Genomic DNA, 57,671 nt, shown 5'->3' with positions numbered 1-57,671 from the left:
GAATATTTTGTTCCAGATTCGTCAACACTGAATACCAGTACCTACAATCGAGCTCCGACAGGAGGGGAGAATAGGGTTATGCTCAGGAAAGTGATCAAGTGGTCGATTTGCATCCAGCTTCTGCTGCTGGTTACGCTGCCGTCCGCGATGGCGGAGGAGGCGAAAAGGGCGCAGCCGGTTGAGCTGGCTCCGAATGCCGTATCTTCCGTTATCGTCGATGCGGATTCCGGCACGGTCATTCACGAGAAAAACAAAGACGCGAGGCTTCCCCCGGCCAGCATCACGAAAATTATGACGATGCTGCTTATTATGGAAGCGCTGGACCAAGGCAAAATCAAGCTGGACGAGAAGGTGCGGACAAGCGAATACGCCGCTTCCATGGGCGGATCGCAGATTTTTCTGGAAGTCGGCGAGGAAATGACGGTACGCGATATGCTGAAAGGCATCGCCATGGCCTCAGGCAATGACGCATCAGTAGCGATGGCAGAGAAAATTGCCGGTACGGAACAAGCGTTCGTCCGGATGATGAACGAGCGTGCCGCGCAGCTGGGGATGAAAAATACCCATTTTGCCAATCCGAACGGACTGCCTGCCGAAAATCATTACTCTTCCGCCTACGATATTGCGCTGATGTCCAAAGAATTGCTTAAGCACGAAGAGATTACCCAGTATACCGGCTTGTACCAAGATTATTTGCGCAAGGAAACGCCCAAGCCGTTTTGGCTCGTGAATACGAACAAGCTGGTGCGCTTTTATACGGGGGCGGACGGCTTAAAAACCGGTTATACGAGTGAAGCGAAATTTTGTCTGTCGGCAACGGCGAAGCGCGACAATCTGCGCGTCATTTCCGTAGTCATGGGTGAACCGGATACGAAAACGCGCAATGCGGAAGTCACGCGGATGTTCGATTATGCGTTCTCGCAATATACGAATCTTCCGATCTACAAGACCGGAGATTCGCTCGGTGAATTAAGAATCGGCAAAGGCGAGGTGCCGGTTGTCCCGTTGACGGCCACGCATCCGTACAGCCTGCTGCTCAAAAAAGGGGAAGCGGCCGACGGAATCCGCCACGAAGTGCAGCTGCGGACGGATTTGAAAGCGCCGGTTGCGGCCGGGGATTCGATCGGGAAAATCGTCGTGTACAAAGGCGATCAGGTATTGACCGAATTCGCGCTGGAAGCGCCCGTGAATGTGAAAAAAGCCGGCTGGTGGACCTTGACGAAACGAACGGCGAAGCGGATGTTTTTCTTGGATTGACGAATAGCCGCGGCCTGACATACACAGCATGATCCCCGCAGATACAGCCTACGCCGCCGCGGGGATTTTGCGCTATTCCGCTGCGCTTTCTGTCGCTTTTGTTCTAGTTATAGCGCATTTCTTCTAGTTTTGTCGGGGGGCAGGAAAAGGATTCCTTCACGTAGAAATGAGTGTGCATGAACGGGAAGGAGTGAGCAGCTTGAGTCTGCAAATCGAACTCGAACATTACCGCCAAACGCTGATCGTCAGGCTTCAGGGAGAGCTGGACCATCATACGGCAGACACGGTCAAAACGCGGATGGAAGAGGCGGTCATGCGTGGAAACGTCAACCACATTATTATGAGCTTCAAAGAGCTGACCTTCATGGACAGCTCCGGCCTCGGCGTCATTCTGGGCCGCTACAAGCAGATTACGGCGCGCGGCGGCAAAATGGTCGTCTGCGACCTGAATCCCGCCGTGTACCGGCTTCTTGAAATGTCCGGGCTATTCAAAATTTTATCGATTCAGGACAACGAAACAAAAGCGCTGCAAAGTCTGGAGGTCGCCCTATGAGTGAACGAAACTTTATGACGCTGAAGTTTGCGAGCCGCTCCGAGAACGAATCGTTCGCCCGTGTCACCGTCGCCGCTTTCGTATCGCAGCTGGATCCGACGCTGGATGAGCTGACGGATATCAAGACGGTCGTGTCCGAAGCGGTAACGAACTCCATCATTCACGGCTACGACAACCGCCCCGACGGGATTGTAACGATTTCGGCCGAGCTCGAAGGGGACACGGTTTTTATTACCGTGACGGACGAAGGATCGGGGATCGAGGATCTGGATCTGGCCAAGCAGCCGCTTTATACGTCGAAGCCGGAGCTGGAACGCTCTGGCATGGGCTTCACGATTATGGAAAATTTCATGGATGCGATCGAAGTGACGACAGCCTTAGGCACAGGCACCACGATTAGAATGAAGAAGCGAATCGAATCGAAAAAAGCTCTTTTCAATTAGGGGTCTGATCTCATGGATGTAGATTTGAAGCACGCCTCACACAGCTATTTGGACGATAGCGAAGTCAAACGATTGATCGCGCTCAGCCAGTCCGGTGATACGGTGGCCAGAGATACGCTGGTGCAATGCAACATCCGTCTGGTCTGGTCGGTGGTGCAGCGGTTTCTCAACCGGGGCTACGAGGCCGAGGACTTGTTTCAGATCGGCTGCATCGGACTGCTCAAGTCGGTGGATAAGTTTGACTTGTCGTATGATGTGAAGTTTTCAACGTATGCGGTCCCGATGATCATCGGGGAGATCCAGCGTTTTCTGCGCGACGACGGAACGCTGAAGGTCAGCCGTTCGCTCAAGGAGCTGGCCAACAAAATCCGCAAGACGAAGGACGAGCTTTCGAAACGGAACGGCCGGCTGCCGACGATCAAGGAAGTGGCGGAGGAGCTTCAAATCACGCCGGAGGAGGTCGTCTTCGCCCAAGAAGCGAACAAACCTTTGTCCTCGATCCATGAAACCGTTTTTGAAAACGATGGCGACCCGATCACTTTGATGGACCAGATCGCGGACGAGGGCGGAGACAAGTGGTTCGACAAGCTGGCGCTTAATGAGGCGATCGGCGCGCTGAACGAACGGGAACGCTTGATCGTATACCTTCGTTACTTCCGGGATCAGACGCAGTCCGAGGTAGCCAGCAGGCTTGGTATTTCCCAGGTACAGGTCTCGCGGCTCGAGAAAAAAATATTACAATCGATCAAGGATCAAATTGCCCAATAACGATCCTGCCTAAATAAGCTCTCCGAGGTTCCTTTTCCAGGAATCGACGGGGAGCTGTTTTTTTATTGCCGCCTAAAAAGAGAACGAGCAAACGTTCTCGCCCTCTTGCGATTCTTAAGGAGCTTGCCGTTACCGGGCCCGGGCTCTGTCGTCGTCGCGGAACAGCAAGGCGATGCAGTACAACCCCGCCAAACCGACCAATGTATAAATAATTCGGCTTAAGCCCGAAGATACCCGATGGGCGTCGCCTCCGAACAAGGCGGCAACCAAGTCCCATTGAAACAATCCGACCAACAGCCAGTTTAAAGCCCCGATGATTACGAGCGTTAAAGCCGTTCTTCTCATATGCTCGACACCTTCCTCTAAGAAAGTTTGGGTGATCTTTGATCTTGCCTTTACTGTTTGTTACGCCGCTTTCCTTTATGCTTCGGCTCCCAGTGAAATTTTTGCCAAGGCCCGGGATGTTTACCGCCATGCGTAATTATTCATACTACCGTTAAATGCATGGTAAGGGAGGATTCGGAGATGAACCGTGCTTCCGCTCCGTCCCTGTACATCCGATTGCGCAAACGGATGCGGGCCAGCCGCGGCGATCCGATTCGGCTCGGGCATATTGCCGTCTTTTTGACGGAGCCCGAGTATGAGGCCGAGCTGCTTGAGCTGGAATTGTACCGCCCCGAGGAGCATGACGGCAGCTTGCTGCTTATCGATATGATGCGGGTCGTACGCAAAATCAAAGAGCGGTTTCCGGCCATGACCATCGAGCATTTTGGCGAACCGCACACGCTGGTTGAAATTTCGGGAAAAACGCGCCCTCCCAGCATGTTTCTCATCGTTCTGGTGTGGCTGCTGCTTTTTATCGGATCGGGTCTGGCCATTATGAACTTTCACGCCGACGTCAGCATGGCCGAAGTCCACCGGAGCATCTATAAGCTGCTTACCGGCAAACAGACTGAACGTCCGCTGCTGCTGCAAATTCCGTATTCGTTTGGCATCGGCATCGGGATGATCGTCTTTTTCAATCACCTGTTCAAGAAAAAGTTCAACGAGGAGCCGAGCCCGTTGGAGGTGGAAATGTTCATGTACCAGGAAAACGTCAACCAGTATGTCATCGCCGAGGAATACGCCAAAATCAATCGCTCGCCGGACCGGGAGCCGCCGCCTTGACCGGACTGCTGAGCGGGTTTCTGCTTGCCTTTATCGGGTTGGCCGGCGGCCTTGCGGTAGGCAGCGGCATGGTTGCTTTTCTGGTGGTGCTGGACATCATCCCGAGGCTGGCGCAAATCAGCAGATCGTACCGGTCGATCCGTTTATACGAAGGCGCCGTCGTCCTTGGTGCGGTTTTTTTTACGGTGACGGATCTCTTTCAATGGAAGTTCCGGCTGTTTCCGTTGTCCGCCGCGGTCCTCGGCCTGTTCGCCGGCTGCTTTGTCGGAATGCTTGCGGCAGCACTGACTGAGGTCATCAACGTGCTGCCGATTTTGGCCAAAAGAATCCGGATGGAAGAGTATATGATCTGGCTGCTGATGGCGATGATTTTCGGGAAAGTGCTCGGCTCACTGATCGACTGGCTCGGGCTGGTGCAGTAATGCCCGAACCTGCGCCGCAACAAAATTCACTGGGAGGTGAAGGGCGTGAACAAGCAAATCAAACGTGCGAAATTAATAGGCGGAAAATCAAAAAAGCTCCGCAGCTTCCAGCCGCCGGAGGAAGACAAGCTGATCGTTGACCGGGAAGGCAATATTATCGGCAGCCTGTCGGCGGACGAACCGGAGGAGCGACCCGCGAAGGATGGAAGGGAGCGCGATACCGAATCAGGCGATTCTGAAAAGGGAATGTCACGCAAGATGCGTCAGGAGACGCAATTGACGGCGGAAGAGCGGGAGCTTAAGGAAAGCACGGAAATTTCCGAGGATTTCGACCGTCTGAAGCGGCAGTTGGAAGAGCAAGTAGGCTTGAACAAAAGCTTCGACGTTATCTTTCGCGAAATGGTGTTCGGCGGGCAAAAAACGGGGATCTTCTACTATAACGGATTCATTAAAGACAATGTGCTGACCGAAATTCTGGAACGGCTTTCTTATGCCGATCAGGTGCATAGAGAAACAGAGCACAGAAAACCGGTGGAGGAGCACCGGAAACCGTACCGGAACTGGAGAACGGACCGCGCGGAAGAGCCGCCGGAGCGTCAGGAGGAGGGTGAGCGCCGCAGTATCATCGGCTTGTTCGAAGAGGCGCTGATTCCTCACGTGCAGGTGAAACGGGCCTGCAAGCTGAAGGAAGCGATCGATAATGTGGCGATGGGTGGAACGGCCTTTTTCTTCGAGGGCGAACGCGAAGCCGTTCTGGTTGACGCCAAGAGCTTTCCGGCCCGTACGACCGAAGAGCCTGAGCTGGAACGGGTCGTACGAGGCTCTCGCGACGGTTTTATCGAGACGCTGCTTACCAATGTTACGTTGGTACGTCGCAGAGTACGGGACCCGCGGCTGAAGCTGGAAATTACGCAGGTCGGCAAACGAACGCAGACCGACGTTTGCATAGGTTATATTCAAGATATTTGCGACATGAAGCTGGTGGAATCGATCCGCGATAAAATCAAAGAAGTGAAAGTGGACGGGGTCCCGCTCGCCGAGAAACAGCTGGAAGAAGCGATTGTTGGCAATAGCTGGAATCCGTATCCGTCGGTCCGATATTCGGAACGTCCCGATGTGGTGGCGGCTCATCTGCTGGAAGGCCATGTCATCGTGTTTGTCGATACGTCCCCCTCGGTTATGATTTTGCCGACGACGTTTTTCCACCATGTGCAGCATGCGGAAGAATACCGTCAGACGCCGATTGTGGGCACCTATCTCCGATGGGTGCGGTTTATCGGCATCGCCGCGTCGATCTTTCTGCTGCCGCTTTGGCTTCTTATCGTGACTTCGCCGGAGCTTAAGCCGGCGGGGCTCGAGTTTCTGGGGCCGCAGAAGCCGGGAAAAATCCCGATCCTCGGCCAGTTTCTTATTGCGGAGCTCGGTATCGATTTGATGCGGATGGCCGCCGTACATACGCCTTCGCCGCTTGCGATCGCGATGGGCTTGGTGGCGGCAATATTGGTAGGAGAAGTAGCCGTCAAGGCGGGATTGTTTTCAAACGAAATCATTCTGTACTTGTCGGTTGCCGCGGTTGGTACGTTTGCCACCCCCAGCTACGAGCTCAGCTTGGCGAACCGTATTTCCCGACTCGTCCTGCTCGTGGTTTCAGCGGTTTTCAAAGTGCCGGGGTTTGTCATCGGCTCTACCTTTCTGCTGCTCATGCTGGGGCTGCAGCGCTCGTACAATACCCCGTATTTGTGGCCGTTTATCCCGTTCAATATGAATGCGATGAGGAGTATTTTGGTTAGAGCGCCGTTTCTGTCCATGAAAAGGCGCCTAAGTCTGACAAGGCCGAAAGACAGAACCCGGCAGCCGCAGCGCTAACCGTTTCAGAACACAGTATCAAAAGCAATTTCGCTCCTTGCACCCCTTCGAAGCCGCTTCGGAGGGGTGTTTTGCATATTGTGTTTTGGCGCTTGTCTGTGGTACTTTAAAAGTAATGTCTTTTCATGGGGAGAAGGAGTCGAACAAGATGTATCTACACGGCACCAGCAAGATTAACGACAGGGGACATCTGGAAATCGGCGGCTGCGATACAGTCGAATTAGCCGGGCGCTACGGAACACCGCTGTATGTTATGGACGAACAATTGATCCGCCAGCGCTGCCGCGAATTTGTGCAAGCTTTTCGCGCTACGGGCCTCCGGTTTCAGGTAGCATATGCCAGCAAAGCGTTCTGCGTTATGGCTATGTGTCGTATTGTGGAGGAGGAAGGCATGTCGCTGGACGTCGTATCGGACGGCGAATTGTATACCGCACTGGAAGCCGGTTTTCCGGCCGAGCGGATTCATTTTCACGGCAACAACAAAACGCCGCAGGAGCTTGAGATGGCGGTTAGCGCCAAGATCGGCTGCTTCGTCGTCGATAACTTCGTCGAGCTTCACATGCTGAATGCCATTGCGGGAGAGAAACGGCAAAAAGTAAATGTTCTGCTGCGTATCACCCCAGGGGTGGATGCTCATACGCATGAATATATATCCACAGGCCAGACCGATTCGAAGTTCGGCTTCGATTTGGCCAACGGCGCGGCCGAGCAGGCGGTCAAGGAAGCGTCGGAGCTGCCGAATATCGAGCTGCTCGGCGTTCATTCGCACATCGGCTCGCAAATTTTCGAGGTCGGCGGCTTCCGGCTTGCGGTCGATAAAGTAGCCGATTTCGCAGTCCATATCCGGGAACAGCTAGGTCTGACGTTCCCGGTTATCAATCTGGGCGGGGGCTTCGGCATCCGTTATGTCGATGGCGATTCGCCGCTGCCTGTCGCCGAGTACGTAAATTCGATCGCCGAAGCGATCCAGACGAAATTCGGCCAAAACGGCTATCCGCTGCCCGAGATCTGGACCGAGCCGGGCCGCAGCATCGTCGGAGACGCAGGCACGACGCTGTACACGATCGGCACGTACAAGGATATTCCCGGCGTGCGCAAATACGTGGCCGTCGATGGCGGGATGACCGACAATCCGCGTCCGGCGCTGTACGAAGCGCAGTATGAGGCCATGCTCGCAAACCGGGCTACCGAAGTGGACGAAGAGGTCGTATCGATCGCGGGCAAGTGCTGCGAGAGCGGCGACATGCTCATTTGGGACGTCAACCTGCCGCAAGCGCGTACGGGCGATTTGCTTGCCGTAGCCTGCACCGGTGCGTATAACTACGCGATGTCGAGCAACTATAACCGGATTCGCCGGCCGGCCGTCGTTTTCGTGAAGGACGGCGAGGCCGATATCGTAGTAAAACGCGAATCGTTTGAGCATTTGCTCGGCAACGATGTCGTGCCCGAACGGATGCGGCAGCAAGTGACGGCCAAAACGTTATAATCAAGCGAGAGAGAACGTCCGGTCCCTGTGGCCGGCGTTTTTTTATCGTTGCGTGAGCGATAACGGCGATACTGATTTGTGCGGAACCGCTTTTCATAGTAAAATAGGAAGGGTTGTCCGGGGGCATTGCAGAAGGGTGCACCCGGCAGAACAAGCAACTAAAGGAGTGTTCGTCCTATGGCAAAACAGGCGATTATTAAAATGACTGACGGCAACGAAATCGTGCTCGATTTGTTCGAGAAAGATGCGCCGAATACGGTAGCAAACTTCGAAAAGCTTGCAAACGAAGGCTTCTATAACGGAGTCGTATTTCACCGCGTCATTCCGGGCTTCGTAGCGCAAGGCGGCTGCCCGCACGGCACTCCAATAGAGAGTAAAATGCACCTATAATTTGCTTGTATTTGCCTAGTTATGATACACTCTTTTCAAAACAATAATCTACAAGGAGCAACAGTCATGGCTAAAAAAGGAAGCATTGAATTAGAAAAAGGCGGAAAAATATTAATTGACTTTTTTCCAGAAGAAGCACCGAATACGGTAGCAAATTTCGAAAAGCTTGCAAACGAAGGCTTCTACAACGGACTGACATTTCACCGCGTCATTCCGGGCTTCGTAGCCCAAGGAGGTTGTCCAAAAGGAAACGGTATGGGTGGACCCGGCTATACCATTAAATGTGAAACTGAAACAAATACAAGCAAGCATGAACGCGGAACGCTTGCGATGGCGCATGCTGGGAAAGATACAGGAGGAAGTCAGTTCTACATCTGCTATGAACCACAACCACACTTGAACAAGAAACATACCGTTTTCGGTAAGGTAACTGAAGGTATGGATCTTCTTGATCAAGTAAGACAAGGTGACAAAATGAAAGAAGTTAAAGTTTGGGAAGAATAATCATGACTTAGAGGCCACTGTGCCTCTTTTTTATTTTCAGAAAGCGAAAGAACATTAAGTTACGGTAGTGAGCAGAGATATTATTAAATCTCATTTTTCTAGTGTTGGCAATTATCCCATTATGGTATAATATGGCGAAAAACTACCTTATCTATGACTTTAAAATTACACAGCATTTTCAGAGCGTTCGAAACATACTATAGCCTTATTAAGGAGGAGTTATTGATTGGAAATAGCTGTTATACTTCTATTGGTAATCATTCTTGTGTTAACCACAATATTAGCAAGGAAGAAAAAAGAAAAGATTGATTTACATGAACTAAAGATACAAGAGCAAAAAAAGATCCAAAGAGAAGGTCCTATAATGTTATCTCCTCTTCAGCATATTGTTGGAATTCCTAACGTAAAAGAAGGAGAAGAGGTTTCGATTAATGTTTATGATGATAAGATAACTATAAACGACATTCAGACTATTCCTTTTAACAGAGTAGTAAAAACGCTCATCACCGAGGATTCAAAGTTAGAAATTATAGAGAAACAAAAATCTGTGATTAAAAGAGCAGTTGTTGGGGGATTAATTTTAGGTCCTGCTGCTGCTATCGTGGGTGGTTTATCTGGCTTAGGTACAGAGAGAATAGAAAGTCGTAAAACGGTATACTTTTTAACTTTAAATTATGTTAATAAGCAAGGCGAAAATACACAAGCAATTTTCACACTAATTAATGATGATTTTGAATATTTAAATAAAGCGGACATGTTAGCAGAAAGAGTTAATAAGGTAACTGGCTATAAGGAGGAGAAAGAAAAAGAAGAGGTGATAAAAGTTCCATATGAAATTTAAAAAAATATTCATTAAGTAGGCTAATTTTCTTTTTGTTGGCATAAGATAAAATATTATGTCACAAGGAGATCTAAATGATGAATATAGCCATAAATGAAAGGTTTAGTAAATTAACATTTGCAGTAAAATCTATTTTTATTCAGGAGAGTTACATGTATCAGTTCACATCAAAAATCACATGTTTGCATTGCGGTGGTAAGTACCGGGGGAAAAAAATGAGAGACAAGCTTGCTTATTCTTGTTCTACATATGAGAAGAAAGGTAAGGAATCATGTTCCAACAATTTTAAAATTAAAGAGGAAGATCTAGTACATATGGTGACCACACATCTTCAAATACGAAATGTGAGAGTAGAGGGTTCATTGGGAGAACATGTAACCAAGATCGAAGTAAAGGATGAAGGGTATAAAATTTATTATCTCGATGGAACACATAGTGTAGTAAATGATAACTCACATCAATATGGAGTTAAGTTCAAATATTAGCCTCCCTCAAGAAAAATTAAAAGGGGGCAACCAAGATTTTTTCGAAGATTCGGTGGGGAGGGGGCTAAACCCTTGATACTATAGGGTTTGTGCCTTTTTAGTGGGGGCAACACAAAGATCAATTTTTAGATTAAAAAAAGTGCATTTTATTAGATGATTTATAGCTTAAAAATCTTGAAAATCGAAAAAAATACCCCTGCAATCCAATAAAGGAGACAGGGGTATAAACGGATGAAATGGTCATTTCATTGTAATTTTCTCAGTGCTTCACGAATCCCAAATTCGATAATTTGCTTTACTTCGGGAGTCGGTTCAATATTATTTTCTTTCAGCAATTTCTCAACGGTTGCTTTAATTTGCTCTTCGACTTGTTTTTCGTCTGTTGTCTTCAGAACATTGCTTGTATACTTCGTTGCAATCTCGCACACCTCAAGAATTTTCATGTACTGAGATTTCACTTTATCATCAACCTTTAGAATGCCTCCAATAAGCTGCATGACATGAAGATAGTTATTAAAAGCATCAAGGTTATCGACGAGATCCTGAGTTTTTTCTTTATTTGTTTTTCGATATTTCAACGTCAACAAGCCAAGACCAAGAAGTAAAGCAGCGATTACAATTGAAAGAATAGTATCTTTATTTTCAATAAAAAATTGCATATTTTATTCCTCCTTATTATTGTTTTTTATGTCTACGATCATCAATGAGAATCTTCAGTAGCAACAAATCTTTGTACGTCATAGTGTGATCACGCACTTGCTGTACCCATTTCCAATCTTCAATAATGCCTTCGTTGTAAGCATCACCCATGTACTTATCCAGCTCTGTCCATGCCCAATCATCATAATCCAACACTTTGTTCATTTCGTCATCGTCTCCTTTACATTCTTCATATTCCTTTACTACATCTGCAATATACTGTTCAAAAGTAATTCCAAGTGACAGATTCAGCCCATTCTTTGGATCAATCTTTCTTTTTGGGTCAAGTATGTGATGTCCTGTAACATCTTTCGCAGGATTAAGACCATACTTGTAGCAAACATAAGCAGTCAGCCATACAAACCGCTTATACGCCTCTTCGGCATCGATTTTACCTCCATAACAGTATTCAATTCCTATCGAATAATCGTTCGCGTCACAGCCATACAATTGATTATCAATTGGAGTGTCATAAACGACATGCCATGCTTTTTCAGGCGTCATATCATTAATCATTCCAGTTGGGATACATTCATACACTTCTTTGTCATCTACAAACAAATGCGCCGAAGCAAAGTCATCATTATGAGAACGTTCGTAGTAATTCACATTATTTATTGCTGTGGAAGATGGATTTCCAGTGTCGTGAGCAACAATAAACCTTACCCCATTCATAGGTATACCTGATCTTCGTTTTGTCTTAGTTGTTAAATATTTTGATTTAATTTCGTATTTAATTTTAAACATTGCTCTCACCCTGCTTTTTTGGTTATTTCATCACTTAAGCTACCATTCAGATACTCCATTTTAAATGTTAAAACATCTTCGAAGCCGACATCTTCATCGTGACCATATTTTTTATGAAATAATTCATGAAGTTTTTTAGTCATTGGAACCCCTTGTATATTTTCATGTGCCTTAACAAATTCTGTGGAAATAATTAAAAGTTCTTCATCATTGTAATCAGATATTTTTTCTTTTAATGGGATATTTAGTTGTTTTAATACTCTATCGCGAATAACATTAAATGGTGTAGCATGATGAATTTCTAACGTACCATCATTTACACCAGATATAAAACAGACGAAATTGTTTAATTCTAGTACAGCAAGTTTCCAGTTGTATAATTTCTTCCTTAAAAATTCGGATAGTTCCGTAACCCCACCTTTCCACCCATGATTATTGCTTCCACTAATTCTATCTCTGCTGCATAATTTACAGCCTAGTTTTCCAGAGGTTAATGAATTAAATGTAGTCTGTTGAATTTCGAGAGGATGTTTAAAACAAATGAAATTCATTTTAGTATGATTATTTGTGTAGAAATTATCAAGTAATTTATAATTTAGTTTTATGAAGTAATTTTCAACATATTTATAGTTGTTTTTTCTATTGTTTGCAAACTTCTCTCTACTACAATATTTACAACCACGTCCTTTCGAAATTTTTATATAGGTTGTCTTTAATATTTTGTCTTTATGAACTGGACATCTAAACTTTATTGGTTGATGTGCGCCAAAATATTCCTCATCTATAACTTCATACCCATACTTTTCAAACTGTTCTTTCACAAAAGAAAAAGAGAGCGTTTGATTTCTCGCTCTCTTTTCTATGCTACAGTACTTACATCTGACGCCTCTTCGTAAATGCTTCATCGAAATTTGCATTTTTTTTGATGGGTGTTTTTTACAAACATATTTCATTTTTGTTGTAGTATTAATGTATTTGTCTTCCAATAATATATAATCACATTTGTTGAATTCATTAAGGACTTCTTCATATGTCAGTTTAAGCATGGAACAAACCCTCTTTGCGCTCACTCCAATTCGTACTGTCATTTCCCTTCCACTTGACCTCAAAAGTCATCTATCTCCGCCTTCTTTCTTTTCATTTTTCAATGTTGAAATTAAATCCTTGATTTTATCAGGAATTTGGATGCCCATACGTCCACCGTTTTCGGTTATGCTTACAAATTCAATTAAACAGAATGCACCTGAAATACCATCTGTTACTACTCCATTGGATTTTAGAACTGCCGTTTCAATCAGATAAACAGAGCCGATTAATAAAATAACATATACCTTCTTGATTATTCCTTTTGCACCTTTTCTGCTTTGCAATCCTTCGTTGAAAGCACCTGCTAATAGTCCAGTAATAAAATCAATTGCCATGAGTCCAAGTAATACGGTAAAGACTAAACCTAAACCACCAACTAACATAGAAACAAATCCTGAGACCACACCTACTATTGTCTTAACTAATAAATCAATTCTCTCCAAACACTTCACCTACTTAATTTAAAATAAAAAAGAGAGCATCAAATGACACTCTCCTGTACATTAAAGAATATAAACATATCCACCTAAAACATTATCTCCGCCAATATGCAAAGAACATCGTAAATCACTAATCCACTTTACTCGAATCGTAACCTTGCCTCGAATGTCGTTTGTCTGATAAGCAGGAATACGAACATTTGCCCTAATGAATTCGGAGTTTATGTAAACTGATGATGGAATCATAGAAGCGCCAACTATTTCGACAGACCCAAGAATATCCTTCCTATGTGGAATTACTACAACACTTGAGATATCAGAATTCACATTCTGTCGAATTAAAACACTACTTGGCATATAGGAACTGTGAACAATTTGAACATTACCTTTGATTTCAGGTTGAGAGATGCCAACGTTGGCTTTTATGTCTCGATATTCGCCACGATTGATTGTGACTGAGGCAGTAACTTCATTTGTTCCCTTTTGCCTGATCTGTAACGATGCATATACAGTATCACGTGAGATTGAAATCTTAGCAGGAATATCATGTTTATCATATCCCCTTATCACGACATTCCCATTAACTTGACTTCTGTATGGAATCGTGACTCGCCCAATTCGATCAGGGGCGTTAATAGAAATGCTTGATCTTAAATTGCTAAAGAATTTTTGACGAATCGTTACATTTCCTGAGATAGTACTTTCGCCTGACTGCCTAATGGTAACATTGGACACTAAATCTGGCTTACTAATCACAACGTTGGATTCCATAAACATCGGATTCAGAATATGCACCTTTGCAGGAATTATTGATGCCTCATCAAATGACTTAATTCTAACTGATGCCTTCAAGTCTGACTTACCTACAGCATAAATAAATACTTTTGAAAGTACTTCAGATCTCCCAAAACTATAGATAGTTTTATCTCTGTAGGTTATCTCAAGATAAGGTTTATCAATTGGATTCTCTCTCGTATTGAATTGAACGTATTCATTCACAGTTTCATTGACTGCCTTAATTTCCAATCCATTGTTTGATACTGAACCATCATGCCAGTTTTTTGTTTCATTGGTAATATCAAAAGATATCTTTCCATCTTTTACATTTTGAATGTCCAATAAATCTGAAATATTAGGCTGATTATTCCATGTGACTCCTATCTCATTCCATTCGGCTTGAAGTGTAAAGATGCCTAATTGTTGGCTTGTCTTTTTTATCTCGGATGAGAATAAGTTTACACTTGCTTTGTCAATGATAATATCTTTTGGCAATGATGAAATATCAAATTGGATCAGCGCTCTGTATGATTCATTAAAAGGAGAATTGTAACCTACAGCCATGGATTGCTCAGTACCATAGTTGAGTGTAGGAATCCCTTCGCGAACGAAAGCATCTTGAACAGGAAATAATTTTATTGTCTTTTTGGGTGGTGGCGTAATGTCCACAACACCAGTCATTCTATTTTTTGCATTTATTTTAATGTTACTTCTTATTTCATTCCTATGCAGAATTGAAACATTGGCTTTCTTTTGACTCCCGAATGTAGGAGGAAACATAGGATTGATGATAACGTTATCACTATAAATACTAACTGATGAAGGTAAATCATTCGGCTTCTTAATATTTACAGATGACGAGATTTCATCATTGCCAACAGCAATAACCTTAACTTTACCGCTCATTTTGTTATGAGGGAGAATAGTTATCCTCCCTTTAACATCGATAAAAACATCTGACAAAATCACCACTTCCTATTCCATTGTATTGGAACGATCATACTGGTTCTGCATGAACACGTATATCAAAATTCCCTCCAGATTGTGCTGAAGGATCAACAGTGAGACGAATATAAAAATCAACTACCTGATCAAAAAGAAGTTGATCGAATGTAAGACTTGAGTGTCCCATAAATGGCTGATTTGATTTGCTCATTTCAATTGTAAGACCACTAATATTATGTTCAGGCCATAGTCGAATATTTTTAACATCAAAGGGGTATGTGTTTGTTAATTTGACCTGAATTTCCAATGATGTTTGACCAGCAATCATTGTTCCCATATCCAAATATTTAAGGATTTCTCCAATTGATGATGAGTAATATTGTTGGGATGTATCCATAAACATGAGTCCTGAGTATTTTTTGTCTAACTCATCGTAGATAATGGTCAATGAATTTAGTGTTGGTGTATCAGTAGTTAGGACTTGTGTTGAAGACAAAGAATTGACTTTGAGCGTATCCTCAAAACTATCCTGTTCAAGATAATAAGCAAATCGAAATCTCCCATCTTGAGATAAGGCTTTCCATTGATCCTGTGTCAGTGAATTTATTTCTGAGTATGTCATTCCATTCTGTTTCACGTTGGATAAGCTTGAGATGGTTACAGGTTCCCAACTATTGGATTCGAAGGTATTCCATGTTTTCCCTGAGTCACTACTTACAATTACTCTTAATACAGGAACAGAAACCAGTTCCATCATTTCAATTTTATTAATCATAAGAGTATCTGCTGCACCAATACCATTTATTGATGAAACATTTAAACGATAGTAGCGATATCCTGATGAATTGCTAAGTGTGAAGATCCTTCTTTCACTTACAATCCAATTTGTCTCATTTATTCTCGTATCAAGAATAACCCAATCCTTGTCGTTATTACTTCCCTCAAATGTCCACTCTTTAGGTGAAGCTGTATTCGCATACTGGTGATTAGCTCTAATGGAATACCGTGAAATAATTTTTGGACTATTCAAATCGATTTTTATCCATCCACTTTTTGTACCGTTTGGCGGAGTCCAGTAGGTAGTGCCGTCACCCCCATTAAAAGCTCTCCATGCATCATAGTTCGCACTATGAGCCGAAGAAGCAGAAGCAACGTATGGACTAGGCGAGGTATTTGAAGTCATCGCAGGAATAATATTTCCAGAATACAACTCACTTACATTTGCTGATAATGTGAAATTTTTTAAATCTCCTTTAATGTTCAGATCCTGTAAAGGTATTACCAATCTAGGTTTTGGAAGTGCTGTTGTTTTTGATTGAAAGTTTGAATTCACGTCGTCAGTCCAAACAAGCAATTCTGGATCATCTAGTTCATCAATGGGACTATAATTTGCTGTTATTACAAGATTGGGCAGAGGTCTTGTGGGATCATCAGAATAGTATATAATTTTAGGTTTACCTGTAGAATCATTCAATCTAGAAAAAACTTCACTCTTCAAGTTTTGAATTGAATCCATGCCATTATTTATAAAATCTTCTTCCGTTGGTGCATTAGATGTAACTGTTATCCATGAGACACCATCATACTTTTTATATTCTCCATTTGATAGTATTAATATTTTTTCATAATATGGATAAATGATATCGCTATATATTTCTATTTCATCTAAATCGCCATTTAAAAATTGATAATAATTGCCTAACATTGTTCTCCCAATGGTTAAGTTAGATATTTGAGTTGTAGTTTCATTACTTGCTGCTGTTGTAGTAACATGTGGAGTTAACATATCATCAATGTAAATAGCCACGGTATCTCGGTTTGTAGAGCCATCCCAAACGCATAGGATATCATGCCATTGTCCGTCAGAAATACTTTTCGTGGACTCAAGCGTAAATCTCCTTCCAGTTGGAGAGGTGGTTCCTTGATAACTCGTCCATCCAATGTTTCCGTTTGTTTGAATATAAATATAATCCCCATTTGCACTACTTCCTTCTGGTGGAAGTCCATTGTTCAATACTGTTCCAACAGTTGAAAGCACTCCTGAAATTCTAATTCTAAATCTAATAGACTTTTTTCCAAGTGGAATAATTTTACTGTTGAATGAGATACAATCGCTCGTTCCATTAAATTTCCTTGCCTTTCCATTCACCCCATCGATAATCACTGTTCCATACGCAGTTCCAGAATTAGCACCTTTGCTGTCATTAATCACATTTCCACCTGTTTCATTGAACCTATACCATGAGACACCACACTGTTTCATGTTTCGTTGAGCCGCTTTAAGACTGTAGATAGCCATTTATTCACCTGCCTTTTAATTAGTGAAAAGTAATATTTTTAATGTCAGGGAACTTACTTATATTTAGATCGTACGAATAGATTTTTCCTTGACCCAAGGTACCTTCATCCTTCATTATCTTAGTAATTGTACTGTTCGTGCGATTTAGGTGACTCAAACTATTCATACCATTTGTATCAAACATTGTCTTTGAGACTGGGGGATTCCCTACTATCATCCAATTTTGAGGTGCTGTTTCCATCATCTCTATTTCTCTAACCATCCATATGTATCCTAACCCAGTCCATGTCATACCCGAAATTGAATTGCACAATACTCTCCAGTACCGCTGCGGTTTTGAGGGAGGTAATTCAATATAATTTTTAATGTCCGGTATTATTGTTTGGGTTTTCAAAGAGAACCAAGTAACATTATCATCTGAACTTTGAATAATCACAGAGGATACGTTATTACTTGCACCAGCAGAATATATTACTATTTGCCTTACATGTCTCTTGTTTGAATCACCAAAATCATAGCCAATATTCACATACCCTACATAATAGTTAGATCCTTGTCCATATCCCCAAGAAGTTGTCGGATCATTATCAAACGCATTTTGAACATCTCCACTATTACTACCCGTCGCAAATGGAGTGCCCCCTGTACAAAGATCTTCAGTGTATGGTGTTGGGTAAACCTTCACTTCATTGTTATCTAAAAATAAGTATTTTTTTATGGACAATTAAATCACCTCTATCTTATCAATTTGTCGAAATATTGATTTATCAAGAGACTTTCTAAATAGACTTCCTGTTTCATTCCAAGCAGAGTCTTTCTGCATATTATCTATGTAAACTGTTTTTAATTGTAATCCTTTATCGAATAGTGTTTGATCATCAGGTTGAAACTGAGATGCTTCTTGTGAAGAAAAACTGTTCAAGGTTACATTTTGTAATTCTAATTTTCCAATTAGCTCAACTTTAATTTTAATAAAACGCGCTTGTGGTGAAGTAATGATTCCATTTACATCAACAAGAGAATATGGCGAGAAAGTTAGATTATCTGTAGAAGTCGATGTGTAAACTTTTACTTCTGTGCCAGTTGGGACTCCTTTGATTGCTGAAATAGATTTAACCTGTCTGAAGTATTGTCCTAAATCAAGTGTATTTGACTCATATGTTCCGCTATCAGAATAAATATTTGCCAGAACAGATTCCATCATTTCAATGTCCCCAATTGCAATAAAAGCTTCTCCATTATTTGAAGTAACATTGAGACGATAGTATCTGTATTTGGTGTTATTAAGAAACGAATAAGTTCTTTTTTGACTTATTAACCAATTTGTTTCATTAGATCTTACATCAAGGGTAATCCAATCACTATCATTATTGCTTCCTTCAAATGTCCAATCTTTAGGTGCAGTTGAAATTGCGGTAGAATAATTCCTGTTCACTATTGAGTAGTTGCATATTGCTTTAGGTGAGTAAAAGTCAAATTTTATCCATCCATTTTTAAGACCATCTGCAGAAACCCAACAATCATAAACATCAGAAATTGTCCCATTGAAAGCCTTCCATGCATCATATGTTGCACTATAGACAGATGAAGCTGTCACAACAAAAGGACTTGGTGTAGTATTAGAAGTCATCTTTGGAATAGAGTTTGTTTCACTTGGTCGGTTATATTGCCTAACAATTTTCAAGAGTAACTTTCCATCAATAATTTCAACATTTGTTTTTATCCCCTGATTGATATCAACACTTTTATTACTCGTAATTATCACTGCCATTACATCGTCAACTCCCAATTCAATTGTCCAGCTACATTTGCCTTAAGTGGAGCATCAAACTCTTCTATGGTAAGTCCATTTTTTCTTATACATAGTCTCCCATTTAAGTTTGAATCCGCACTAATTCTCAAACTCAAGTAAATGGGTTTACCATAAGGAATATGACAAATTGCCTTGAAATTAAAATTAGCATCATCTATTTTTAAATTTTGCTTGTATCCAAAGTTATATTGTGTGATTTTACTGTTGGTGGCTCCAGCACCCTCGAATAAATTTAATGTTGCTTCAGCATCTTTGTACTGAATCAGATCTTGATACATCATTTGTTGACCAGTGAGATAATATTCTTTTTCATCCGTCTTGTAAATAACCTCAACCATCTGTCCAGCTAATTTGAAAGTTCCGCCTAATACTTCGTAATAAAAATTCATTCCATAGCCAATAAGCCCAAAACGTATGAGCCTGTCTTTCTCAATTGCATAAAAACTGTTTTCTTTTTGTGAGTCATAACTAAATTCAGATAAAAATGTTCCATCCATGTATGCTGCAAGCCATATAAAATCTTGTGTTTTAACTGGACTATCTAAAAAACGATTAATCATTAAGATCACTCCATTGCATTGAAATGTAAAAGGCCCACCTTATTAGATGGGCTGTTTAGTGATTTGTATATTTTATTTATTATCTATTAAGAATGCTGATAAGCGATACGCATAAGAAAATCAACATTACCTGCTGTGGCAAGTGGATCGATCTTAATGTGGGTTGTTACTTGAGCAAAGTTATCCTTTGCATTTGTTTTTGTTCCATCGTTGATAGATCCCTTTATAGTTCCTGCTGGAGCAGAACCGCCTGCTTTTATAGCTTTCGTTGTAACTCCACCAACTGGTGTAAAGGTAGTTTCAGACATTGTATCTACTCGAACTTCAACAAACTTTTTGAATACTACTTCATTTGTAATATTACTTGCATCTGTCCCACCATTACCACCACTAACATCTTTCGTCGTAATGGAGCAATTTGTTGCGTCAGCAACCGCTGAAGTACCACCGCGATTATTCCAGATTAGAACTGTAGTATCAGGTGAAGTGTTGCCAGCATCAATTTGGCCAAAAGGTATTGATGTGACTTGTGTTGTATTTGAGATATCCATCCACTGAAAAATTGGAGATGCCATATTGTTTAATCCTCCTTAAATTAATTCTTTGTTTTTATATCCAACTGAATAGTTAAACCTTTGATGTTATTATCCAATTGGACAAGATTGATCCTTAAGTAATCACCTTTGTTTATCTGTGATGTCTTTAAAGTTGGTGTTGAACCTTTATATTCGTTTGGCTGAAAAATGATATTCTGATAAAAGATACTATTCCATTGAGCATTTGGATCATACTTAGACTCATCTATTTTCTCAACTTGAATTTCAGTTGGAGAAATCATACCTGACTTTGTACAAATAGCAGTCACTTTTTCAATTTGTCCGTCAAATGGGAACTGCTGAGTATAATTCTGCACTCCCATATTTGGAATATGAGGAATAGAGAAAATAACATGTCTATGGATGAAGTTCGAGAAGTCTTCCTTCTTGAGTAATCCATTTGATATTTCTGAAGCATATGGTAACGACGATCCACTGTAGTTATCAATCAGTTTCCAAGTGTTATCCTTGATTCCATCATATCGATAAATCTCACCTGTGCTTTCAATCATTACCCTCCATCCGTTCTCAGGATTAGGGTAAATTTTCTTTAGATCATCAAATTTAGGAACAGGTTCTTTATAAACCATAATTGTACTTGCAGCAGCATCAAGGGCTTTGTTGGTTGCATCAATTGCTCCTTCTTTTGCCAAAACGGCATTATCTGCTGCACGATTTGCATTATCGGTTGCGTTTCTTGCGTTTGTAATTGCTTGACGTACCTCGGTCAGAAGAGAAACATACTCCTCCATTCGCCCATGAATCTCATCTATAATTTCCTGTAGAGTCTTGGTCACATCTGGATTTCGTTGAATAAGAGCATACACACGTGACGCTGGGTATAGAATGAGGCCACGGCCAAAGTATGTACAAAGAAAAGTTTTCGCTTCATGAGATGGATGAAATTGAATATTCCCATTTGAATAATTGACTAGGATCTCATTTGGCTGAAGCTCAGTATTTCGTCTGTCGAATACTTCTTGATCGATTTCTGTGAAGCCAGAAATTTTAACTTTGTGAAATTGAGATGGAATTTCAAGCAAAGTAATCTGATTATTGATGACAGGTAACGAGTCCATTCTTTCTTTGTATGGGTCGTCCGTCGTCCCACGTCGCCATGTGATGAGCAAAGGATCATTATATTGGTCGTATAAATGTGAAATCAGTTTTGTTCACCTCCATTTCACTTTTCGTTTAATTAGTGATTGTCCCAATATCCCAATTTAGGGTTTCACATGTAGTTGTATACCATGACACATTTGGAGCTTTTGAAATTGCTTTTTTGTTTTGTAGCAAATTAAGAAAAGTGTGAACTTCTTCTGGAGTGCCTTCAATTTTAAAGTTTTGAATTTTTACTTTCATGATGTGGCTCCTTTTTATCCCGATGAAAGTGATATTTTATTGCAAAATAAAAGCCATCCATAATTGGACGACGAAAAGAATACATTTAATTAACAGTGAAATATTATATATGGTATTGCGAATTACAGACAAACTGGAGTAGAATTAAGTAAGACAACAAGGCCAAGGTGTGCGAGACCTCGGCCAATTGTAGCAAAGTAAGCTTGATTAAAAGTAGCTTCCGTCTTTTACCGGCCGGGGGCTACTTTTTGTTTATAATGTCGAAAATCGTGTCTAATTGACTATAGTCAATTAAATGTATCTTTGTCAGAATGGAATTCAGGCAATTTATATTGTAAATATAAAAACAATAGGGTAAAATAAAGTAAAGTTCAGTACTTTCTTTGGCACTTGCAACTGAATTAAAACACATAAAAAAAGAGCCGTGGTTGCAACACGACTCAATGACCGTTCTAAACGGTTGGCCGGACATTAAATGAGTGAGTAATGGACTGTCTACTTGGAAAGGGGCAGTCCATTACTTTTTGCTGATATAATTCAATAAAGTAATTATGAACATACCAAATGCAAGCATCAGAGTTAATGCTTGATATGTTTCCATTGGCATCCCTCCCTTCATTAAGAAATGGGGGAGTCCTACCATTTTGTCCAAGCCATATTTATATGTGGATTATTATACCATATGATAGATTTATTTAATATAATAATTATATATTTTCATTCTTCTTGTTGCATTCCTCACATTCACCATCTGGTAATGAAGATGGTACCTCACAATCGAATAACAAATTAAAATCTTGAAGCCTCATTAACAACTCTTCCCTTTGTCGGTTCACTGTAATCCTAATGTACTCTTTTTGATCCTCAATATGAAACTGTTTCATGACAACAATTTCAACATCATCAAATACGTCACGAACCATTGACATGTGAGGTTCATCTTGTAGCCTTTTTATCAATTGTGTAATTCTAACATCGACATCTTCAATTGAAGATTTATTTGTATAATTTATTTTATTGATATAGTCAGGGTATAACTTCATTTCTTCACCTATCCAATCTTAACATTTGATGCTCCAGAAGTAATTGAGCCTGTCCCTTGAAAATGTGTTACGTTATCACCATTGCATGCAATTGCTGTACCATTAATATAAACATTTCGAGAAGCTGTAACTGATCCAGAACCACTAGAACCACCAATATTATCATACCCTGATGGACAATTTGCATTTTCATTTGTGCTACTACCGTTGATTGCAACTTGTACACCATTAACAAATACATTGGATGCACCCGAAGAGACTGAGCCACTAATTATTGCTGAACTGTAGTTGTAACCTGTACAAGTTGAGCAGCCAAAGGGACCACAGTTGCAAGAATAATAATATGTTTGTCTGCAATGTTGACCTCCAGTTGTTCCGTTTATTGTAGATCCTACTAATGCGACTTGAGCCATTAAATCACTCTCCATTTTTTCAAATTTATAAATACTAATCACCATAAAATCTCATTTTAAAAGAAAATAAAAAAGCCACTCTGAATGAGAGTGACTTGTATTACTTCATTCTTGCTTATGAATGAACAAGTTCTTTTGGTTTGAAAAATCCATAACCATCTGTTGTAAAAACATAATCAAAGCCATTTTCAACTGACCAATTGTCTCCACCTAATTTAACACGTTCATTAATGCATTTATTGCAAAACTCATTAGCTAAAATAGTTCTTGGGTCTTCTCGAAAAAACCTCCTTTTACAAAAAGGACATTTGAAATTCATTTAAATCAGTCCATTTCATTGAAAATTTTATTTAAAATCTTTAAAGCATCATTCTTTTTTTTGTATCCCTTTGGGCTACTCCAGATACTACGGTTCCTTGTAGTATTGTCGACAATCTTAATTGTTTTCCCTTGTACATACCACATATTGTCATTATAATTCAAGTATAGCACAATCTCGTACATATGTTCTATAGTATATTTAAACCATCTAGCACCATTTTTGACCTCTTCGTACTGCCAGTCCAACAAACTAACAACTTTCCCTAAGTCATTCATTAATTCTAATGCAGTTTGGTGTCTGTGTTTTGGGTTTATTTCTAGTGCCTTGTTTATTATTTTTCTTAACTTTTTAGGGACATGTGGTAAATACAAACTTCTATCAGGAAATTCACCATTTAAGATTGAAAAGGCCAATAAGTTAACATTTATCATTCCAGTCGGCGACAGAAATTTATCGAATTGTTCATCAAAAAACTTATTTCCGTTACACATGCGATATAAAGTAAGTCCGCAATGGTAAATATCTGTTAATTTTGTTGAGGTACTTGTACCAATAAGTTCTGGTGGACTATGCTTTGTATAAGTAGGAGGCGTCAAAGCAACCCCTAGATTATTTGTAGGTCTTGCTTGTCCAAAATCCGCAAGCATGGCTGAATCATCATCAGTAATAAATATGTTTGTAGGTTTAACATCATAATGAATGAATTTATTTATATGAACAAATTGTAGACCACTTAAAAATTCTTGTGCATACTTTATGACCTTTCCAATAGGTAAGGGCCTGATATCTAATTGGTCTTGAAGAGATCCCTTAGGGAAGTATGGCATCACCATTCTTATAAAATTACTATCCTGACAAGCATAATTGATTGGCACTATTCTTGGATGTTTATTTGCATAAATAATTTGAGCTTCTCTAAAAAACTCTGATGGGTCATTAAAATTTGAAAGTGGAATTTCTTTTAAAATTACTTCTCCTGCCAATTGTTCATCTCTTGCTAACCAAACCTCAGAATTTCTGCCTTGATTGACACCTATTCTTTTGAGTTTATCAACGATAATTTGTGATGTTACTTTCATTACTGATCACCCAGTAGTGCTAAAGCAGCTATACCTGCAAGACTGGCCTCTTTATGTTTTTCATTTAGTTCTGACCAATCCTCGATTTCCCTGAATGAATCGAACTCTAAATAACTCTTGGCACTTTTTACACTTTTTGCTGCAATTAGTGAAGTTATTGTAGCCAAGGCCCCAGTTTGATTTTTTGCCCCACTACTATAAGAAGCTTCGGATACTATTGCCTCAAGTCTAGCTCGTTCACTAACTATTTTATTTTTAAGACGTGCCTGTGGCTCAATCGTTCGAATAAAGACGGCACCAATGTCATATTCTCTCAATACATTTAATAGAGTGTCTCTTACCCAAGAAAGTGCTTGACCTTCTTTATAGGATTTAGGTATCAGTAACTTACTATAAAAAAACAAATCAGGTTCAGATGCAGATCCCTCTAGAATTGCATAATAAATTTCGTTTGAGGCTACTCTTATTCCCATCGCTCTCATAGTCATTTCTCCCCATTACTATTTCACTATCTCCATTGTTATAATAAGGAAAATCGACAAAGATTGCAAGATTAGGTACTAATTCAACAGAAGGTATATATGTTTCATATATTTGGTCAATTTGACTCAGCAACCTCTTTATTAAGATTTCTTTGATATTAATGACATTATGCAATATAAGTTTGTTCATGATGGAAAACTTAGAATATTTATTAATTTGCCTGATGAAAATGAATAAGCAAAAATAAAAAGAACCTTTCACAGTAAGTAAAGGTTCTTTTTTTAAGGTCTTATAGAAACTTACTTATCGAAACCTCTTAAAGCAGTGTATTCGTCTGTTCCCTTTTGCGTATAATCTTGTGGAACTTTTCCATCTTTATCAGTCAATTTAGTCTTAACTTTGAATACACTTAATAGTTCTCCCATAAAAAAACTATTCTTCTCTATAACTGCTATGTGTAATGGTGTTCTCCCATCTTTACTGTTGGCAAGTTCAGGGTCAACTTTATTGTCTTTCAGAACTTGATACACAGCAAAGTTGTTCTCTTTAATGGCAAGTATTAACAAGCTATCGCCACTCACCTCATCTTGAGCATTTACAGAAACTTCTTTCGAACCAATTGCTTTCTTGATCAATTCTGCATCAAGTTTTCCATCTTTCGAATACTTCCCTTTTAAATCCTTAACAAAATTTCCGTTACTCACTTGCTTATTGTCCTCCGTTTTTCCTACTGGTTGAGTATTCGAATCATCAGTTTTCAAATATTTATTTCCATCATTAGCTAATGAAATAGTTCTCGATTCTCCATCATATTGAACTTGATAGCCCAAAGTATTGCTAATCGCTCTTACAGGCAAATAAGAGCTTCCTTCAATTACTACTGGCTTATCACCAAGACTTGCTTGCTTCCCATTAACAAGAATATTAAACTCTGTAAATGTTGCAGAAATCGTTTCATTTTGTGCAGCAAGTGCCGATCCAGCAGTAGCAACAACTGCTCCAACTAAAACTCCAGCTACAAATTTTTTCATGTGTTTATGACCTCCGATATAGTACTTTTGATGTATATACTTATAATACTATATCGGAAGATTTATCCATATAGTTTAGATAAGATTAAAAACAAAAATAATCAAGCATTGAAATGAATTTGTGAACCACTGAGAGTATTATAGCCTGATGCTTTAAGATCAAGATTTGTGCCAGAATCTATTTCTATTCCGCCCGTTGCTTTCAGTCTAATTTTTCCCTGAACATCGATATCAATACCATTGAAATCCATTTTTAATTTTGAACCATTGTTAAGTTCAAGATGAATGACACCATTGTCTGCAAAAACCTTAAAATCTTGCGATTCAACCAATATAGGTTTTTCTTGAGATTTTATATATAAACCATCGTCTTTTAGTTTTATGCTTCTTTCATGAGCATAGTTGCTACTGTAATAAGTAAAGTCCCAGCTCCCGTTCGGCTTCTTGATAAAACCTCTACCACTTTGTAAATTGGTGTTGCTGTCGCCTTCTCCCATCTCTATAACTGGAGTTGCATTGACCCCAGCGCCCTCAAAATATTGTTTCATTTTTATTTTTTCATCGTACTGATATTTCATTACTGGCATTCCATTTGGTGTTGTAGTTACTCCAGATCTTTCTGCATCTTTCCAGTATAGGGGATTGCCATCGGGTGCCTTAAGATGTTCCCCAGATCCTGTAGCTTTTCCCGTAACCCACCTTGCCTCATTGTTTATAATAGAAACATAGTTACTCCAATTGTTTTCCGCATCTTTACCAATTGTAACAAGTCTGTTTGCAGTAAGATTCGCAATAAAACCAATATCTGCGGTAATTATTTGAGAAAGTATATCCTTTGCTGTTAGTGTACCAAGTTTCATGTCAAAAGCATCAAAATCAATGAGATTTTGATTAGCATCGATTAAAAGTTTTCCGCCTTTTCCTGTAAGAATTAATCTTTCAGCCATCAAGTCAATAGCATGAAGAATTCCATTGATATCTACATAAAATTTTGGTGCACCACCTCTTAAAATCGAAATTCCCTCGGTAGCATTCATCTTAGTTTGTATGAGGCCATCGCTTCTAGTAATAACAATTCCATTTGAAGGATCTATTGTTATTCCATTTGTCAGTTTTCCCTTCATCATATCTACATCAGAGTCAAAAATTCTCAATCCCCTTGCCTCAATGACTCCATCATTATTATTAACAGAGAACTGATTCACCCAGTTGCCACTTACATTCTTTTGTAGAAGGATACCGTAGGTTGCGTTGAAAATGCTTCTAAATTTATCATCTGAACGTTCAACAAGTAACCCATGTTGTACATCCATAGTTACACGATTATACGGGACGCCAAATTGCCAAGAACTAAATTTCAGAGCATTTGTAATCTCATTGATAATCCTTTTAGCTTGATCATAATAGTTCTGAAACTTAGTTTTAAACTCGTTCCTGTCAACAGGGGTTGTAGCAGCCATATCAGCTAATAATGGATTAACATAATTACCTAGCGCAACGAAAGCATCGATCAACGGTGGGATGTTAATATGGCTTACAGTTCTTTTATCACGATCAGAATATTCATATTGCTCAGCTTGATACTTTAACTTTTGATATTCGGTCTGGATTGTTTCCCATTCCTGTTTTAATGTTAATTTCTCAACAGCAGTAAGCTTACCATCAGTAATGATATTCTCAAATCTGCCTATATTCATATAATTGGTATTTGCATCAAGCAATACATCATCAAGATCATTTACAATTCTGAGCCGCCGAGCAACCAGATCATTAGAATAAAATTGACCATTAATATCTGCGAAAAACTTTTTAGTCCATTTGTTATTTTCGAATCGTTCAATACTGAAGCCTTCTGTTGCATTTAACCTCGTTCGGACTTGACTATCATTACGAGTAATTACCAAGCCATTTGTATTATCTAGAATTATTCCGTTATTGAGGACTCCGCTCATGTAGTCGATTCTTATGCCGCGTGCATTCAAATAACCTTCCATGTCAAGCCATGCAGTTTTGTCCCATTTAGACCCAGTCCAACGCTCAATTACAAAACCGTCTTCACTATCCATTCTACTTCTGTTGATTAGATTAGTGTTTCCGCAGTCTTTGCTCTCATAACGATTAACAATTACACCGTATTTATCTGGATTCTTATCATATAGACCAAGAATCATAGCAATACGTTTGCAACGGTCTGTAATTGTTGTCTTTGGACCTTCCGTCAACCATATCCCATCAGGGTCTCCAATTGTGACACGTTCACCAAGAATTAACTTCCCAAGCACAACCTCTGCAATCAGACCATCAGCAGTCAGAGCGGTCTCGTAACGTAATCCACCTGACCTTGTTATTGCTAAAGCTCCATGAGTGGCACGAAGGAAGCGAAGTGGATCATTGGGATCAACAATTGTCAGGCCTTTTCTATCCATATAACAGTACTCGTTGCTCGCAAAATTCACTTCATTAGTTACCTTATTCCAAAAGTTTTCGAATAATTTGCTTATCTCACTCGAATCTTTTACCGCTTGCCCCCAACGATCTTTACTACCACTCACCACAGTAGAAGTGTAGTTAGAATTATAAATGTACTTTTCAAATAACTTCCTATCGTCGGTGATTTCCTTTACATTGGCTATTGTTAAGTTAATATCAAAGTTCTCATAATCATACTCAATCCCAATTAATCGAGCAGTAACTTTTACACCGATCTTTTCATATTCAATTGTTACAGTATCACCTAGTCCAAGCAATAATTTATCCCAATTATGTTGTTCTTCTATAATCCTCAAAAAGTCAACGACACTGAGTTTTATCACAGTTTGAGGTTTTTGAAGCTCAATAAATTTCTCTTTTGCGTCCTTGAATAAATCTTTTTCATCAATGTATTTTTCATCTGAAAAAGTTTTCTCAAGAATATAATCATTCAGTTCTTGCAATTGCTGAGAAGTAAAATTATTTTCAACAGCCATCAGTTTTCTTAAAGCGGAAATATTATCCTCAACAACTTTGATTTGATTGTTTAATAAATCAATCTCGTTTTTCTTTGCTGCAATCTGCATTTTCTTGTTGTCAATGCAGTATTTTTCAATCAGAGCAGCCTCGTTATTGGATGTAGTATTCTCCTCATCTGTTATATTAGCAATTTGTATGTAAACTTCACTATTAGAAGATCCACTTGATTCAATCGATTCAAAGTTTGAGAATTTTACTTTGCCAATGACTACCCACTTGCCAGCAACCACATTTGAAACAATACCATTTAATTTAATTGTAAGATTGTTCGTGTCAGCGACCTTAATCATCAACACATAAGCATTTAATGGGTTTAATTTGGTCGTATTCAGTACAGTTGAACCATTGTGATTGTATTTATAGAACCACATATTTTTATCTGCCTGTTGGAGAGTAACGATATTATCAACAGCAGCTTCTTGCTTTTGTAGTGTCTTTAACTCGTTTTCTTTTGTAGTTCGAGTTTTTTGCAGCGACTCCATATTGCCTAATAAAGTGCTGAACTCACTTTTTTTACTTTCAATTAATTGTGTATAATCAAGTAAAGCATGACACAAGGAATCGCTCATATATTCACTATGTTTAATAACATTTCGATTTGCATCACGCTCAAAAGGGAACATAAAATAACTGAAATTTTCAATATATGGTTGACCAGTTGGATTTACATTCTGAATGCTTAGCCCATCCCGACCATATGCCCGTAACCTTGTAACCATCTCATCAGAATTGGATTCTTTGCCAAGGGTTCGGAGGTAATGTCCATATGAAAACTTCAGACCTTTATTCACTCCAAATAACTCAGGTTTTACTAAACTAATGGTTCTATTTACCGTATTCCACAACAAGATGGCATTATATGTCTCAGCAATCTTAAATACTGCATCTAAAACGTTTGTATCTTGAAAGTCAAACTCTCGGTACCTCAACTGAAAATCCGCATCGATGTAATTAATTTTCCAATTAGTATCTGTAAGAACTTCTGTCAAAACCGTTTTAGCATGAGCTGAATCATTATGATATTTCTTTAATAGTCTTGCCCTCAATTGATATCCCAATGAAGTAGCTTCCAACGACATATAGTCTTTATCTTCATCCATATTGTCATTGATCTTTGTGATTGTAAACCATTCAACCTTCGATCCTCTTACGACTTTCAATAAGTATCTTTCCTTGATTAGTTCAACATTCTTATTAGATACAAACTTATCATTAAAAGGAACTACATATGGGATATCAAATGAAATATCATTAAGTTGTAAAATTAAATCACGGAACTTGATATTATAAGATTCACTAATTTTTGAGATAATTTCTCGGTTGGGTTTAGCCAAAAATATCTGAGGCTCGATTGGCTTCTTAAACGGGTCGAATTCACCTAAAGTACTAAGCATCAATTACCACCTCCCTTAACCTTGCTTTAGTTTGTTCCTATAACGAAACTGTATCTTTGCTTTCCCGACAACCCTAAGAACATTGTCTCCAACGGGTAGTTCTAGATAATTGTCATTAAAATTTGAATAGCGATATGTTGCAGCGAGGGAAGTATCAATCTGTTCTCTTTCGCCATTTACATAAAGCGTTTCTTGATCAATTAGGTTAACAAATTTGAACTCGCTGTTGCCATTCGATGTATTGATTATTGAGAAATCCCCGTTACCAACTTTTATAATCCAAACTTCTGGTCTAACTTTTACATCACCTACATTTCTGAAATGAATTACAGGTTCAAAGAAAAACACTACCTCGTTAAGCATTGGAGTAAGATTACTTACTTCTGTTTCAAGGAATGATCTGTACTGTAATAAAGCTAATTTTATTGATGTATTTGAACTGATATCTGGAATCGAACCACCATTTGTACAAGACTTCCAATCTGTCCATGTGAGTCCATTATCAAATGTTAATCTTGTTTCAATTTTTATTTTTGTTCCTGATGGTTCTACAGAATTCCATTCGATCCTTGTCAAAGCACCATCGCCATCAAGTTGAATAGGGATGATGAGAGAGGTACGGTATCCATTTAAATTAGAAAGGGAAAGCCATGTACTCATCAGTCCACCTACTCAATCTTTCCAAACGGTCTGAAGAGTGCAGAGGTTCCTTTTTCGATCCATTTGACGATACGATAACCCGTCCATACGACCATACCATCTGAAACTGTACCTCCGTCCACAGTTGACCATACTGGCTCTGTTGCTCCCGAAACACCTGATACGGTACAAATGTAGAAACGATTATTATCCACCGATGGAAATACCACTTCATTTAGTTTGTATGAGTGGGTGGGGGTCCATTTAGTAGCCCCTTGTGTATCATTTATTGCCCCTCCTGCTGTCGTTGGGAAAGATGGTTCATTAGGGCCACTCCTGCCTGTTTGTACGCACTCGTAATAATGTCCATTATCATTTATAGGAACAATTTTATCGCCCATATTATACTGAAATAGTGGATTCCACTTAGGACAAGCTTGACCTTCTCTAACATTTACCCATCCAACGTATTGACCTGATTGTGGATTGCTATTCCAGACCTTTTTATTTACTTTCCAATATCTAGTTGTTGGTATTTGTGTCTCTGTGGTATCAGAAGAATTATCAAGTTTTTGAAAGTTTGATGCCAAGTCCTGAATTGTTTGTTGGATTTCATCAGACAATGCGGGGAGGACTAATTGTAACTTTTCTGTTGAAGTTGACATGTCATATCACTCCTTTCCTCATAAATCATTCCATTTTGCCGAAGGTGATAAATTAACCCATTTGGTTTTGTTCTCATTCAAAATGAGTTGACCAGAGTTATTCACTTTCACTCCAATCAACTCACCTGAACTAAAATTATTATCTGTAGTTGTTTTAGGGACTTCATCCCAATCATATATTTTGCTTATTTTATATGGAGAATAGCTGTATGGACTGTCGCATCTCCATTTCGTCTGAACATACCCTTGCTTCAATCCATTATGAAACAACTGAGAATCCGAGACCATCATGCAATAAAATATCCGCTCTGGATTGTCACTTGTGTAAAAAGGTTTATACTGGTCTTGGTCCAGCCATTTCGCAACTTCTCGGATCAAGTGTTCGTCATAATAATCTAAAAAAGCAAAAGTTAAAGTAAATTCAAGAGGCGATCTCCTCACCTCTTGAAAATAAGGTTTGTCTTTACCGCGAATCGTGATTTCTTTAATTTCTCTTTGAGCTACAAACGGCTCTTCAAAAAAACCTGAGTCAATCTTACAATTGATCAAACCCATGTCTACTGAGTAAATGTCATCATAGTAAAAATCAATTCCTTCCTTCATAATTAGGCCTTCCCTCTATTTTTCATATCTTTAAATACTTCTGAAACAAAATCATGAGCGCCTTTCTTATCACCTATTACCTTATCAATGTTAAAATGATAAGTATGATAGGTGTTTCCTGTTGCTGCAAGATTAGGAGAAAGTGATAAGTTTGAGAAATCAGGTAACTTGATTTTACTAATAAGATTTCCAATGATATCAATAGGATTATTTTTAATTACAAGTTCACCCTGTTTTAGAATTGATAGTTGTTCATCAGATCCCAGATTGAGTAGTTTATGCAGTTTTTCCATTAATGGAGTGCCTTTACCTCCAACAATTCCACCATCATGATAAAGGGGAATGTTGTTTTTAAACCAAGTCCCATTTTTATAAATTGCGCCGATACTGCTACCTCTTTTTTGGTTATCTTCTTCAAGTATCTTCTTATCTCGATCATTTAAAGCAGTTTTCCAAGCATCGCTGTTAATCTTCATCATTCGAATTTGTTCTTTTTCTTGGTCATTTTGTGGTATGTAAAATGTCTCATATAATTGCTTGCCATCTTTAACCCAATCACCTGAATCATTTTTGCCCGCACCAATAGAAGAACCCAATTTATTATTCTCTTGCTCCAACCTTTTCTGATCATCTGGAGTAGCGCTATACCATTGCTGACTATTCTTTTGCATTTGGGCTATAATGTCACTCACGTTACCAAGCTGAGTTGCAAGATTACCGAATTTCAAGTTATCCAGTTCCCTAAACTTCGAGATTAACTCATCCATCTTGGTGATCATCTTATCTTGCAAATCGTTTGCCATTTGTTGAAATTGAGAAGCTACTACTGGTGTAATCTCCTGAAGTTTTGTTGAGACTTTTCCAATCTTATCGATTAGGGTATTGGATAATCCATTTCCGATTGTTTCAGAGTTCTTTATCACAAAGTCTCGGAAACCATTCAAGTCAGACATTGCTTTAGAGATATTACCTTTACGAATATCTTCTCGAATTTTCTCAAATCGAGTTTCATCTTGAATTAAATCATTGTAGTGTTTCTCTGTAGCCTCTTTAACTTTATCTAAGCGTTCTTTCTCGTTTTCGTAAGCTTTATCTTCAACTTTCTTTTGCTCATCAACACTTTTTTTCTTTTCATCTAATTGATCTTGTAGTGTTTTCTTGGTAGTCTCTCGAATATTCTTCTTTTGGAAATCATCGATCTCATCGTTTTTCTCCTGAAGTTGTTTCAGTAACTCGGCAGTTTTTGCTTTTCCTTCAAGAGAAGTGTCCATTTTACGAGTATCAATTTGCTTTTGTATCTCATCGCGTTCTTTAGTCAACTTAATAAGCTGTTTTTGATAATCTTCTTCATTCGCTTGTTCGTCTAATGCTTTCAACTTTGCTTGAACCAGATCTTCGTACTTCTTCATCTCTTCATCAAGTAAATCCACTTTTCTCTTATGGGACTTCTCAAGCGATTTTAATTCATCATCAATAGCCTTTAAAGCAACCTCTTTTTGTTTCTCATACATTTCCTTATAGATTTCTATTACATCATTTGCAATAGTATTGAGTTGCTCTTTTAGAGATTGATTAGCTGATTTAATTGACGAAGCAATGCTTATTTGTGCTAAAACAGATTGTTTTAGTTGCTGATTTAGATTGTTCCATTGCTCTTGTGTAAGTCCAACAGTGTCCATCTGTTTACGGATAACATTTTCATGTGCTTCTTCAGCTGCGAGTTTGTCTTGAAGCAGTTTAATTTGTTTCTGCAACTCGTCGGAGTAAGCTTTAGTACCTTCTTTAAGTAAACCCAAACGATCTTTAGAAATTTGTAATTGATCATCATATTTTTTTACAGATTCAGCAGATGTGTTTATAGTACTTGTGATAATCTTAAAAGCATTGTCTTGGATCACCTTCTGATAGTCCCACCAAGAGTTTGATAGAGACTTAATCATTTCATTCTCATAGACAATTTGCTCTGCTGACAATTTTCCAGAAGCGACTCTGGCTCTGCTTTCTTCAGCGGTTTGATGTTCTACATTTTGCTTCTCTTTATTAAGTTGTATAAGTCTTTCAAGCTCATCTCGATATTGAGAAGACGATTCTGGAAGTGTTTCAAGCGTCCTTTGTATTTCTTTAAGTTGATCATCAAGACCTGCAATTCGAATGTCATGAGCTTCTTTTCTGAGTTTGTTTAAGGATTCGCGAGAAGAATCAATTGCTGTGTTCATCTCATTGATCCTATTTACATTCTCAGTCCAACCTTGCTTATAGACTTGAATTACACCGAACAATTTTTCAATTGACTTTTTTTGTTTCTCAATTTTATCAAGCTCTTTATTTCTATCTTCAACAGACATAGATGCGTTGTCATGTATTTGCTTGGAACGTTCTACAAACGCACCTAGAAATTTTTTATAAGCTTCAGAAGCGTCTCCACTAGAATTAAACCAAGTGTCAAAATACTCTCTGACATACTTTTTGGCTTCCTCTACATCATCAGGAAGTGCAAAATCTGGATTTGAGCGTTTGATATCGCTGAGGATGTCTTTATTATTAATAGCGTTCATTCTCGCCACGTCGGCTTTTCCAGTTATGCCTGTATTAGCAGTATTTAAATCTTCAAGTGCTTTGAGCTGATTATTTATTAATTCATTGGTTTTCTGAATCGCACTGTTATAGTCTTTCTGCTTCTCAATGATGTCAATTTGCTTTTTTTCAAGATCAATAACTTTCTTGCGAGCTTCGTATGTTTCATTCAAACTATTAACTATTTCTTTTTCTAACTCAATATAATCTAGAGCATCTTTAAGTGTTGCTTCTTTTTTCTCTTTCTTTTCTTTTCTGTCACCCACACCAAAGTTGGGGTCATTGATTAGTTTTTTTAAGGCTTCTATTTGTGTTTCTCTTTCAGTTAATTCCTTAATAAAGTCATTAAGCGCAGAAAGAGTATCGTCAGCTTCTTTTTCTTGTTTCTTCGCAAAGAAGTTCGGTAAGCCTATTTTAGCCCCAAGATCATTATTCTGCTCACCGAAGTACTTTTTCATCTCGATTTGACCAATTTTTGCTTTAGCTTGCTCAACCGTTCTGATGTTAGACAATTCAATGCCATATGCTTTCATACGCGCCAGAGAATTGGATAGTGTAACCTGAGTCATATTTTTCTCTGCCTCAAGATCACTTATATATTTATCTACTTTTGCTTTACGTAATTTTTCAAGTGCAGCTTCTTCAAGGGTATAACCATTAGTTGTTTGTTTTATTGCAGAGGCCAACTCAGGATACTTTATAATCAAATCTGCAATAGCATCAGAAGATAATGTTTGACCTTTTCGGACATCACTTAAAGCCAAATTAAGTGGTTTAAGTTCCTTTTCTGCTTTCTCAACTTCACTTGCCAATCGAGAAGTGGTATTTGCTAAGTTCCCTATTGGAGCAGAAGCATTATTCGCGTTATTGAATAATACCACAAACTGGTCAGCGAACTCTTTTAATCCACTCTTAGCTGCTTCAGTTAATTTTGGAGTGGTTTTGATAGTGTCTTCTATAGTACGCTTAATATTATCTGATGCCTGCTTTAGTTTTGCATCCATTTCTTCAGTTGGGTTTTTTGAAAATTCATCTTTTAATTTTTCGTATTTTACAATTAACTCATCAAATGAATTATCTTTTGCCATTTCTCGAATGATGTTAAACTGTTCCTGTATCGATACGTTAGAAATGGAGAGGGATTTTATAATTTCTGTTGTAAAGAGTCTTCCCTTATCACTAATTGTTTTTCCACTTTTAGAAAGTTGAGAATTAAACTCGTTGGTAACAACTGTTACGATATCCTGAGTTGATTTTACAAGTTCGTCATTTGCTGTTTTTAGGGCTTCGCGAAAGTATCCTAAGTCAGCATTGTAGCTTTGGACAAGTCTTTTAAGATACTCTTTGTCGTCTGTTGTTTGTCCATTGAGCAGTTTTACAGATCCACCATTAGCAATAGCATTTTGCATATTATCCAAAGTTGTCTGTAGTTCAGTAACTTTTTTAGTATAGTCCTCAACCTTTTTTATCTGTTCATCAATGGATTCTCTCTCAGATTGATTTTTGCCTATAACCTTATTCCTTAGAATCTCATCCTCAAGTTCTTTTTGCTTAGAAAGTGCTTCGATTCTTCTGTTAATGGCTTCAATACTGTTTGAATATGCTTCACCTTGCGAATTTATACCAGTTATTGAAACGCCGTAAGTTTGAACAAGCTCTTTTTCAATCTTATTCAAACGCCCAATATCTTCAGTTGTTTTATCTGTTTTGCTTTTCAAAGATTGGTATTCTTCGGCTAACTTTTTAAGAGCATCTTTTTTTTCAGAAATACTCTTTACGTTTTCTCTATAGGTTTCAGACAGTTTATCTGACTCTGCTGTAGCAGTTTTTTCAGCGGAGAAAAATTCAGTTAAAGCCCATGTTAATCCAGCAATTATGGCAGTTGATGCGACTAATGGAGTAAGTGACATTGCCAGTGAAAGACCTCTAGTTGCAATAGTTGTAGCATTGATCGAAGCCGTAAGTGTTGAAAAACTAGTTACTGATGTTATTATTTTATGTGTTAGTCCTAAAAATGTGGTCAATGCTGTTTTATTAAAAACAAATAATGCTGCTGTGCCCAAGCCTACCACAGTAGGTATCAATCCAAAATTCTTAATCACAACATCTATTGCACTAAGCAGTTTAGTGAGAATACTCAAAGTGGTATTTATTGTATCGCTTTTAAATGCGTTGGACCACAGACCTTGCATTACACCTTTGAGTTTATCAATATGTGCTTGAGTACCTTCAAGATAAATATTATATTTTTGCTGAGTAGTCCCTGCCGATTCTAACGCTTGCTGATACAATTGAACAGATTTGTCGTAAGAGTCCATAAGGGTAAGGAATCGCGATTGTTGGTAAGCACCAGCAACTGTGGTTGCAATATACCTTTTAGTTCTATCATCGAGAGTATTCCACTTAGCACCCAATTCATCAAGGACAGTTGCAAAGTTTCGGAACTGTTTATTTGAGTCGATCAGTTGGATGTTTGCAGCGGCCAACGATTTAGCAATTTGGTTAACATCCGTTCCATCTTCTGCGTCATATCCTCTTTCTTTAACACTGCCAATTCTTGAGAAGATACTTTTTACAGCCGAACCAATTGTTTCAGGCGCTTCACGGGTCTGGGCTGAGATGGTAGCAATATAAGAAGCTACTTTTTCAAATGGAACTTTTAAACTTTCTGCCGTTCCTCCGACCTTTTGAAAGGCCACTCCTATTTCTGAGGCGCTTGTCGCCGTAGCGTCTCCAAGGTAGGTAAACACATCTGCAACCTTTGTGATGTCTTGATGCATTGAGTTTGAAGCAGCAGTAAGCAATTCAGCAGATTGTGTAAACTCTAAGCCTGAGATTTTAGCATATTGAGTTGTAAGTTTAAGTCTATTTAAGACTTGTTCGTCACCAAGACCCTGTCTATAGAACTCAAGAGCTGCCGCACTTACATCCTTAGTAGTAGCACTAATTTCTTGGCCTAATTGCTGAAATTGTTTGCCTAGTGAAGCGAGCTTCTCTTGATTGTAATTTACTGCTGTTCCAATTTGCGTTAAATTTGCATTTAATTCATTTACATATTTTATTCCTTCAGTAAAGAAGTGAATTGATTGCATAAACACAGTTCCAGAGATGAGCCACACAGGGAACTTCTGAAAAGCTGTACTTAAAGCTTCACCAAAATTCAATGAATGCGCGCTGGCAATTTTAGCTTCAGCACCAATTTGCTTAATTTTGTTAGGTATTTCAACTAACTTTTTATCAAAATCTGCATTCCCAATGTCAAGATTCTTAAGTTCTGCTCTTAGCCCATTTAAAGCATCGACATCTATTTTGCTCCCGTATCGACGTTGTAGATCAGTTATTTTAGCAATATAGTTTGCTCTAAAGTTTTCGAGATTTCGTAATTTCCGTTCTGCTTCTTCTCGATCCATATCCATATTTTTTTGGATCGATTTTTGCTGTGATTCTGCGGTTTTTCTTTGTTCTTCTCGAACACGCAATTCTGACTTCTCTCTGAAGTCTGCCATCTGATTAATTAAATTTAACTCATCTTCGCGTTGTTTCTTATAATTCGTAGTTGTCGATAAGCTTTTTAGTGTCTCTCCATCAGGCTCTATACGTTTGGTGGTAACCGAATAACCTTCTGAAGATTTGATGGTATATCCAATTGGTTTATTGGATCTATTTTTACTAATAGTGATTGAATCCAATTCCGATTTATTCAGTTTATCAATACTCTCAGAAAGCTTTAAAGCTGCTTGACTTTCATCAACCATTGCTTTTTTGTTTTCATCATGAATCGTTTTGGTTCGCTGAATGATTTCACCATTCTTTAAAACCTTTTGTGTAACTTGTTGAACAGTTCCATCAAGTCTTTTGAATATCTCAGTGTTTTCAGAAATAACTTTGTTCTGATCTTGTGAAACTTGCTTCATTTTGTTTAGCGCTTCAGTTAATTCATTGATTGTTCTTGCGAACTTTTGGTCGATATCAACATTTAGTTTTAACTTTTGCAATGCTGGATCGTTTTGTATTTTTTTGATTGCTTCATTTAAGTCAATGACCGAGCGTTTCTCGTTCAATGTTGCCGATACTAGTATCCTTAAGTCAGACATTTGAACCTCTCCTTTTCAGAAAAATAAAAAAGGAGAGGCATTAAGCCTTCTCCCGATGAAACTCATATTTTATTCTGTTTCTCATTAATAAAATAAACTGCACCTAAATAAGATGCAGTCTGATTTATCAAAGAGTCCTATGTAAATTTGGTATGTAATTCAATAGTTCTTCGTAGTTTAAAGCCTTTGTATTGTAAGCGACATCGATTCCTCTGAATCCACATAAAACACAACTCCAAGGGTGCCTAAGTGGGGAAGAGGAGAGGATATAAGATGCATACTGTTTATGGTGCTTGCAATTAAGATGTTCCTTTTGTTTCATTTTCTTCTGGTAATAGTGGATTGTTCAGAATGGACACAATATCATTAATTGCTTGAATCTCATGGAAACCTTTAATTTCCGCTCGATTCAAGAATGTAAGGAGGTTGCGAATCTGATTATCACTAAATTCGTACTTTGCCATGAAATCATCCTTTCATTTGGAATTAGAACAGATCGTCAACTCCATCTTCGCCTTCTTTAACTACATAAATTTTAGTTGTTTCGCTACTCTGGTGACCTAATAAATTTTTTACTTTTTCAATATCTTTTCCTTCATGCGCAACCAGATTAGTTGCTCGACTTGATCTGAGTTGATGTGGGTGAACACGTCTTCCCATAATTTCACTGAATGTATTTGTACACCAATCATTAAATGCAGAAGGAGAGAGAGGATACAACTTTCCTGTCTTTGTCTTTTTCACAAACACATAAGGACAATCATCATCTCCGCGAATTTCTAGCCATTTTTTGATTGCATCCTTAGAGATATCGCCAAACATTAATTTTCTGATTTTTCCATTTTTTCCTCTACCCTTCGCGCGTATATTATGTGTCAAATAATGATTCTTCTCTTCACCTGTTTTCTGATCTTTGACGTAAGAATAGTTAACTACTTCTTTTAAAAGTTGAGCTGTTTCACCTCTGCGGCATCCAGAATCGTAACTAAACTGAATATAAGCGATCATTTGCCATTCTTCACGCTTCTCCAATTCAGAATTTAGATAATTCAACTCATCTGGTGTTAATGGTTTTTTTTCATGACGCAAAGCTTTGGGGGGATTAGGGATTTTCTTATTGTAAATATTTCTGAATAGTGGGTACTCATCAGAGTAGTATACTTCTAAGTATCCACATAAAGAAGAAACCGCAGACCTCTTCAATTTAACAGCATTTGAAGAAAGATCACGGCTCAATAAAAAGTTCTGATATTGTAAAGCATGCTTTGGTTTTAATTCATACAAAGGCAGGTTTTTGCACTTTTCAAATACAAAACGAAAGAATATTTTTAATGCAGACTCATATTGTCTTAAAGTTTGAGGGGAGAGATGTTGTTGTTGTAAAAACTCCTCTAGTATTTCCTTATTAAACTCATGAAACTTTTCATACTCTTCTTTTGTTACTTCTGGTAATTTATCTGCTATTTCACTCATCGATACACCTTCCTATACAATTTCAATCCCTCGCTTTTTCATTCCATTTTTAAAAGATGAGATATGTTTTCCGTTGTGCTTCAAAAAATTAATTGAGTCTTCATAAAAGTTCCTTTCAAAAGGTTGAGCACGATATATTGCGGAATTTACCCAGCTAAAACCTATCCCTTCAGCAACAATTCGTGCCACATCTCTATCCCCATCATGTCTCGTATTGATAATTCGAATTGTATTATTATCAATTACTGTTACTTCCATATTTTTTATGTCTGAAAGCTCATGAGTTCTAACATAACTTTCAGGAGTATACTGTTCATATGTTACATCTTCAATAACTTCATGCATTTGTTGCTTTATGGTTGTAGCAACTTCATCCTGAAGGACTTTTGAAGATTGAGAATTAATATGTTTGAATAAATCAGCAAGATTATTGAACGTCGGCATCCTTCTCACCTTCAACTTTTGCTTTTTCAGTTTCGATTTCAATGATTTCCTTAGTCATCAAGATAGCTTTATTTAGTTCTTCATACATAATTTCAAGTTGTTCTTTTTCAAATGCGTTCATAATTTTTTCTAGATACTCACCATCTGTAAGAAGGGTTAACATATTTATTAGTCCTTCATAATCTTCTGCATCAGTTTCAATGGAAGTGAAGTGCTTAACAATTAAAGCATTACTTATAATAAGACCTACCCCTCCATCCATTTTTTTCTTTTCGACTAATGCATTATGTAGTACATCTAACATCTCAGCCACAACAAGATTTCTCTTAGAAGGGCGGAATACAACATCAACATCTACTTTCACATCATCAAAATTTACTCGCTTTTTATCTTTGTACTTCGCTGCATCCTGTTTCTTAACTAGACTCATAGACAGGTTCTTTACTGTTTTACTCATTCAATAACACTCCCTTTAAAAATATGTTTTATTCTCATATTCAAAAGCCCTCACATTATCAAGAGCTTCTCAAGATGAGAGGCAGAATTTTAAGTCTGCCTTTCATAATTTATTAATCTTCGTAGATCACCATATCATAAAGCGTATCGACACCATTTACTTTTACAGGGAACACGTCAAATTTCAAACTCAAAGAGCTTGGATCACCTGTAGGAGAGTTACTAATAGTGAAGTTAGGTTGCAGTTTTGCTTTGTAATACTTCAATTGTGCAGATACCACATCGCCAGAAATTTCATCGGGATAAATAGTATTACCTGCCATAAATACATAAGGAGGGAACCCTTTGGATGTGAAAGAAAGTTTTTTAGAGTCAGTTGCTTGCCATCTATAGTACACTTCAACTTCACTTCCAATCGCAACAGTTGCAGATGCAGCGAGGGTTACTTCGCTATTGCTAATCGACTCCACCTGTTGACTATCACCAAGAATGCCATTAATAAATGCAAATACTGCAACATCAGCCGTTGTCCCTATTGGTGTCTTTTTTAGTTTCACTACTTTTTTACCTGTTCCACCATCTTCGACAGAAAGAACTTCGCGCTGAAAAATTTCACTTTTACCAGAAATGATATCCTCACCCGCTAGTAATGCCAAATGTTGCATAGTGAAAATTTGAGTTTCAACAGTTACGGTTGTTTGTTTGTCCCCATTCCATGAGATCCTGCGTGGATTTCCGGCACCACCTCTTGCATATACAGTTTCGGCTGTATTCTCTGTTTGGGTGGAAGTAGCATAATCCATTGTCATATATGGTTTTTTCGTAACATAATTAAATATTTGCAAGTCCATAATCTCTCTAGAGCCATAACGTCCTAGTTGAAGAACCATTTAATTATTCCTCCTTAAATAATCATAATTTACTTTTTGTAATCCATTCGGGTAATTTATCTTCACTACTTAAGTGACCATTAGCCCAAACATTTAATAACCTTTTATGTTGTTCTTTTATATTCAATCTTTCAAAGTGCTCATAAACTTGATAAACAGTAAGTTTACCAATATTAAATACATCTATCCCGTTCCCATCGGCATTACAAAGTATTGAGAGCATGTCCTTCAGTTCGAGAGAATCGGCATCATTCTTCACATTTTTACTTTTAAGTTGCATTAACTTTTCATACATTTTCTTAGCTTTCTCATTCTTAAACTTTATGGTTTTGTTCTCGTCAATAGCCATTCCATTTAGTCTCTTAAGCATCTCAGAAACTTCTAGATAATTTCCTTTGTTGACAAATGTTAAATTTTCAACCATGTATGAAGATGAGGTTAAGTCATACTTTACGTCGGCTTTCGTAAAAAATGAGAATGCTTTCTCTGTTTCATGCACAACAGCAGGAATGGAAGTTAGAATATCAAATGTATCCTCATTTTCGATTAATGAGTAATTTTCATTACTAATTCCAAACAAAGTCTTCAATATTACTTCTTTATTGAACGACGCTAAAGTGATATATATGTTATAAACAACTTCGCCGATCTCAGCAATTCCATCGATGGTAGGAGAATAGATATTGACGTTATTGACACATGTTGGTTTACCAAGAAATAGTCTAATTCTATCGTACATGTGAATCACCTAGTTAAAATCAACTGGTTTGTAGCAGATATAATTCCCTTGATATTTTTCATTTACCACAATCTCATCCATATCAACAAATTCAAGTTGACCGATTCCTATTCCACGTTTCTGATTAAACATTTCATCGACTTTATTCAGAATAAAATCAATGCGTGTACAACCATAATCTGTTTTAAATAAGTCTCGATGTGTGAAAATATTCAAGTAAATTAGACCTTTTTTGAAACTATTATTAATTAATTGGAATTTCCTAAGAGACAGTGTTATGAATGTCTTCTTAGATTCATTCACTTCAGGAATAAACCGATAAGGAAAGATATGATTATAAACTAATTCATCTGCTGGATCACTCACACTTGACCTCATAAGGAAATCAGTATCGTTGTATGATACTGCCTTACACAGCTCATCGCAATCCAATAATCGATTAATTATGGTGAACTTGTATTCACTCAATTCGTTAAATCTTGCCATATTCCGGCACCTTACGAATTGATGTAATTCTTCAGCACTCTAAATTCAATTGTTCCGTCTACATCAACATCTCTAGTGTCAACAAGCATGGAAATGAGCGTTACGATTTTATCAAGTGTTGCGGGAGAAGTGCGGTGTACCTCTTCACCAAGGCTATTCCGTGCAATCAATGTATAGTTACTGCCATCAGGACGCAAGTTACCTTGAACATATGTGACCTCTACATTCTTAAGTGCTTCAATAGCGGAGGCCTTCGTCGAATGTAATGTTTTTGCGAACGCGAGCTTAATCTTGTTGTCAGTGCCGACGGAAAAGGCATAATTGTTCCCCGTCAATGCAACATCCAAATCTGCTTCGATAATTTCACTTGCTGTGATCCCATTGAAACTATAAATATTATCAGTTCCACTACTACTTTGTTTCGCATAAGGAATTACCTTAAACACGAGATAGTTATTATTTGTTCCTGTAATAAAACTTTCTACACCAAGTTCACTAATTTTAACAACTGCTTGTCCCATTTATGCGCCTCCTTAAAATAGGGGTTTTATCTGTATTCTTATTTTATTTTTAATCAATCTGTTGTCATTTCTGACATGAAGCCATATGTACCCAATCTTTTCACCTGCTTTTATTGTGCAAGTGTTGCTTAATTGATCCTGTCCAACAATTGTAGCCAAATCGGTAGGGGAAACTCCATCATCAGAAGTCAATGAAAAGATACTTTTATCGGGAATTATTTCTCCATTTCGTCTGAACATACAAGAGTACGCTTTAGTCGATTTCACCTTCATGGAAGAATCACCAACGATTTCAACTGTGTAGTTGTGTGTGACTGTTTCAGTGATATTGATTTCAATTTGAGTCGAGACATTTTTGTATGTGACGGAAGCAATGATATGACCCTGTTTATGAGGAGTGATAAGCCCCGTTTCATTGATTGTAGCAACTGAATTATCACTTACTGAATAAGACAAAAGAGGATTGCTCACTATAATGCCACGATTTTTTACCTCTGCATTAAGTTGAAGGGTTTGCGATTCCTCAAAAGATACATAGTTTCCATTTAAAATTGTAACCGAGTATTCGGCAAAATTATTGTAATAATCAGCGATTCTAAGATCTAAGTTGTCTTTGGCTGGATTATATTCATCCTCTTCAAGTTCAAAATAAATAAGTCCTGATAAAAGTCCATCTATTGCAGTCAATTTCCATGGTCTTCCGTCAAAAATGAATCGCTGACCTTTTCTTATTCTTAAGGTATCATCATTCTTTTGAACATAAATGTATCGTCTCTCTGAGGGCATCGAGATTGTTTTGTCATCATTCACTCCAGCACCTCGATAGAAGTCAAGGCGATAAGTGAACCACAACTCCTTAACCAAACCTTCTGAATCTAACCATTTTAGAGTGGATATACATTTTTGGACCTGTCCAGATGTGTTTACATCTCCTGTTGAATCAATAATAAGAGTAAGCCAATACTCGCCTTTCCAAAGAATGTAGTCCCCAAAATCAAGAGTCTGATTGGGATGTGCTTGAATATTTTTTAATTCTTTAGTTTTTGAATCACTGACAATCCAACAATCAAGTTTTTGAGTAGAGTTCTGTGAGATGCACATAACTTGATAATAAGATGGAGAATCAAAAAACTTATCAGCTATAGCTCTTTGTGTTAAGTCAACATTATAGCTTCTTGGGGTAGGGGGAGAAACAGATAATCTAGCTTTATAAGCATCATAGAATCCCATTTATCTACCCCCGTTGTGACTCAAAGTCGTAATTATCATAAGTGTATTCAACTATTTTTCGATCAATCCGCTCAAGCAAAGAGTCACGCAGATCCATTTTGGCCTTTAAGTTGTTTGCTTCCGCATATCTTCTAAAGTCAGAATTGCTAAGTGCTAGTCGCATTTCCAATACATTATTTACTTCTTTCTCAGCCCATTCAGCTTGAAGAAGGATAGAAAGAATCTCTTCTTCTTTCTCACTTAATGTCTGATTGAAAATCATTCTTTCGTCATCGCGGTCAGCTAAATCGGTTTTACATTTTGAGAAATTGGGAATTGCGCTTTTTAAAAAGCCAAGTAAATATTTCTCATAGGCTTTTAAATCTGACGTGAATAGGGCATCCAATGTGAAGTCTTGTACTTTACCTGTGAACCTACTGAAAACATTTTGAAAGGGTGTTGACACAATATCACCCCTTTACCTTTAATCCGTGATTTGATCTTGAGCAAGCTTATAAAGATTTTTGCCACACAATTTGCTAATGTGGTCAATCTTGTTTCTGTCTGCATACTTACTATCATTCGAAATAATTCCATTAACAATAATATCTTCCACGGTCTCTTTTAAGGTGTCAGTAAGATTATTAAAAATGTCTGAGATCTTTTCATGACTAAGAGTGATTAGATTTTCAATTGTTGTCTTATTGACAAAATGCTTATAATAATCACTCAAATATAAAGCTTTTACTGCTTCTTGATCATGAATAAAGAAACATCCTTCTTCGGCTAAATTACGATGATTGCTACAAATGTATGTCAAATCTTCAAATGTTACAGGTCGTGTAATGCCAAACTTATCAAATCGAATTGGTTTATTATTAGCCCTAAGTGTCATTCCCCCCGAGTAAAGGCTTGTGATATTGATAAGTTTGTTGGGAGGAATGATAGATACATCATCATTAATTGTAAGAGAATCCTCAACTTTCATTTCTTTTTCTTGCAATTGAAGTTTTTGAGTTTCCATAAATTGTTGGAACATTTGTCTTAGTTCAGAAATTTCAGTTTTCAACATCTCATTTTCGGTCACTAAATCGGTTTGAGGTTCCTCTTTATTAGTAGTAGCCTGTCTCGCCATTAAAACATCTCCCTTTGAAATTTGAATAAATAAAAGGGGAGTGCTTAATGCAATCCCCAAAAGGCATAATCAGTTTTACACCTTCATAATGCCATGCTTCGCAGAACTAACAACAGCTACATCCCAAAGTTGTTGAACATTGTGGTCTACTGTATTATCTGCGTTAGCCCCAAATTGACTTTGATTAATAAGGACATTTCCCTCAAATCCAATTTTGACTGGACGATCCACTCCAACGCTTACAAAGTATAATGCATCGTCTTGAATAGCAAAATTGTAGTCAGGGTCATTAGGTTTGATACGTTGATCAAGTTTATACAAGTCCGCGCCCATGAAGTTTCCAAGGAATCCCATACGCGTGTATTCCTCACCAAGACCAACGCCAAATTTAACAAAATCAGCGTCCGGAATAACTTTGCTAAGCGCAATCTGAGTTCCAAATACAACTGTTCGAGCACCACGATTGCTTGCTTGTACACGTTGAGTCAATTTTACAAAAGCGTCTTTATCAAAAGCAGCTTCCTTAAATTTGGCGTTAAGGTTTGCATACGAACCATAGAATGCATTGTATACATCGGTGCTGATTGCGGTTTCGATGCTTTGAGCAATCCGAGAGATCCATTCGCCCCAATTGATTTTACCAGCCAAGATTCGATAAAAATCCTCTTGAATAGTTACTTCATGAGGAACTGGAGTAAGTGTTAAATCGGAATTATAAAGACGCTGCGGTTCTCCACGTCGAATACCTTGGGCAATTTTAGAGACAATGAACAAATCATTGTTAGGAACAGTGAATTTAAGGTTATCACCCCAGCCTACATTACGCACTTCGGCAAATTGAGCAAAATTGTCTAACACGGTGGATGGGATAATTACACTAAGGGCCTCAGAAATCAATGCAAACATCGCCCATTTTACATTAGGATTCTGCATCATTACGGAATCACTAAAGTTTGCTTGAGAAACGCCAGCACGTTTAAAGGATTCACGGACAAGGCTCTCATTGAAGATCTTTTCTTTTTCTTCATAAGTCTTACCTGTTGCAAATTCAGCATAGCGTGCATCTTTCTTAGTAAGGTGTAAATAGTGTTTATATAGGTCTACCCCTGCCTTAACTACATCTTGTTCTTCTTTAGAGAATGCCAGAAATTTTGGCGAATTAATTACATCCATTTTTGCCATTATTGATTATACCTCCAATATAATTTGTTATTAAACTGCTTTAACAACTCGCAGTTTATATGCTTCTACTCTATCCTGACCAATGCTAATGGCGGTTTTTGTAACAACTTCATATGCGACAGATGTGCCACCAGCCAGATCGGCAGCAGGGTCAAGGTTAAATGCACCATTTTTCGGAACAGCATACTTTCCAACAGTCGGTGTAGCACTGAATCCATCAATTGTAATTGTTACTTCGTCACCAATTTTTAAATGTCGAGCACGAGCAGGACGGTTTTTAGGATTAATAAATTGCCGTGGATCATGAATATCGATGCGCATGCCATTAACTTCGACAAGTACAGGGGACTCGACAATAAGAACTTCCTGTTTAGTGACATCGGTTGGCGCAGATGCGTTATAAACATTCAAGTCACCAGTTACTTGAGTACCTAGAACAACATGAGAACCATTCTGCGCATCTACGTTCAACTGAACAGATTTAAGAAAACTATCTACATTTGTGGAAGCCATCTTACCAATTTTAACAACTGCGTTAGCCATTATTTAAAACAACTCCTTATTTTATTATTGTTTATTTTTACTAAGTCTGTCCCAAACGCTAGTGGACTCCGTGCTATTGGAAACACCATTTTCGGGCGGAAGACCCATTCTATTAAATACTGTATTAGATACATCATTTCTATTGTCTACCAAGAGTTTATCGCATACATAAGATTTTATTTCCCTTTCAAAATCTTCATATTTATCAAATAAAGACTCCTTTACGCGAAGTGTTTCAATTTCTTCTTTATTTAAGTGTTTTGCATATTTTGCAAAAATAGAATCGATTTTATCCTTACGTTCTTGTGTTTCTTTCTCTTTTTTAAATTTACTCAGAGATTCAACTTCTCTTTTACTTTCAGTTAACTCATCCTTAATGGCGGAAAACTGTTCACTTAAATTAATAAATGCATCTTCTTTTTCAGACAGTTTTTGAAGAATATTTTTATTATCCTTCTTTAGTGCCTCAAAACTTTTTTTGGCTTCTTCAACTAACTTAATTGAAAAGTTATTTTCTACAACGTCTTCATCCTCAGATCCTTCCCAATCTTGAGGGACATATTTAATTCGAGTGACACTATTGAGATCAAATACTGGATTGTCTCCATTCATTGAATACGGAATCTTCACATCAATATATCCTTCTTGACGATTTACAGCATAGACAAAGTTCTCGTCATAGTCGCGCAGATAGTACTTACTAACTTCAACCTCATCTCCATACCAGTTTTCAGTTGTAAATTTGACTTCATTTAGAACTCGCGATAGTTCATCATAAAGCTGATTAGCAGTTAAGCTAAATTTGGCAGCAATCTCTTTTTTATGCTTTTCCACTACCTGAACCTCCTCATATTTATTTTTATTAATTGGTGTTTCATTACTTTCCATTGAGAAGTACTTTTTGAATTGTTCAATTCTATTATTTATTTCGCTTCTAACGCTATCATAGGTAAATTGAAGTTCTATTGTAGAATTTTTCATCGCTGGTTCTACATTAAAACCAAGTCCACACGCCCCAAAGAATTTAAATTTAGAAAAGTGGAACAGATTGTCATCGCCAAAGTCTCCTTCATAATCCTCAGAAAGTTCCATGGATTGCCCCTTTATGGAGTCTCGATTCATAATATCAATGGAGTCATCAAACTTGGTCCAAAGTAAACCATCAACAGTTAGAAAAGTTCTTGTTTGCCCATCATCACAAAGTCTATCTTCGAATTGTGCATTATTATTTTCAGGTATTACTCCAATAGCTTTACCCAAGTACTTTACTGTAGTCTCGCCATCTTTTTTTGTTAGAACTATTCTGTGGTCTGAGAAGTCTAACTGACCATTTTCCTTTTGCTCTATGTAGGCCAAAATAGGAGTATTTGCAAGAGTGGGTATCGCTTCTTCAACAACCTCTTTAGAGAAATATGAGCCATTAAAGTTTTCTCCAAGATGCATCAGCCAAATTTTCACACGCTGAAACCTAATATCAGTCTCTTCAGAGGAATATTGTTTAACTTTCTGGAATACAACGGGAATTCTTCTGTTTATCTTCAAATTATCACCTCCTAACGATTTTGGTTTGCATCAATATCTCTTGTTTGTTCTCCAGCATCAGTCAACTTATTTTGTTTTGGGCGTCCACTGTTCTCATTTCCATTTTGAGTATGAGAAGAAACAAGTGGTTTGAGTTTATCGTGTATCTTTAGAATTGATTCAAATTCTAATAGATTCACCAAGTCTCTTTGATTTAATCCAAGAGCACATGCTAAAAGAGATACAGGCATACCATATTGACTGACCTTCAAGTATTCCTCAATCTTATCCTTACGATTAAAGAATGTAATGTCTGGAAAAACAACTTTAAATCTAAACCTTCCTGTAACTCTTTTTAGCTGAATATTGAGGAACCTCTCGAATTCTCGATACATATGCAATACAAATGATTCATCTGTTTCAATTGATGCTTTAATTCCACTTCCTGTTGTGTTTTTCTCCCCAAACAGAATGGGGGAGGTACCAGCAGATTTATAGAACATTTCTTCACCAACACCCACTATACTGTTTTTACTTTGAGATTGGTCAAAGTCAACAGCTTCACTATCAAATGGAGTAACTATAGACTTTACACCTTCAGGAACAGCGGATTGAATGATACTGTTAAATTTAGCGGCAGTGTCAGCATCAATTGCAAAATTGTTCTTAGCTTGAGGACCTTTTCCATCGTTGTGCATTGGTATTTTACTTAAAAGTATTTTCCATACTTCTAACTTTGTTTTTGTTTTAAGCAATTCCTTGTATGTTGCAATTTCTGTGCTATCAATAAAGATCCCCATGAGTGGAGGGAGGATGCCTGCTCTATTTTCATCAAATTTGAAAACTGGAGCCTTTACTGGATCTAAATCTATCCAATATGGTGCGCGATTCTTATATTCCTCTTTTGATGAATATTCAGTAAAGTATTCCTTGAACTCAGGAGCATAATCATCTAAATTTACACCTGTCTGTAAAAAGTACATCATGTTAAATGAGTACTGATACCCGAAATCAGTTTTTGCAACTATTTTACACCAATCAGAGGGCATTTCTTGAAGAGATATTCTTGCTTCACTTTCACGTAAATAATAAAACTTTGCATCTTCAAGAACTAACATTCTCATGATGTTGGCTAGTGTTTCTTTTATATGAAATTTTTCAAGCCAATCAAAAGCTTTATTATAACTTTTTTTGTATGCATTAGATTTCTTATCGTCCTCATCGGCATTAGTAGGAAGTAAATAATAATCAAATGTCAGTATACTACCATAATGAAAAACTAATCGTTTGAAATGCATGATATAGTTCTCAAGGTATTGCGCCAAATCCCGAATCGCTTTTTCATTTGCTTTTGGATTAGCGACTAACTTTTCTACCTCATCACGATTAAGCTTATGAGGAGTCATGTTAATGTTCTTAAGAATTTCATTTTGAATAAAAGGACTATTATAAAACATTGAAGAACCAATTGCATTCTGAAAAGATCTAGAAAACTGCATAAAATAATCTTGCTGTTCGTTTTCTGTGTTCTGCTCCTGTTTTTTTAAATCCTTTTTTGGTGGGCGACCTCTGGGCATATCTCAACTCCTTCCATAAATAAGTCTAGACAAACAGATAGTCTAAAATATTTGAGTTGTCCTCTTTTTTTTGAAGGTTCTCTTGCTCCAATAATCTGGCAATATAATTTGCGTAACCAAGACTGCTGTAACGGTCCTTTGTAGAACGACCTTTTTCATGTACTTTAATAAATCCGTTTTTCACTTCTGATTCAAGGTTAATCAACTCATTAATTAATGCTGTTGTTTGAACATACGGCTTTAATAACATAGCGTGCTCATACGAGTTTTTATTCATAAGGTCTTGTTTTTCAATTAAATACTCTTTTCCTTCTGCATCGTTTACAAGAAGTCTGATTAATCTTTTTTCAAAAGCTGTTTTAAGCCAAACTGCTATTTCATGGTTGACCTCTGCTTTGACGACTTTCATTGAATAAACTACTGGCAATGCATTTGGATCAACAACGCGATCTTTCATTTCCTCATTATTGATGGCCGTCCAAGGTGAATATTCAATATCACGATCATTATCATAAAGAATTCTGGAACAGTAATCATAAATAGACATACCGCTTCCTGCTGTATCCATTACAACATAATCAGCTTCAAAATCATAAAATAACTGTTTAAGCCTAATAGCTTGATCTTCAGAGTGGACTCCATGCATGCTCTCAATATATGGAACTTGCCTTATATAATTAGTTCCATCAGGCAGTAGACGCATGCAAGTGAAAATGGTATTGTCATTATCATTACCTTTCATTAGAGCAACGTCCATTGATACAAGTCGAATCTCGCCAATCTGTTTATCTAGGCCAGTATTAGATTTCTTGCCTCTGGATTTTGATTTTTCTCGATTTTCAATAAAGGTATATTTATCTGTAGGATAGAATGGTCTAACAATAGTTCTACATCTTTCAATATCATTTATTTTGAAAAAAGCATTTTCGGCAGCTCCGTAAGGCAGTGTATCCATTTCCATCTGCCAGCCTATAGAGTCCAAATCATCTTCTGTTCTCATCTGCTCAACTCGTTTTTCAGACAATAATCCATGATGAAGTGCTAACTGATATGGAAAGGCACAAGTAAAATAATCTCTTCCTCGCACCATGGATTCGAGAAAGGCTTTAAATTTTTCATAACTCCAATGTGATGTGTACCATGCAGATGATATATATACTTCTTGTGTTTCCTCATATTTAATAAACTCTTTTTGTCTCCCCTTATACTCGGGAAGACTTAGAAATTTTGGTGTTCTCACATAGTTTAGAAATGGGCGGAGGACGCGAGTTATTACATCTTCTTTGATTAGTCTAAATTCGTCGTTGATCAAAATTGCAGCTCTATAGCCACGTGCATTATCATTGCTGGCAACAGCAGATATAGTGCTGCCATTATGCAAAATAACCACACATTCATCTGCTCCTGTTTTAACTTGTTTTATTTCCCTTGCTATATTTGGATATTTCAATCTTAGTTCTTTATCGATCTTTAAAGTGATTACTGCTCTGGCCTGATTTTTTGTGCCACTCGCCACAACAATTGGTATTCCGGGTTTTAAAGATGCCATTGCCAAACAGTAAAGAGCAACAATAAAAGATTTACCTATTCCTCGACTAGCCCACCAAAGAAAGAACGAGTTTTTGCTAATAAGAAACAGAATTATTTTTTGAAAAGTATGAAGACGAACTCCAAAGTAATCCTCGATGTATCTGTGTATGTTGTTTCTGTAAAATGAAGCCCACAACTTAATTCCATTTCTTAATTTTTGATCTTTAGATAAATTTTCAGTCTGATTATTTACTTGCTTCTTTTTTTCATAAATATTCAATTCTTTTTTTTTGTTTCGATTAACTTGAAAGTTTTTTGCCATTCATATCAATCTTCTTTCTTATTTTCGTGCTTCTTCTGATCAAATTCCTCCATAGTTTCATTTGAAATACCTAAGAATCTTTTCATGTGATGTAGAAACCACTTATCAATATATCTACTAATCCCATCAACATCTTTGAACTCATCTCTTGGTTCGGGGATAGGCTCTGTTTCTTCAACCATCTTTATGAACTCACCAAATGAGGAGATACCGTTTGCTTCCGCACCTGTTTCTTGTACAGGCTTTATATTTGCATCATTCATCAACTTGCTAAGAGTGTCCATTAACTCTTTGTATTTCTTATGATCTGTACTAGCAATTGCTTCATTAGCTTGAATTTGAGTAATTGCAATGTTTCTATAAAGATTTCTTTGAATTGGAGTGCTGTGCTCATATGTCGAAATAAGTTCCTGATAAAAATTCTCTAATTCAAGTATTTTATCTTTTTTGAAACCTTTCCATCTAATTTGAGCATCAGGATTCAAGTCATAATCATTTATGCAAGCATTACTATCATCATAATTTACTTGTGAGTAATTGCTTTCAACATGCTCGAATACACTATGAGCAAATGTCATGCCTTTGTATTGTGGGAAAGAACTAATTAGAGGAATATACTTGCTCCAATCTTTATCCCTTTCTTCCCATTGATCAATTAGGAATGGCTTATCAAGTAGTGAAAGGACGAGTTTTACACGACCTACATAACCACTAGAGTTTTTATCTCCGATATATTCATTAATACACTCTTTACAAACCATCAGTTTTTCAGAGGAAAACAATGGATGAGTATTCACATAAAAGTTTTGAGTAGAAGGCATTCTTGATTTGCTACACTTAAGACATGTAATTTTCTCAACATTCTTATTTAATTCTTTTTTTCTTGTGGTCATTTTTTTCACCCCAAATATGGTACAGGTCAAGCACAATAGTTTTTTATAAGGAGAACTCCCTTGTAAAGTTATAAAAATGGTGCAGACTAAAACGGGGAGTGCGTTCTTTTTGCCGACTATTCAACATAGTCTCCACACCATTAAACTTGCAAACCAAAAAGACCCACCAAAAGAGGTGAGTCTGTCTAGTTTATAAGTTTATAATCGAATAAAATGAGAGTTTTATCGCCTAGATAGAATCTCTCGAATAATTTCAAGTTCATCCTCAACCTTTACGACACTATAAAATTGGTCAACGATCACCGTTTTCTCCACTTTTATTGCATATAACATATCAATTCACCTTTCATTATCAAACACAAAAACACTCTTTGGATAGAGTGGGGGAGGGGTAAAATATTAGCGTACTATGGTTGTATTTAGAATATCGGTTAGACCAAATTCCTTGTCCCAAACAAAACTCATTGACTTTTGGATAGCACCGACATAGCCAGAATCAAAATGCCAATTATCTGTTCCAGTAGGGGAACTTACGTATCTAACAATGACTCCGTTTTCTTCAATCACGGCTTTTTCTGAATGAAAGTGTCCAGCATGAAATTCATGGTACAACGTTCTTCCCCAAGCTTCTCTTGCCTCAATCGACATTAACTTACCAGCTCTTTTACCTTCGGCATGACCGTGACTAAAACCGATCAGACACTTGCCAAATTCGATGTATTTTCGTGATTTTGGATCATTACTTACGGAAACATTTGGATTATTTCGATACCAAGCATAGAGGTATTCTGTTACATAATAACTTGCCATTTTATCATGATTTGAACCTATATACATTGTCTCAACAGGAGCAAATTGGCTACATAGATCAATGGCCTTGACAAGTAATTCAGCACCTATTTTAAACATTTGCTGCCATCTTAAATCACTGTCTTGTCTTGTGCCAGCAGTTGTTGTAACGTTTGTAGAGTCATAATGAAAGAAATCATTGCTCCAAATGAAAAGTATCTTATTCAATTTGTAATGCTTTGTACGTGTCAAAACATCATTTATAATATAAAAGAACCTTTCCTTTGCAATTTCATAATTGTATGTGTCTCCAGAATCGCCGTTCCAGCAGAGTTTACCAAGATGTAAGTCAGCAATATTTAGTTCGAGCATTTTCCCATCATAGCTATAGTTTGTAGGGGTATGAACAGGACTTTGATATTGTTTGCTTAAACTGAATAGAAATTCTTTTATTTGCTCCTCAGATATGCCATTTGAAATAGGTTTGACTGATATTCTGCTTGAATAGAGTGTTTTTACTCCGCCTTGGTTGTTATGTACATTCCAAATGCTATTTTTAGCTGAAATTAGTTCCCAGCAATTAGTATCATATCCATGTGCGTTGAGAAGATAGTTTACATCTTTTGATTGCTCAGAGGACAATTCAAGCAGTTTATCACTGGATTGAGTTCCATCCTTATGTATTTCTAACTTCGTACCATATGGTTCCAATAACTTATTACCTTGGGATACTGTATCATTTTTTGTGGGAAGGAGGGGTTTCAATTCACCTTTTTTTCGAAGTTGATCCTTTACCCAGCAGCGAAATGTTTCTCCATTTATGAAAAGACCATCGCTGTGTTTATCGGCAATCTCCTGCCAACTCATTGAGATTTCTTTGTTTCGTTTCTTAATACCAAGTTGAAGAAGTTGATCATTCATGTTTAATCTCCAGTGCTTTCGGAGTCAATTGGTGTTACCTTTTCTTTCAAAGTGATAGATAAAGTAATATCCTGTCCTTCGAATTCTCGAAGTGCTGCTCCAAAGTCGTGTGTAAATGTGCCTTTTTTTGTTACCTCGGTGAGAGTACATTCTAATGTAGAAAGAACGCCCTTCGCAGCATATGATTTTGTTAGCTCAGCCATAAAACACTTCCTTCATATTTTATATATAATAATAAATATGTATAATTTTTTATAAAATTCAAAGGAGCAGTCGAAACAACTGCCCCCTTGTGTATTACGTGTACATAATCGTACTCAAATTATTTAAACATTTCTTTTACCGCTTTTGCTGGTTTCCAACTAACGGTTTTAGATGCTTCAATTTGGATGCTTGCTTGTGCTTTTGCAGTTTCAGGGTCAACACCTTTTTCTTTTAGCTCCTTGAGTAAAAGTGGATTTACACCTGTACGAGCCGCACGTTCACGTACTGCATATTTACCGTGGCCTGTGATAGATACTTCTTCACCTGTAACAAGAGTTTCATTGATTGTTGTAAATACAGCTTCCACAACAGAGGTTGCGTCTTTCTTGGTCAGTCCTGTTTTTTCAACTACTCGGTTAACTAGTTCTTGCTTGTTCATTTTTTAACTCCCCTTTAAATATGTATTGTATTTTGCAGATTTAGATTGTATCAATTTGAAAAGGTAGTTGCTACTACTTGGCCTATAGCCTTTCGTAGGACAATTACGGTACCTCTGTACTCAACCACCCTTTCCATATGAAGATAATTTGCTGCTCTTAAAAACCCTTATTATATATAGGAAAATTGCATATTTAATCTATAAAAGTGTGGAGTTTTTTGTTTTAAATGTGTTAATAAATTTCTCAGGGTTTGTTTTATGTAGTATACTCATCATTCTTATAGCAATTTTATCATTTTTATGATCCGATATTTTTAATAAAATTGCACACATAGTACTTGGACTAATTTTTAATTTTTCTATATAAAACCTATAATAGTTTACTACAGAATCAACAAAGACTTCTTTTTCTTCTTTTTCAAGGCTGCCAGCATAAACAGCATTAATTTTTTTACACATTTCTTCTACGTATTTAGTGATTTTCTCTATTTGTTTTCTATCACCATCCTTTATCTTTCCTTTTACCAGTAGTTCTTTTAGATTTATATTTTTTCTATGAATAGCATTTTTCAAGTTTGACATGATATCGTCAAGGCAATCCATTGGACAATTATATTTAGTTGTTTTCACATCTTTATTTTTGCTCACGTATATCCAAAACAATGGTTTATCAGTTTTTAATTGTTTGGTTTTTTTAACAAAATCTATTTCTGATTTAATGTTAATGTCAAACATTTTTTTAGCAAGATCAATACAAATTCCACTTAAAACTGTCATAACATCAATCTTTTTTAATAATTCTCTTTGCTGGATCTCCTCTAGCTTTCCACTTGTAAGAGAATCCCAATATGTACTCATACATAGTTGACCTAAATTAACTACCTCACCAATCTGTCTTTGACTCTTTGATAGTTGGTTATCAATTTCAGCCATATCTTTCTTAGACAATTGATACTGTTTCTTGCTACTTGCCACCTCGTTAATGCAAACACGATAATTTCCAAACACTCTTTTACCATATGACAATAAATTTTCATTGTTACTTATTAAAATTGTATCTGAATCATAATCGCAACCAGAAAGAATATCTTGGAGAGGAAATTCAATAGCATTCACGCAAACAATATTATCTGTGAGATTAAAGTAAGTCGTGATGTCCTTATTGTATGTATTCGCAACAATTAAAACATTACTTGGAGATGTATGAGGATTGCGGAAGCCTATAAGTTCTTCACCAAAATCAAATAAAGTCGTATGTACTTCGTTCCCCTTAAGAGTAGGCATTAATAGATTAAGTTTGCCTACTGCATGTTGAAGAAACTCTACAGGATTTCCCAACATAACCAAGTAATCTGATTTTTGTATTCGAACTTTTCCCTTTTTTACTTTTTTTATGTGCCCACTAATTTCATCTGCTCGATATTTTCTGAACAATTTTGTATGTACAATGTCCCTGTTTCTTTCGAATAAGTTTGTAAACATCTCATTGCTATTGATTACATTTATGTTTTTTTTGATATGTTGAATAAAAAAATCATCGTT

The 57,671-nt window shown here is 37.7% G+C and carries 57 protein-coding genes (1 of these 57 only partly in view); 12 read left to right on the top strand and 45 right to left on the bottom strand.

Annotation, left to right across the window (positions count from 1 at the left end):
- Positions 1-78 precede the first annotated feature (78 nt).
- From KQX66_RS10955 to sigF, 4 genes are all read left to right on the top strand, one after another.
- Positions 79-1,257: a D-alanyl-D-alanine carboxypeptidase family protein gene (locus tag KQX66_RS10955; protein WP_216792484.1), complete on the top strand. Its 1,179-nt coding sequence runs from the start codon at positions 79-81 to the stop codon at positions 1,255-1,257.
- Between the two features lie 199 nt (positions 1,258-1,456).
- Positions 1,457-1,810, top strand: a complete 354-nt coding sequence (gene spoIIAA / locus KQX66_RS10950; RefSeq protein ID WP_216792483.1) for an anti-sigma F factor antagonist — start codon at positions 1,457-1,459, stop codon at positions 1,808-1,810.
- A complete protein-coding gene (spoIIAB, locus tag KQX66_RS10945) occupies positions 1,807-2,253 on the top strand; it encodes an anti-sigma F factor (RefSeq protein WP_216792482.1) in 447 nt (148 codons plus the stop codon). The genes spoIIAA and spoIIAB overlap by 4 nt, the downstream gene beginning before the upstream one ends.
- 12 nt (positions 2,254-2,265) lie before the next feature.
- Entirely contained in the window at positions 2,266-3,021 is a 756-nt protein-coding gene (sigF, locus tag KQX66_RS10940; RefSeq protein WP_025846479.1) for an RNA polymerase sporulation sigma factor SigF, read from the top strand.
- Positions 3,022-3,150: 129 nt separating this feature from the next.
- Here the strand turns inward: sigF and KQX66_RS10935 are convergent, their stop codons facing one another.
- Complete coding sequence (locus tag KQX66_RS10935) at positions 3,151-3,366, bottom strand: DUF378 domain-containing protein (protein ID WP_010498984.1); 216 nt, start codon at positions 3,364-3,366, stop codon at positions 3,151-3,153.
- 180 nt (positions 3,367-3,546) lie between these two features.
- Here KQX66_RS10935 and KQX66_RS10930 point away from each other — a divergent pair, with 180 nt between their 5' ends.
- The 8 genes from KQX66_RS10930 to KQX66_RS10895 all read left to right on the top strand — a co-directional run bounded on the left by KQX66_RS10930 (position 3,547) and on the right by KQX66_RS10895 (position 10,182).
- Positions 3,547-4,188: a stage V sporulation protein AA gene (locus KQX66_RS10930; protein ID WP_216792481.1), complete on the top strand. Its 642-nt coding sequence runs from the start codon at positions 3,547-3,549 to the stop codon at positions 4,186-4,188.
- Positions 4,185-4,610 (top strand): stage V sporulation protein AB, encoded by a 426-nt coding sequence (locus KQX66_RS10925; RefSeq protein WP_216792480.1) that lies wholly within the window; start codon positions 4,185-4,187, stop codon positions 4,608-4,610. The genes KQX66_RS10930 and KQX66_RS10925 overlap by 4 nt, the downstream gene beginning before the upstream one ends.
- 45 nt (positions 4,611-4,655) lie before the next feature.
- On the top strand, positions 4,656-6,476 hold the full coding sequence (locus tag KQX66_RS10920; protein WP_216792479.1) for a spore germination protein: 1,821 nt from the start codon (positions 4,656-4,658) through the stop codon (positions 6,474-6,476).
- Positions 6,477-6,624: 148 nt separating this feature from the next.
- A complete protein-coding gene (lysA, locus tag KQX66_RS10915) occupies positions 6,625-7,962 on the top strand; it encodes a diaminopimelate decarboxylase (protein WP_216792478.1) in 1,338 nt (445 codons plus the stop codon).
- 177 nt (positions 7,963-8,139) lie between these two features.
- Positions 8,140-8,352 (top strand): peptidylprolyl isomerase, encoded by a 213-nt coding sequence (locus KQX66_RS10910; RefSeq protein ID WP_216792477.1) that lies wholly within the window; start codon positions 8,140-8,142, stop codon positions 8,350-8,352.
- 66 nt (positions 8,353-8,418) lie between these two features.
- A complete protein-coding gene (locus KQX66_RS10905) occupies positions 8,419-8,856 on the top strand; it encodes a peptidylprolyl isomerase (RefSeq protein WP_216792476.1) in 438 nt (145 codons plus the stop codon).
- A 226-nt stretch (positions 8,857-9,082) separates the two neighbouring features.
- A complete protein-coding gene (locus KQX66_RS10900; RefSeq protein WP_216792475.1) occupies positions 9,083-9,697 on the top strand; it encodes a hypothetical protein in 615 nt (204 codons plus the stop codon).
- Between the two features lie 77 nt (positions 9,698-9,774).
- Positions 9,775-10,182, top strand: coding sequence for a recombinase zinc ribbon domain-containing protein (locus tag KQX66_RS10895; protein WP_216792474.1), 408 nt, complete (start codon positions 9,775-9,777; stop codon positions 10,180-10,182).
- A gap of 245 nt (positions 10,183-10,427) precedes the next feature.
- On the opposite strand, the gene KQX66_RS10890 is transcribed toward KQX66_RS10895, so the two are convergent.
- From KQX66_RS10890 to KQX66_RS10680, 44 genes are all read right to left on the bottom strand, one after another.
- The gene (locus KQX66_RS10890; RefSeq protein ID WP_216792473.1) at positions 10,428-10,841 is read right to left on the bottom strand and encodes a hypothetical protein; all 414 of its coding nucleotides are present in this window, start codon (positions 10,839-10,841) and stop codon (positions 10,428-10,430) included.
- Positions 10,842-10,857: 16 nt separating this feature from the next.
- A complete protein-coding gene (locus tag KQX66_RS10885; protein WP_216792472.1) occupies positions 10,858-11,628 on the bottom strand; it encodes a peptidoglycan recognition protein family protein in 771 nt (256 codons plus the stop codon).
- Between the two features lie 5 nt (positions 11,629-11,633).
- Positions 11,634-12,674 (bottom strand): hypothetical protein, encoded by a 1,041-nt coding sequence (locus tag KQX66_RS10880; protein ID WP_216792471.1) that lies wholly within the window; start codon positions 12,672-12,674, stop codon positions 11,634-11,636.
- A gap of 66 nt (positions 12,675-12,740) precedes the next feature.
- Positions 12,741-13,157: a phage holin family protein gene (locus tag KQX66_RS10875; protein WP_216792470.1), complete on the bottom strand. Its 417-nt coding sequence runs from the start codon at positions 13,155-13,157 to the stop codon at positions 12,741-12,743.
- 60 nt (positions 13,158-13,217) lie between these two features.
- Positions 13,218-14,894, bottom strand: a complete 1,677-nt coding sequence (locus KQX66_RS10870; protein WP_216792469.1) for a DNRLRE domain-containing protein — start codon at positions 14,892-14,894, stop codon at positions 13,218-13,220.
- 34 nt (positions 14,895-14,928) lie between these two features.
- Entirely contained in the window at positions 14,929-17,175 is a 2,247-nt protein-coding gene (locus KQX66_RS10865) for a LamG-like jellyroll fold domain-containing protein (protein ID WP_216792468.1), read from the bottom strand.
- A 19-nt stretch (positions 17,176-17,194) separates the two neighbouring features.
- Positions 17,195-17,899 (bottom strand): discoidin domain-containing protein, encoded by a 705-nt coding sequence (locus KQX66_RS10860; RefSeq protein WP_216792467.1) that lies wholly within the window; start codon positions 17,897-17,899, stop codon positions 17,195-17,197.
- Positions 17,900-18,946: a discoidin domain-containing protein gene (locus KQX66_RS10855; protein ID WP_216792466.1), complete on the bottom strand. Its 1,047-nt coding sequence runs from the start codon at positions 18,944-18,946 to the stop codon at positions 17,900-17,902.
- The gene (locus KQX66_RS10850; RefSeq protein ID WP_216792465.1) at positions 18,946-19,548 is read right to left on the bottom strand and encodes a hypothetical protein; all 603 of its coding nucleotides are present in this window, start codon (positions 19,546-19,548) and stop codon (positions 18,946-18,948) included. The genes KQX66_RS10855 and KQX66_RS10850 overlap by 1 nt, the downstream gene beginning before the upstream one ends.
- A gap of 86 nt (positions 19,549-19,634) precedes the next feature.
- Entirely contained in the window at positions 19,635-20,123 is a 489-nt protein-coding gene (locus tag KQX66_RS10845; RefSeq protein ID WP_216792464.1) for a hypothetical protein, read from the bottom strand.
- Between the two features lie 20 nt (positions 20,124-20,143).
- Positions 20,144-21,307: a hypothetical protein gene (locus tag KQX66_RS10840; RefSeq protein ID WP_498047044.1), complete on the bottom strand. Its 1,164-nt coding sequence runs from the start codon at positions 21,305-21,307 to the stop codon at positions 20,144-20,146.
- 31 nt (positions 21,308-21,338) lie between these two features.
- The gene (locus KQX66_RS10835) at positions 21,339-21,506 is read right to left on the bottom strand and encodes a hypothetical protein (RefSeq protein ID WP_216792462.1); all 168 of its coding nucleotides are present in this window, start codon (positions 21,504-21,506) and stop codon (positions 21,339-21,341) included.
- A gap of 517 nt (positions 21,507-22,023) precedes the next feature.
- Positions 22,024-22,107: a putative holin-like toxin gene (locus tag KQX66_RS37340; protein ID WP_284439800.1), complete on the bottom strand. Its 84-nt coding sequence runs from the start codon at positions 22,105-22,107 to the stop codon at positions 22,024-22,026.
- A gap of 106 nt (positions 22,108-22,213) precedes the next feature.
- Positions 22,214-22,549 (bottom strand): P-loop NTPase family protein, encoded by a 336-nt coding sequence (locus KQX66_RS10830; protein WP_216792461.1) that lies wholly within the window; start codon positions 22,547-22,549, stop codon positions 22,214-22,216.
- A gap of 8 nt (positions 22,550-22,557) precedes the next feature.
- Entirely contained in the window at positions 22,558-23,004 is a 447-nt protein-coding gene (locus KQX66_RS10825) for a PAAR domain-containing protein (protein ID WP_216792460.1), read from the bottom strand.
- Positions 23,005-23,286: 282 nt separating this feature from the next.
- On the bottom strand, positions 23,287-24,363 hold the full coding sequence (locus KQX66_RS10820) for a serine/threonine-protein kinase (protein WP_216792459.1): 1,077 nt from the start codon (positions 24,361-24,363) through the stop codon (positions 23,287-23,289).
- Positions 24,363-24,845, bottom strand: coding sequence for a hypothetical protein (locus KQX66_RS10815; protein WP_216792458.1), 483 nt, complete (start codon positions 24,843-24,845; stop codon positions 24,363-24,365). The genes KQX66_RS10820 and KQX66_RS10815 overlap by 1 nt, the downstream gene beginning before the upstream one ends.
- 300 nt (positions 24,846-25,145) lie before the next feature.
- Positions 25,146-25,877, bottom strand: coding sequence for a stalk domain-containing protein (locus KQX66_RS10810; protein WP_216792457.1), 732 nt, complete (start codon positions 25,875-25,877; stop codon positions 25,146-25,148).
- Between the two features lie 101 nt (positions 25,878-25,978).
- Positions 25,979-30,280 (bottom strand): phage tail spike protein, encoded by a 4,302-nt coding sequence (locus KQX66_RS10805; protein WP_216792456.1) that lies wholly within the window; start codon positions 30,278-30,280, stop codon positions 25,979-25,981.
- 15 nt (positions 30,281-30,295) lie between these two features.
- Entirely contained in the window at positions 30,296-30,940 is a 645-nt protein-coding gene (locus KQX66_RS10800; RefSeq protein ID WP_216792455.1) for a phage tail family protein, read from the bottom strand.
- Between the two features lie 8 nt (positions 30,941-30,948).
- Positions 30,949-31,584: a hypothetical protein gene (locus KQX66_RS10795; protein WP_216792454.1), complete on the bottom strand. Its 636-nt coding sequence runs from the start codon at positions 31,582-31,584 to the stop codon at positions 30,949-30,951.
- Positions 31,585-31,602: 18 nt separating this feature from the next.
- Positions 31,603-32,187, bottom strand: a complete 585-nt coding sequence (locus tag KQX66_RS10790) for a phage tail domain-containing protein (protein WP_216792453.1) — start codon at positions 32,185-32,187, stop codon at positions 31,603-31,605.
- 2 nt (positions 32,188-32,189) lie between these two features.
- Positions 32,190-38,855, bottom strand: coding sequence for a phage tail tape measure protein (locus tag KQX66_RS10785; RefSeq protein WP_216792452.1), 6,666 nt, complete (start codon positions 38,853-38,855; stop codon positions 32,190-32,192).
- 299 nt (positions 38,856-39,154) lie between these two features.
- The gene (locus KQX66_RS10780) at positions 39,155-39,319 is read right to left on the bottom strand and encodes a hypothetical protein (RefSeq protein ID WP_216792451.1); all 165 of its coding nucleotides are present in this window, start codon (positions 39,317-39,319) and stop codon (positions 39,155-39,157) included.
- 22 nt (positions 39,320-39,341) lie between these two features.
- A complete protein-coding gene (locus KQX66_RS10775; protein ID WP_253957056.1) occupies positions 39,342-40,328 on the bottom strand; it encodes a tyrosine-type recombinase/integrase in 987 nt (328 codons plus the stop codon).
- Positions 40,329-40,340: 12 nt separating this feature from the next.
- The gene (locus KQX66_RS10770) at positions 40,341-40,772 is read right to left on the bottom strand and encodes a YomN family phage-derived protein (RefSeq protein ID WP_216792450.1); all 432 of its coding nucleotides are present in this window, start codon (positions 40,770-40,772) and stop codon (positions 40,341-40,343) included.
- Positions 40,756-41,229 carry a YomO family phage-derived protein gene (locus KQX66_RS10765; protein ID WP_216792449.1) on the bottom strand — a complete coding sequence of 158 codons (474 nt, stop codon included), beginning with the start codon at positions 41,227-41,229 and terminating at the stop codon, positions 40,756-40,758. Before KQX66_RS10765 ends, KQX66_RS10770 begins: the two co-directional genes overlap by 17 nt.
- Before the next feature lie 112 nt (positions 41,230-41,341).
- Entirely contained in the window at positions 41,342-42,118 is a 777-nt protein-coding gene (locus KQX66_RS10760; RefSeq protein ID WP_216792448.1) for a YomU family phage tail tube protein, read from the bottom strand.
- A gap of 22 nt (positions 42,119-42,140) precedes the next feature.
- Positions 42,141-42,857, bottom strand: coding sequence for a hypothetical protein (locus tag KQX66_RS10755; protein WP_216792447.1), 717 nt, complete (start codon positions 42,855-42,857; stop codon positions 42,141-42,143).
- 9 nt (positions 42,858-42,866) lie between these two features.
- The gene (locus KQX66_RS10750; RefSeq protein ID WP_216792446.1) at positions 42,867-43,343 is read right to left on the bottom strand and encodes a YomW family phage-derived protein; all 477 of its coding nucleotides are present in this window, start codon (positions 43,341-43,343) and stop codon (positions 42,867-42,869) included.
- An 11-nt stretch (positions 43,344-43,354) separates the two neighbouring features.
- On the bottom strand, positions 43,355-43,864 hold the full coding sequence (locus KQX66_RS10745; RefSeq protein ID WP_216792445.1) for a hypothetical protein: 510 nt from the start codon (positions 43,862-43,864) through the stop codon (positions 43,355-43,357).
- Between the two features lie 12 nt (positions 43,865-43,876).
- The gene (locus KQX66_RS10740; protein WP_216792444.1) at positions 43,877-45,094 is read right to left on the bottom strand and encodes an Ig-like domain-containing protein; all 1,218 of its coding nucleotides are present in this window, start codon (positions 45,092-45,094) and stop codon (positions 43,877-43,879) included.
- 4 nt (positions 45,095-45,098) lie between these two features.
- Entirely contained in the window at positions 45,099-45,539 is a 441-nt protein-coding gene (locus tag KQX66_RS10735; RefSeq protein WP_216792443.1) for a hypothetical protein, read from the bottom strand.
- An 18-nt stretch (positions 45,540-45,557) separates the two neighbouring features.
- Complete coding sequence (locus KQX66_RS10730; protein WP_216792442.1) at positions 45,558-46,208, bottom strand: hypothetical protein; 651 nt, start codon at positions 46,206-46,208, stop codon at positions 45,558-45,560.
- 75 nt (positions 46,209-46,283) lie between these two features.
- Positions 46,284-47,390 carry a YonB family capsid-like protein gene (locus KQX66_RS10725; protein WP_216792441.1) on the bottom strand — a complete coding sequence of 369 codons (1,107 nt, stop codon included), beginning with the start codon at positions 47,388-47,390 and terminating at the stop codon, positions 46,284-46,286.
- Positions 47,391-47,420: 30 nt separating this feature from the next.
- A complete protein-coding gene (locus KQX66_RS10720) occupies positions 47,421-47,933 on the bottom strand; it encodes a hypothetical protein (protein WP_216792440.1) in 513 nt (170 codons plus the stop codon).
- 24 nt (positions 47,934-47,957) lie between these two features.
- Entirely contained in the window at positions 47,958-49,475 is a 1,518-nt protein-coding gene (locus tag KQX66_RS10715; protein ID WP_216792439.1) for a hypothetical protein, read from the bottom strand.
- Positions 49,476-49,486: 11 nt separating this feature from the next.
- The gene (locus KQX66_RS10710) at positions 49,487-51,031 is read right to left on the bottom strand and encodes a hypothetical protein (protein ID WP_216792438.1); all 1,545 of its coding nucleotides are present in this window, start codon (positions 51,029-51,031) and stop codon (positions 49,487-49,489) included.
- A 25-nt stretch (positions 51,032-51,056) separates the two neighbouring features.
- Positions 51,057-52,883, bottom strand: a complete 1,827-nt coding sequence (locus KQX66_RS10705; RefSeq protein WP_216792437.1) for a terminase large subunit domain-containing protein — start codon at positions 52,881-52,883, stop codon at positions 51,057-51,059.
- Positions 52,884-52,888: 5 nt separating this feature from the next.
- On the bottom strand, positions 52,889-53,776 hold the full coding sequence (locus tag KQX66_RS10700; protein WP_216792436.1) for a YonG family phage-derived protein: 888 nt from the start codon (positions 53,774-53,776) through the stop codon (positions 52,889-52,891).
- Positions 53,777-54,175: 399 nt separating this feature from the next.
- Positions 54,176-55,486 (bottom strand): hypothetical protein, encoded by a 1,311-nt coding sequence (locus KQX66_RS10695; protein ID WP_216792435.1) that lies wholly within the window; start codon positions 55,484-55,486, stop codon positions 54,176-54,178.
- A gap of 2 nt (positions 55,487-55,488) precedes the next feature.
- Entirely contained in the window at positions 55,489-55,689 is a 201-nt protein-coding gene (locus tag KQX66_RS10690; RefSeq protein ID WP_216792434.1) for a YonK family protein, read from the bottom strand.
- A 119-nt stretch (positions 55,690-55,808) separates the two neighbouring features.
- Positions 55,809-56,129 (bottom strand): HU family DNA-binding protein, encoded by a 321-nt coding sequence (locus tag KQX66_RS10685; RefSeq protein WP_216792433.1) that lies wholly within the window; start codon positions 56,127-56,129, stop codon positions 55,809-55,811.
- Positions 56,130-56,327: 198 nt separating this feature from the next.
- Positions 56,328-57,671, bottom strand: partial view of an RNA dependent RNA polymerase gene (locus KQX66_RS10680; protein ID WP_216792432.1) — the 3' portion only. It continues 1,254 nt past the right edge of the window; the window shows 1,344 of its 2,598 coding nt (coding positions 1,255-2,598); its start codon lies beyond the right edge, outside the window; its stop codon occupies positions 56,328-56,330.

The sequence above is a fragment of the Paenibacillus oleatilyticus genome, assembly GCF_018998565.1.
GTDB classification, from domain to species: Bacteria; Bacillota; Bacilli; order Paenibacillales; family NBRC-103111; genus Paenibacillus_G; species Paenibacillus_G oleatilyticus.
This window is presented reverse-complemented; position numbering and strand designations above follow the sequence as displayed.

What these genes read in the sequence shown, in the direction of transcription:
- KQX66_RS10705 (WP_216792437.1), bottom strand. Translation starts at nt 52,883, where the DNA reads ATGGCAAAAAACTTTCAAGTTAATCGAAACAAAAAAAAAGAATTGAAT.
- KQX66_RS10845 (WP_216792464.1), bottom strand. Translation starts at nt 20,123, where the DNA reads ATGGCATCTCCAATTTTTCAGTGGATGGATATCTCAAATACAACACAA.
- KQX66_RS10885 (WP_216792472.1), bottom strand. Translation starts at nt 11,628, where the DNA reads ATGTTTAAAATTAAATACGAAATTAAATCAAAATATTTAACAACTAAG.
- KQX66_RS10890 (WP_216792473.1), bottom strand. Translation starts at nt 10,841, where the DNA reads ATGCAATTTTTTATTGAAAATAAAGATACTATTCTTTCAATTGTAATC.
- KQX66_RS10895 (WP_216792474.1), top strand. Translation starts at nt 9,775, where the DNA reads ATGAATATAGCCATAAATGAAAGGTTTAGTAAATTAACATTTGCAGTA.
- KQX66_RS37340 (WP_284439800.1), bottom strand. Translation starts at nt 22,107, where the DNA reads ATGGAAACATATCAAGCATTAACTCTGATGCTTGCATTTGGTATGTTC.
- KQX66_RS10725 (WP_216792441.1), bottom strand. Translation starts at nt 47,390, where the DNA reads ATGGCAAAAATGGATGTAATTAATTCGCCAAAATTTCTGGCATTCTCT.
- KQX66_RS10750 (WP_216792446.1), bottom strand. Translation starts at nt 43,343, where the DNA reads ATGGCAAGATTTAACGAATTGAGTGAATACAAGTTCACCATAATTAAT.
- KQX66_RS10700 (WP_216792436.1), bottom strand. Translation starts at nt 53,776, where the DNA reads ATGACCACAAGAAAAAAAGAATTAAATAAGAATGTTGAGAAAATTACA.
- KQX66_RS10765 (WP_216792449.1), bottom strand. Translation starts at nt 41,229, where the DNA reads ATGAGTAAAACAGTAAAGAACCTGTCTATGAGTCTAGTTAAGAAACAG.
- KQX66_RS10935 (WP_010498984.1), bottom strand. Translation starts at nt 3,366, where the DNA reads ATGAGAAGAACGGCTTTAACGCTCGTAATCATCGGGGCTTTAAACTGG.
- KQX66_RS10775 (WP_253957056.1), bottom strand. Translation starts at nt 40,328, where the DNA reads ATGAGTGAAATAGCAGATAAATTACCAGAAGTAACAAAAGAAGAGTAT.
- KQX66_RS10745 (WP_216792445.1), bottom strand. Translation starts at nt 43,864, where the DNA reads ATGGGACAAGCAGTTGTTAAAATTAGTGAACTTGGTGTAGAAAGTTTT.
- KQX66_RS10815 (WP_216792458.1), bottom strand. Translation starts at nt 24,845, where the DNA reads ATGAGAGCGATGGGAATAAGAGTAGCCTCAAACGAAATTTATTATGCA.
- KQX66_RS10955 (WP_216792484.1), top strand. Translation starts at nt 79, where the DNA reads ATGCTCAGGAAAGTGATCAAGTGGTCGATTTGCATCCAGCTTCTGCTG.
- sigF (WP_025846479.1), top strand. Translation starts at nt 2,266, where the DNA reads ATGGATGTAGATTTGAAGCACGCCTCACACAGCTATTTGGACGATAGC.
- KQX66_RS10865 (WP_216792468.1), bottom strand. Translation starts at nt 17,175, where the DNA reads ATGGCTATCTACAGTCTTAAAGCGGCTCAACGAAACATGAAACAGTGT.
- spoIIAB (WP_216792482.1), top strand. Translation starts at nt 1,807, where the DNA reads ATGAGTGAACGAAACTTTATGACGCTGAAGTTTGCGAGCCGCTCCGAG.
- KQX66_RS10755 (WP_216792447.1), bottom strand. Translation starts at nt 42,857, where the DNA reads ATGTACGATAGAATTAGACTATTTCTTGGTAAACCAACATGTGTCAAT.
- KQX66_RS10805 (WP_216792456.1), bottom strand. Translation starts at nt 30,280, where the DNA reads ATGCTTAGTACTTTAGGTGAATTCGACCCGTTTAAGAAGCCAATCGAG.
- KQX66_RS10690 (WP_216792434.1), bottom strand. Translation starts at nt 55,689, where the DNA reads ATGGCTGAGCTAACAAAATCATATGCTGCGAAGGGCGTTCTTTCTACA.
- KQX66_RS10910 (WP_216792477.1), top strand. Translation starts at nt 8,140, where the DNA reads ATGGCAAAACAGGCGATTATTAAAATGACTGACGGCAACGAAATCGTG.
- KQX66_RS10820 (WP_216792459.1), bottom strand. Translation starts at nt 24,363, where the DNA reads ATGAAAGTAACATCACAAATTATCGTTGATAAACTCAAAAGAATAGGT.
- KQX66_RS10850 (WP_216792465.1), bottom strand. Translation starts at nt 19,548, where the DNA reads ATGATTAATCGTTTTTTAGATAGTCCAGTTAAAACACAAGATTTTATA.
- KQX66_RS10760 (WP_216792448.1), bottom strand. Translation starts at nt 42,118, where the DNA reads ATGGTTCTTCAACTAGGACGTTATGGCTCTAGAGAGATTATGGACTTG.
- KQX66_RS10790 (WP_216792453.1), bottom strand. Translation starts at nt 32,187, where the DNA reads ATGAAGGAAGGAATTGATTTTTACTATGATGACATTTACTCAGTAGAC.
- KQX66_RS10770 (WP_216792450.1), bottom strand. Translation starts at nt 40,772, where the DNA reads ATGCCGACGTTCAATAATCTTGCTGATTTATTCAAACATATTAATTCT.
- KQX66_RS10855 (WP_216792466.1), bottom strand. Translation starts at nt 18,946, where the DNA reads ATGGCAGTGATAATTACGAGTAATAAAAGTGTTGATATCAATCAGGGG.
- KQX66_RS10880 (WP_216792471.1), bottom strand. Translation starts at nt 12,674, where the DNA reads ATGCTTAAACTGACATATGAAGAAGTCCTTAATGAATTCAACAAATGT.
- KQX66_RS10835 (WP_216792462.1), bottom strand. Translation starts at nt 21,506, where the DNA reads ATGAAAGTAAAAATTCAAAACTTTAAAATTGAAGGCACTCCAGAAGAA.
- KQX66_RS10720 (WP_216792440.1), bottom strand. Translation starts at nt 47,933, where the DNA reads ATGGCTAACGCAGTTGTTAAAATTGGTAAGATGGCTTCCACAAATGTA.
- KQX66_RS10740 (WP_216792444.1), bottom strand. Translation starts at nt 45,094, where the DNA reads ATGGGATTCTATGATGCTTATAAAGCTAGATTATCTGTTTCTCCCCCT.
- KQX66_RS10730 (WP_216792442.1), bottom strand. Translation starts at nt 46,208, where the DNA reads ATGGCGAGACAGGCTACTACTAATAAAGAGGAACCTCAAACCGATTTA.
- KQX66_RS10905 (WP_216792476.1), top strand. Translation starts at nt 8,419, where the DNA reads ATGGCTAAAAAAGGAAGCATTGAATTAGAAAAAGGCGGAAAAATATTA.
- KQX66_RS10695 (WP_216792435.1), bottom strand. Translation starts at nt 55,486, where the DNA reads ATGAATGATCAACTTCTTCAACTTGGTATTAAGAAACGAAACAAAGAA.
- KQX66_RS10810 (WP_216792457.1), bottom strand. Translation starts at nt 25,877, where the DNA reads ATGAAAAAATTTGTAGCTGGAGTTTTAGTTGGAGCAGTTGTTGCTACT.
- KQX66_RS10830 (WP_216792461.1), bottom strand. Translation starts at nt 22,549, where the DNA reads ATGAAGTTATACCCTGACTATATCAATAAAATAAATTATACAAATAAA.
- KQX66_RS10785 (WP_216792452.1), bottom strand. Translation starts at nt 38,855, where the DNA reads ATGTCTGACTTAAGGATACTAGTATCGGCAACATTGAACGAGAAACGC.
- KQX66_RS10685 (WP_216792433.1), bottom strand. Translation starts at nt 56,129, where the DNA reads ATGAACAAGCAAGAACTAGTTAACCGAGTAGTTGAAAAAACAGGACTG.
- KQX66_RS10930 (WP_216792481.1), top strand. Translation starts at nt 3,547, where the DNA reads ATGAACCGTGCTTCCGCTCCGTCCCTGTACATCCGATTGCGCAAACGG.
- KQX66_RS10795 (WP_216792454.1), bottom strand. Translation starts at nt 31,584, where the DNA reads ATGTCAACTTCAACAGAAAAGTTACAATTAGTCCTCCCCGCATTGTCT.
- KQX66_RS10800 (WP_216792455.1), bottom strand. Translation starts at nt 30,940, where the DNA reads ATGAGTACATGGCTTTCCCTTTCTAATTTAAATGGATACCGTACCTCT.
- KQX66_RS10710 (WP_216792438.1), bottom strand. Translation starts at nt 51,031, where the DNA reads ATGCCCAGAGGTCGCCCACCAAAAAAGGATTTAAAAAAACAGGAGCAG.
- KQX66_RS10780 (WP_216792451.1), bottom strand. Translation starts at nt 39,319, where the DNA reads ATGGCAAAGTACGAATTTAGTGATAATCAGATTCGCAACCTCCTTACA.
- lysA (WP_216792478.1), top strand. Translation starts at nt 6,625, where the DNA reads ATGTATCTACACGGCACCAGCAAGATTAACGACAGGGGACATCTGGAA.